This window comes from Rhodobium orientis (genome assembly GCF_003258835.1).
GTDB classification, from domain to species: domain Bacteria; phylum Pseudomonadota; class Alphaproteobacteria; order Rhizobiales; family Rhodobiaceae; genus Rhodobium; species Rhodobium orientis.
On the sequence record NZ_NPEV01000030.1, the window covers coordinates 1 to 57,671 of the forward strand.

At 65.1% G+C, this 57,671-nt stretch carries 51 protein-coding genes and 2 tRNA genes; 39 read left to right on the top strand and 14 right to left on the bottom strand.

Going from position 1 to position 57,671, the window contains the following annotated elements:
- Positions 1-53: 53 nt before the first annotated feature.
- Positions 54-1,160, bottom strand: coding sequence for a polyamine ABC transporter substrate-binding protein (locus CH339_RS13950; RefSeq protein ID WP_111434974.1), 1,107 nt, complete (start codon positions 1,158-1,160; stop codon positions 54-56).
- 212 nt (positions 1,161-1,372) lie between these two features.
- The gene (locus CH339_RS13955; RefSeq protein ID WP_111434975.1) at positions 1,373-2,755 is read right to left on the bottom strand and encodes a glutamine synthetase family protein; all 1,383 of its coding nucleotides are present in this window, start codon (positions 2,753-2,755) and stop codon (positions 1,373-1,375) included.
- Between the two features lie 225 nt (positions 2,756-2,980).
- Here CH339_RS13955 and CH339_RS13960 point away from each other — a divergent pair, with 225 nt between their 5' ends.
- The 6 genes from CH339_RS13960 (at position 2,981) to CH339_RS13985 (ending at position 10,468) form a co-directional block, all read left to right on the top strand.
- A complete protein-coding gene (locus CH339_RS13960; protein WP_111434976.1) occupies positions 2,981-3,685 on the top strand; it encodes a GntR family transcriptional regulator in 705 nt (234 codons plus the stop codon).
- A 98-nt stretch (positions 3,686-3,783) separates the two neighbouring features.
- A complete protein-coding gene (locus tag CH339_RS13965) occupies positions 3,784-5,280 on the top strand; it encodes an aldehyde dehydrogenase (protein WP_111434977.1) in 1,497 nt (498 codons plus the stop codon).
- The gene (locus CH339_RS13970) at positions 5,277-6,665 is read left to right on the top strand and encodes a glutamine synthetase family protein (RefSeq protein ID WP_111434978.1); all 1,389 of its coding nucleotides are present in this window, start codon (positions 5,277-5,279) and stop codon (positions 6,663-6,665) included. The genes CH339_RS13965 and CH339_RS13970 overlap by 4 nt, the downstream gene beginning before the upstream one ends.
- A 48-nt stretch (positions 6,666-6,713) precedes the next feature.
- A complete protein-coding gene (locus tag CH339_RS13975) occupies positions 6,714-8,105 on the top strand; it encodes an aspartate aminotransferase family protein (protein WP_111434979.1) in 1,392 nt (463 codons plus the stop codon).
- Entirely contained in the window at positions 8,102-9,391 is a 1,290-nt protein-coding gene (locus CH339_RS13980; protein WP_111434980.1) for an NAD(P)/FAD-dependent oxidoreductase, read from the top strand. Before CH339_RS13975 ends, CH339_RS13980 begins: the two co-directional genes overlap by 4 nt.
- Before the next feature lie 420 nt (positions 9,392-9,811).
- Positions 9,812-10,468, top strand: a complete 657-nt coding sequence (locus CH339_RS13985) for a GntR family transcriptional regulator (RefSeq protein ID WP_170138528.1) — start codon at positions 9,812-9,814, stop codon at positions 10,466-10,468.
- A gap of 149 nt (positions 10,469-10,617) precedes the next feature.
- On the opposite strand, the gene CH339_RS13990 is transcribed toward CH339_RS13985, so the two are convergent.
- The 4 genes from CH339_RS13990 to CH339_RS14005 form a co-directional block, all read right to left on the bottom strand.
- Positions 10,618-11,766, bottom strand: coding sequence for an MFS transporter (locus tag CH339_RS13990; RefSeq protein ID WP_244668947.1), 1,149 nt, complete (start codon positions 11,764-11,766; stop codon positions 10,618-10,620).
- A gap of 94 nt (positions 11,767-11,860) precedes the next feature.
- On the bottom strand, positions 11,861-12,466 hold the full coding sequence (locus CH339_RS13995; protein ID WP_111434983.1) for an NUDIX domain-containing protein: 606 nt from the start codon (positions 12,464-12,466) through the stop codon (positions 11,861-11,863).
- Positions 12,467-12,647: 181 nt separating this feature from the next.
- Entirely contained in the window at positions 12,648-13,814 is a 1,167-nt protein-coding gene (locus CH339_RS14000) for an acetyl-CoA acetyltransferase (RefSeq protein ID WP_111434984.1), read from the bottom strand.
- A 146-nt stretch (positions 13,815-13,960) separates the two neighbouring features.
- Positions 13,961-14,755, bottom strand: coding sequence for a FecR family protein (locus CH339_RS14005; protein WP_111434985.1), 795 nt, complete (start codon positions 14,753-14,755; stop codon positions 13,961-13,963).
- A 276-nt stretch (positions 14,756-15,031) separates the two neighbouring features.
- On the opposite strand from CH339_RS14005, the gene CH339_RS14010 reads away from it, so the two are divergent.
- Positions 15,032-16,159, top strand: coding sequence for a tetratricopeptide repeat protein (locus CH339_RS14010; RefSeq protein ID WP_111434986.1), 1,128 nt, complete (start codon positions 15,032-15,034; stop codon positions 16,157-16,159).
- A 1-nt stretch (position 16,160) separates the two neighbouring features.
- Positions 16,161-18,386, top strand: coding sequence for a CHASE2 domain-containing protein (locus CH339_RS14015; protein WP_111434987.1), 2,226 nt, complete (start codon positions 16,161-16,163; stop codon positions 18,384-18,386).
- 6 nt (positions 18,387-18,392) lie between these two features.
- On the opposite strand, the gene CH339_RS14020 is transcribed toward CH339_RS14015, so the two are convergent.
- The gene (locus CH339_RS14020; protein ID WP_111434988.1) at positions 18,393-19,418 is read right to left on the bottom strand and encodes a zinc-dependent alcohol dehydrogenase family protein; all 1,026 of its coding nucleotides are present in this window, start codon (positions 19,416-19,418) and stop codon (positions 18,393-18,395) included.
- Between the two features lie 180 nt (positions 19,419-19,598).
- Positions 19,599-20,231 (bottom strand): glutathione S-transferase family protein, encoded by a 633-nt coding sequence (locus CH339_RS14025; protein ID WP_111435025.1) that lies wholly within the window; start codon positions 20,229-20,231, stop codon positions 19,599-19,601.
- 193 nt (positions 20,232-20,424) lie between these two features.
- Here CH339_RS14025 and CH339_RS14030 point away from each other — a divergent pair, with 193 nt between their 5' ends.
- Positions 20,425-21,732 (top strand): SAM-dependent methyltransferase, encoded by a 1,308-nt coding sequence (locus CH339_RS14030; RefSeq protein ID WP_111434989.1) that lies wholly within the window; start codon positions 20,425-20,427, stop codon positions 21,730-21,732.
- Positions 21,733-21,735: 3 nt separating this feature from the next.
- Here the strand turns inward: CH339_RS14030 and CH339_RS14035 are convergent, their stop codons facing one another.
- Both CH339_RS14035 and CH339_RS14040 read right to left on the bottom strand, forming a co-directional pair.
- Positions 21,736-22,719, bottom strand: coding sequence for a glutathione S-transferase family protein (locus CH339_RS14035; RefSeq protein WP_111434990.1), 984 nt, complete (start codon positions 22,717-22,719; stop codon positions 21,736-21,738).
- A gap of 147 nt (positions 22,720-22,866) precedes the next feature.
- Complete coding sequence (locus CH339_RS14040; protein ID WP_111434991.1) at positions 22,867-24,798, bottom strand: hypothetical protein; 1,932 nt, start codon at positions 24,796-24,798, stop codon at positions 22,867-22,869.
- 485 nt (positions 24,799-25,283) lie between these two features.
- Here CH339_RS14040 and CH339_RS14045 point away from each other — a divergent pair, with 485 nt between their 5' ends.
- The 4 genes from CH339_RS14045 (at position 25,284) to CH339_RS14060 (ending at position 28,476) form a co-directional block, all read left to right on the top strand.
- Entirely contained in the window at positions 25,284-25,688 is a 405-nt protein-coding gene (locus CH339_RS14045; RefSeq protein WP_111434992.1) for a DUF6858 family protein, read from the top strand.
- An 11-nt stretch (positions 25,689-25,699) separates the two neighbouring features.
- Entirely contained in the window at positions 25,700-26,053 is a 354-nt protein-coding gene (locus CH339_RS14050) for a NifB/NifX family molybdenum-iron cluster-binding protein (protein ID WP_111434993.1), read from the top strand.
- Between the two features lie 91 nt (positions 26,054-26,144).
- Positions 26,145-27,713: a tetrathionate reductase family octaheme c-type cytochrome gene (locus CH339_RS14055; protein WP_201240870.1), complete on the top strand. Its 1,569-nt coding sequence runs from the start codon at positions 26,145-26,147 to the stop codon at positions 27,711-27,713.
- Between the two features lie 22 nt (positions 27,714-27,735).
- Entirely contained in the window at positions 27,736-28,476 is a 741-nt protein-coding gene (locus CH339_RS14060; RefSeq protein ID WP_111434995.1) for a cytochrome b/b6 domain-containing protein, read from the top strand.
- Between the two features lie 174 nt (positions 28,477-28,650).
- Here CH339_RS14060 and CH339_RS14065 read toward each other — a convergent pair whose 3' ends face one another.
- Positions 28,651-30,099, bottom strand: a complete 1,449-nt coding sequence (locus CH339_RS14065) for a DUF2971 domain-containing protein (protein WP_111434996.1) — start codon at positions 30,097-30,099, stop codon at positions 28,651-28,653.
- 379 nt (positions 30,100-30,478) lie between these two features.
- Here CH339_RS14065 and CH339_RS14070 point away from each other — a divergent pair, with 379 nt between their 5' ends.
- The 10 genes from CH339_RS14070 (at position 30,479) to pflA (ending at position 43,019) form a co-directional block, all read left to right on the top strand.
- Positions 30,479-32,071 (top strand): cytochrome ubiquinol oxidase subunit I, encoded by a 1,593-nt coding sequence (locus tag CH339_RS14070; RefSeq protein WP_201240871.1) that lies wholly within the window; start codon positions 30,479-30,481, stop codon positions 32,069-32,071.
- Positions 32,072-32,093: 22 nt separating this feature from the next.
- Complete coding sequence (cydB, locus tag CH339_RS14075) at positions 32,094-33,248, top strand: cytochrome d ubiquinol oxidase subunit II (RefSeq protein WP_111434998.1); 1,155 nt, start codon at positions 32,094-32,096, stop codon at positions 33,246-33,248.
- An 18-nt stretch (positions 33,249-33,266) separates the two neighbouring features.
- Positions 33,267-33,389 carry a cytochrome bd-I oxidase subunit CydX gene (gene cydX / locus CH339_RS14080; protein WP_111434999.1) on the top strand — a complete coding sequence of 41 codons (123 nt, stop codon included), beginning with the start codon at positions 33,267-33,269 and terminating at the stop codon, positions 33,387-33,389.
- Between the two features lie 84 nt (positions 33,390-33,473).
- A complete protein-coding gene (cydD, locus tag CH339_RS14085) occupies positions 33,474-35,198 on the top strand; it encodes a thiol reductant ABC exporter subunit CydD (RefSeq protein ID WP_170138529.1) in 1,725 nt (574 codons plus the stop codon).
- Entirely contained in the window at positions 35,195-36,892 is a 1,698-nt protein-coding gene (cydC, locus tag CH339_RS14090) for a thiol reductant ABC exporter subunit CydC (RefSeq protein WP_111435001.1), read from the top strand. The genes cydD and cydC overlap by 4 nt, the downstream gene beginning before the upstream one ends.
- A gap of 69 nt (positions 36,893-36,961) precedes the next feature.
- Positions 36,962-37,663: a Crp/Fnr family transcriptional regulator gene (locus tag CH339_RS14095; RefSeq protein ID WP_111435002.1), complete on the top strand. Its 702-nt coding sequence runs from the start codon at positions 36,962-36,964 to the stop codon at positions 37,661-37,663.
- Positions 37,664-37,913: 250 nt separating this feature from the next.
- Positions 37,914-38,372 (top strand): c-type cytochrome, encoded by a 459-nt coding sequence (locus tag CH339_RS14100; protein WP_111435026.1) that lies wholly within the window; start codon positions 37,914-37,916, stop codon positions 38,370-38,372.
- Between the two features lie 107 nt (positions 38,373-38,479).
- Positions 38,480-39,106 (top strand): cytochrome b/b6 domain-containing protein, encoded by a 627-nt coding sequence (locus CH339_RS14105; RefSeq protein WP_111435003.1) that lies wholly within the window; start codon positions 38,480-38,482, stop codon positions 39,104-39,106.
- 693 nt (positions 39,107-39,799) lie between these two features.
- Positions 39,800-42,061: a formate C-acetyltransferase gene (gene pflB, locus CH339_RS14110; protein ID WP_111435004.1), complete on the top strand. Its 2,262-nt coding sequence runs from the start codon at positions 39,800-39,802 to the stop codon at positions 42,059-42,061.
- 175 nt (positions 42,062-42,236) lie between these two features.
- Positions 42,237-43,019 (top strand): pyruvate formate-lyase-activating protein, encoded by a 783-nt coding sequence (gene pflA / locus CH339_RS14115; protein ID WP_111435005.1) that lies wholly within the window; start codon positions 42,237-42,239, stop codon positions 43,017-43,019.
- A gap of 63 nt (positions 43,020-43,082) precedes the next feature.
- On the opposite strand, the gene CH339_RS14120 is transcribed toward pflA, so the two are convergent.
- On the bottom strand, positions 43,083-44,186 hold the full coding sequence (locus CH339_RS14120; RefSeq protein ID WP_111435006.1) for a Fic family protein: 1,104 nt from the start codon (positions 44,184-44,186) through the stop codon (positions 43,083-43,085).
- Positions 44,187-44,541: 355 nt separating this feature from the next.
- A tRNA-Thr gene (locus CH339_RS14125) sits at positions 44,542-44,616 on the bottom strand.
- A 310-nt stretch (positions 44,617-44,926) separates the two neighbouring features.
- On the opposite strand from CH339_RS14125, the gene CH339_RS14130 reads away from it, so the two are divergent.
- The 7 genes from CH339_RS14130 to CH339_RS14165 all read left to right on the top strand — a co-directional run bounded on the left by CH339_RS14130 (position 44,927) and on the right by CH339_RS14165 (position 50,393).
- Positions 44,927-45,103 (top strand): hypothetical protein, encoded by a 177-nt coding sequence (locus tag CH339_RS14130; protein ID WP_170138527.1) that lies wholly within the window; start codon positions 44,927-44,929, stop codon positions 45,101-45,103.
- A gap of 110 nt (positions 45,104-45,213) precedes the next feature.
- On the top strand, positions 45,214-46,503 hold the full coding sequence (gene murA / locus CH339_RS14135; protein ID WP_111435008.1) for a UDP-N-acetylglucosamine 1-carboxyvinyltransferase: 1,290 nt from the start codon (positions 45,214-45,216) through the stop codon (positions 46,501-46,503).
- Positions 46,504-46,625: 122 nt separating this feature from the next.
- Positions 46,626-47,087 (top strand): DUF2948 family protein, encoded by a 462-nt coding sequence (locus CH339_RS14140; protein WP_111435027.1) that lies wholly within the window; start codon positions 46,626-46,628, stop codon positions 47,085-47,087.
- A 47-nt stretch (positions 47,088-47,134) separates the two neighbouring features.
- A complete protein-coding gene (gene hisD, locus CH339_RS14145) occupies positions 47,135-48,424 on the top strand; it encodes a histidinol dehydrogenase (protein ID WP_111435009.1) in 1,290 nt (429 codons plus the stop codon).
- 32 nt (positions 48,425-48,456) lie between these two features.
- Positions 48,457-48,960, top strand: a complete 504-nt coding sequence (locus CH339_RS14150) for a UPF0262 family protein (protein WP_111435010.1) — start codon at positions 48,457-48,459, stop codon at positions 48,958-48,960.
- A gap of 3 nt (positions 48,961-48,963) precedes the next feature.
- A complete protein-coding gene (locus tag CH339_RS14155) occupies positions 48,964-49,422 on the top strand; it encodes an arsenate-mycothiol transferase ArsC (protein ID WP_111435011.1) in 459 nt (152 codons plus the stop codon).
- A gap of 413 nt (positions 49,423-49,835) precedes the next feature.
- Positions 49,836-50,393: a hypothetical protein gene (locus tag CH339_RS14165; RefSeq protein WP_146610180.1), complete on the top strand. Its 558-nt coding sequence runs from the start codon at positions 49,836-49,838 to the stop codon at positions 50,391-50,393.
- A 99-nt stretch (positions 50,394-50,492) separates the two neighbouring features.
- On the opposite strand, the gene CH339_RS14170 is transcribed toward CH339_RS14165, so the two are convergent.
- Positions 50,493-51,101, bottom strand: a complete 609-nt coding sequence (locus CH339_RS14170; protein ID WP_201240869.1) for a TetR/AcrR family transcriptional regulator — start codon at positions 51,099-51,101, stop codon at positions 50,493-50,495.
- A 69-nt stretch (positions 51,102-51,170) separates the two neighbouring features.
- Here CH339_RS14170 and CH339_RS14175 point away from each other — a divergent pair, with 69 nt between their 5' ends.
- From CH339_RS14175 to CH339_RS14215, 9 genes are all read left to right on the top strand, one after another.
- Positions 51,171-51,704 carry a redoxin domain-containing protein gene (locus tag CH339_RS14175; RefSeq protein WP_111435014.1) on the top strand — a complete coding sequence of 178 codons (534 nt, stop codon included), beginning with the start codon at positions 51,171-51,173 and terminating at the stop codon, positions 51,702-51,704.
- A 16-nt stretch (positions 51,705-51,720) separates the two neighbouring features.
- Positions 51,721-52,119 carry a nuclear transport factor 2 family protein gene (locus CH339_RS14180; RefSeq protein WP_170138530.1) on the top strand — a complete coding sequence of 133 codons (399 nt, stop codon included), beginning with the start codon at positions 51,721-51,723 and terminating at the stop codon, positions 52,117-52,119.
- 242 nt (positions 52,120-52,361) lie between these two features.
- Positions 52,362-53,069, top strand: coding sequence for a class I SAM-dependent methyltransferase (locus CH339_RS14185; RefSeq protein WP_111435016.1), 708 nt, complete (start codon positions 52,362-52,364; stop codon positions 53,067-53,069).
- A gap of 142 nt (positions 53,070-53,211) precedes the next feature.
- Positions 53,212-53,430, top strand: a complete 219-nt coding sequence (gene infA, locus CH339_RS14190; protein WP_004435948.1) for a translation initiation factor IF-1 — start codon at positions 53,212-53,214, stop codon at positions 53,428-53,430.
- Between the two features lie 99 nt (positions 53,431-53,529).
- A complete protein-coding gene (locus CH339_RS14195) occupies positions 53,530-54,165 on the top strand; it encodes a Maf-like protein (protein ID WP_111435017.1) in 636 nt (211 codons plus the stop codon).
- Between the two features lie 117 nt (positions 54,166-54,282).
- On the top strand, positions 54,283-55,815 hold the full coding sequence (locus CH339_RS14200; protein WP_111435018.1) for an AMP-binding protein: 1,533 nt from the start codon (positions 54,283-54,285) through the stop codon (positions 55,813-55,815).
- 6 nt (positions 55,816-55,821) lie between these two features.
- A complete protein-coding gene (locus CH339_RS14205; RefSeq protein ID WP_111435029.1) occupies positions 55,822-56,625 on the top strand; it encodes an SDR family NAD(P)-dependent oxidoreductase in 804 nt (267 codons plus the stop codon).
- A 66-nt stretch (positions 56,626-56,691) separates the two neighbouring features.
- Positions 56,692-56,913 carry a DNA gyrase inhibitor YacG gene (yacG, locus tag CH339_RS14210; protein ID WP_111435019.1) on the top strand — a complete coding sequence of 74 codons (222 nt, stop codon included), beginning with the start codon at positions 56,692-56,694 and terminating at the stop codon, positions 56,911-56,913.
- A 167-nt stretch (positions 56,914-57,080) separates the two neighbouring features.
- Positions 57,081-57,156: transfer RNA gene (locus CH339_RS14215), tRNA-Phe, on the top strand.
- Positions 57,157-57,671 lie beyond the last annotated feature (515 nt).

Here is a 57,671-nt window from a genome sequence, read left to right on the forward strand (position 1 = left end):
GGCGCGCCGGCCGGGACCGGGCCCCGGGCGCGCCGCCGGATCGCGGACGGGCCTTACTGGCCGGTCTTGACCTTGGTCCAGGCGCGGGTGACGACGCGCAGCACCTTCGGCGGATAGGCCGTGGTGGTGTAGAGCTTCTCGGAGGTCTCGGCGTCCGGATAGATCGCCGGGTCCTTGATGACGTCCTCGTTGAGGAACTCCTGGGAGGCGAGGTTGCCGTTGGCGTAGTAGACGTAGTTCGACGCCTTCGCCATCACCTTCGGCTCCATGATGTAGTTGAGGAAGGCATGGGCCTCGTCGACATTGGTGGCGTCGGCCGGGATCGCCATCTGGTCGAACCACATCTGCGCGCCTTCCTTGGGGATGATGTATTCGACGGTGACGCCCTTGTCGGCCTCGGAGGCACGGTCGCGGGCCTGCAGCACGTCGCCCGACCAGCCGATGGCGACGCAGATGTCGCCGTTGGCGAGCGCGTTGATGTATTCCGACGAATGGAACTTCTGGACGGTGCCGCGGACCTTGTCGAGCATCTCGGCCGCCTTGGCGATCTCGTCGGTGTCGTGGCTGTCGCCGCGGAAGCCGAGATAGTTGAGGGCGGTCGGGAAGATCTCTTCCGGCGCATCGAGCCAATGGATGCCGCAATCCTGCAGCTTCTCGGCGAGCTCCGGCTTGAACACCAGGTCCCAGCTATTCAGCGGCATGTCGGCGCCGAGGCGCTCCTTGACCTTGTCGACATTGATGCCGATGCCGGTGGTGCCCCACATGTAGTTGATCGAATAGGCGTTGTCCGGATCGTAGCCGGCGGTCAGCTTCTGGATCTTCGGCCACATGTTCTTCAGGTTCGGCAGCTTCGACTTGTCGAGCTTCTGGAACACGCCGGCCTGGATCTGGCGCGACAGGAAGGTGCCGGAAGGAACGACGACGTCGTAGCCGGTGCCGCCCGCGAGCAGCTTGGTCTCCAGCGTCTCGTTGGAATCGAAGACGTCGTAGATGACCTTGATGCCGGTCTCCTCGGTGAACTCCTTGAGGATCTCTTCGTCGATATAGTCCGACCAGTTGTAGACGCGGACTTCCTTGTCCGCGGCCGCGGCCGGCACGGTGGCGGTCATCGCGGCGGCAACGCCGGCGATGAGCGTGGTGGTGAAAAGCAGCTTGCGCATGTCTCTTATCGTCCCTCGTCTGGATCGGTGAGGTCTGGAAGCACCGGTTTTCCGGCATCTTCCGGTTTGACGGCTCCGCTCGACGTTATGAGTCTTGTCGCCGTCGCTCAACGGTTTTCTTTTGTCGGCCCGGCCCTGGTGCGCACCCCTCCACCGACAACCGGAAGGACGCAACTGGCCGTGTGCCGACAGGCCGTTTTCAGTTTATCGTTCTAGAGATAAGTCGATCGCTCCAATGGTGTGATTTCGGTCAGGAACTCGTCGATTTCGGCGCGTTTCACCGCTGCGTAGAGGTCGCGGTAGTCGGCGCCGAAGGCGCGGGCGATGAAATCGGATGAGGCGAATTCGCTGAGCGCGGCCAGCATCGTCGACGGAAGCGACGGGGCGGCGCTCTCATAGGCGTTGGTCTCCACCGGCGGCGGTGGCGTCAGGCCCTGTTCCATGCCGTCGAGCATCGCCGAGAGCACCGCGGTCAGCACCAGATAGGGGTTGGCGTCGGCGCCGGAGATGCGGTGCTCGATGCGCGTCGCCTCAGGCGAGCTCGCCGGCACGCGCAGCGCCACAGAGCGGTTGTTGTAGCCCCAGCTCGCCGCGGTCGGGGCGTAGGAGCCCGGCTGCAGGCGGCGGAACCCGTTCCAGCTCGGCACGAAGACCAGCGTCGAGGCGGCCATGTTCTCCATCAGGCCGGCGATGGCGGCCAGATGCCGGGCTTCGCCGGTTTCCGGGTCGGCGAAGGCGTTTTTGCCGTCGCGGCCGATCAGCGAGACATGGACGTGCATGCCGTTGCCGGGCCAGTCGAAGAACGGCTTGGCCATGAAGCTCGCCTTCAGCCCGTGGCGCCTTGCGGCGGCGGCCACCAGCCGCTTCAGCATCATGGCGTCGTCGGCGGCGGCGAGCGCATCGCCGCGGTGCTTCAGGTTGACCTCGAACTGGCCGGGCGCGGCCTCCGAGACGATGGTGTCGATGGGCAGGCCCTGCTCGGTACCGAAGGCGCGGATATCGGAGAACAGGGTCTCGAAATCGGACAAGTCGGCAAGGCCGTACATGTTCTGGCGGTCGGGTCCGCCATTGCCCTGCAGCACCGGCGTCGGGTCTGTCGCGTGGGCGATGCTGTCCGGATCGACCAGATAGAATTCCAGCTCGAAGGCCGAGGTCGCGGAAAACCCGGCGGCGGCCATCCGGTCGACGACGGCGGCAAGGCGCTGGCGCGGATCGGCGAAGAACGGCGCGCCCTCGTCGGTGAACATCTGCAACATGGCCTGGGCGGTCGGCCGCTCGGCCCAGGAGACCTTGCGCAGCGAGCCCGGCACGGCGCGGCAGAAGCCGTCGGGATCGCCACTCTCGACGTGCAGCCCCGTCTCCGTCACCTCGCGGCCCCAGATGTCGAGGCCGAACAGGGAGAGCGGAAAGTTGATGCCGGTCTCGAACGCCTTGCGCAGGGAATCCGCCGGCGCCCACTTGCCGCGCAACACACCGTTGGTGTCGGTGATCAGGTAGTCGACGGCGTCGATGTCGGGATGGGCGGCGAGGAAGGACTCAACCTCGTCGAAAGTGGCCGCGCTGTCGTCCGTCCGGTCGTCCATCGATACCTGCATGAAGAGTGTTTTTCCGAAAACGCTGCCCGTTCGGGAGCCCGATGCCGCCACGGCGCCCGGCTTTCGGCGCCGCTGTCGACATCGTGATCTTGGGCGGCGATGTCTGCCGTTGCAAATTGGACGAATTGTGATCACATTTCTCGAAGCGATGTCAAGCGCGATTGCCCGAATGGGGTGAACGGGCGGCGCGCATCGACGGCGAGATATAAGGAGCGGCGCGGCGGAATGAGCCTCGACTACGACAGCACCCCGGATACATCCCCCGAGACCGGCGCCCGCAGCACGGTTCGCGACAAGGCGATCGCGGAGCTGCGCCAGGCGCTCCTGACCGGGCGGATCGTGCCCGGCCGGGCGCTGACCCTGCGCGGCCTTGCGGCAACGCTCGGCACCAGCCCGATGCCGGTGCGCGAGGCGATCCGGGCGCTTGCCGCCGAACACGCGCTGGAGATCCAGGCCAACGGCCGGGTCATCGTGCCGACCATGACGCCGTCGCGCTTCGACGACCTGATGCGGGCCCGCGTGCTCCTGGAGCCGGAGGTCGCAGCCCTTGCCCTGCCCCGCCTCGACCGCGCCACCGTCAAGGCGCTGACCGGCATCGACGACGCCCTCGACCGGTGCCTGGAGAACGGCGACGTGGAGAACTACATGCAGTTCAACCACGACTTCCATTTCACCGTCTACCGCGCCGCCGACGCGCCCGTGCTGCTGCCGCTGATCGAGAGCCTGTGGCTGCAGTTCGGCCCGTTCATGCGCACCGTCTACGGGCGGGTCGGCACCATCACCCTCGTCGACCAGCACAAGGAGGCGATCGCCGCGATTGCCCGGCGCGACGAGGCCGGACTGCGCGAGGCGATCCGCAACGACATCCTCGATGGCATGCGGCTTATCGGCTCCGTCGATCTCGGCCGCGAGGCCGGTGCGCCCGGCTAGCGACGGGACGGACCCGGATTGCATTTGACAAAAGCCCGGAATGTGATCACAAATCGGGCCAAATCTTTCAGACGACATTTGACCACCGGAGGGACACCATGCTCGACAAGCCGACCCGCGACGACTGGCACAAGGCGGCAACGGACCTTCAGCCCCGGACACAGGCCTTCATCGACGGCGCCTTCGTTGATGCCGCCTCCGGCAAGACATTCGAGAGCATCAACCCGTCGACCGGCCAGGTGCTCGCCAATGTCGCCGAATGCGACAGCGCCGACGTCGACAAGGCCGTCGCGGCCGCCCGCACCGCCTTCGAGGACCGGCGCTGGGCCGGCCTGGCGCCCGGCAAGCGCAAGCGCGTGCTGTTGAAGTTCGCCGACCTGATCCGCAAGAACAAGGACGAGCTGGCGCTTCTCGAAACCCTCGACATGGGCAAGCCGATCCGCGATTCCTCGGGCATCGACGTGCCGCTGGTCGCCAGCACCATCGCCTACTACGCCGAGGCGATCGACAAGATCTATGACGAGATCGGCCCGAGCGCCGACGACACGCTCTCCATGGTCGTGCGCGAGCCGCTCGGCGTCATCGCCGCCGTCGTTCCCTGGAACTTTCCGCTGCTGATGGCCTCCTGGAAGATCGGCCCGGCGCTCGCCACCGGCAACTCGGTGATCCTGAAGCCAGCAGAACAGTCGCCGCTGTCGGCGCTCCGGCTCGCCGAACTCGCCGCGGAGGCCGGCGTTCCGGACGGCGTCCTCAACGTCCTTCCCGGCTATGGCGAGACCGCCGGCCAGGCGCTCGGCCGGCATATGGACGTCGACCTCGTCACCTTCACTGGCTCGACGGACGTCGGCAAGCTGTTCCTGCAGTATTCCGGCCAGTCGAACATGAAGCGCATCGCGCTGGAATGCGGCGGCAAGAGCCCGCACATCATCATGGCCGACGCGGCCGACATCAAGACCGCGGCCTATACGGCGGCGGCCGGCATCTTCTTCAACCAGGGCGAGGTCTGCAACGCCGGCTCCCGGCTCCTCGTCGATGCCAGCATCAAGGACGAGGTGATGGAGCATCTGGCGACGGCCGCCGGACGCTGGCGGCCGGGCGACCCGCTCGATCCCGACACAAGGCTCGGCGCCATGGTCACCGAGGAGCAGATGGAGCGCGTGCTCGGCTACATCGCGGCCGGCCGCGAGGACGGCGCCGAACTGGTGCTCGGCGGCGAGCGCGAGATGGTCAACACCGGCGGCTTCTACGTCGAGCCGACCGTTTTCGACAAGGTGACGCCGCAGCACCGGATCGCCCAGGAGGAGATCTTCGGGCCGGTGCTGTCCACCCTCACCTTCAACGGCCTCGACGAGGCGATGGAGATCGCCAACAAGACCATCTACGGCCTTGCCGCGGCGATCTGGACCAGCGACCTGTCGACCGCCCACCGCGCCTCGCGGGCGCTCAGGGCCGGCACGGTCTGGGTCAACTGCTTCGACGAAAGCGACATCACGGTGCCGTTCGGCGGCTTCAAGCAGTCCGGCATCGGCCGCGACAAGTCGCTCCATGCGCTTGAGAAATACACCGAGCTGAAAAGCATCTGGATGAAGATATGAGCGCCTCCGACACACCGGTTGCGGCGGCAAGGGGCGTTGCCTCCCTTGAGGAGGCGCGCGACTGGCTGAAAGCACGACGCATCGAGGACATCGAGTGCATCGTGCCGGACCAGGCCGGCGTGCCGAAGGGCAAGATGATGCCGACCGAGAAGTTCTTCTCCGGCACGACGATGACGATGCCCGGCTCGATCTTCATGCAGACGATCTCCGGCGACTATCCGGACCTGCCGGAAAGCGCCGACTACGACCCGACCGACGGCGATCTGTTCTTCAAGCCGGACTATTCGACGCTCGCGGTCGTTCCCTGGGAGAGCGATCCGACCGCCCAGCTCCTGCACGATGCCTATGACGGCGACGGCAACTTCTTCGAGATCGCGCCACGCCAGGTGCTGCGCCGGGTCGTCGGCCTGTTCGAGGCCAAGGGCTGGACGCCGGTGGTGGCGCCGGAAATCGAGTTCTACCTGGTCAAGCCGAACACCGATGCGGACTATCCGCTGGAGCCGCCGATCGGCCGTTCGGGCCGGCCGGAAATCGGCCGCCAGTCCTATTCGATCTCGGCGATCAACGAGTTCGACGACCTGTTCGACGACATCTACGACTTCTCCGAGCTTCAGGGCCTTGAGATCGATACCCTGATCCACGAGGAAGGCGCGGCGCAGATGGAGATCAACCTGCGCCATGGCGATCCCCTAGAGCTTGCCGACCAGGTCTTCATGTTCAAGCGCACGATCCGCGAGGCGGCGCTGCGCCATGACATGTACGCGACCTTCATGGCCAAGCCGATCGCCGACGAGCCGGGCTCGGCCATGCACATCCACCAGTCGATCGTCGATGCGGAGACCGGCGCGAACATCTTTTCCGGCGAGGACGGCGATGCGACGCCGCAGTTCTTCTCCTATATCGCCGGGCTGCAGCGCTACCTGCCGCACGTCATGTGCATGCTGGCGCCCTACGTCAATTCCTACCGCCGGCTGACCCGCCACTCGGCAGCGCCCATCAACGTGCAGTGGGGCTACGACAACCGCACGGTGGGCCTGCGCGTGCCGAATTCCGGTCCGGTGGCGCGGCGCATCGAGAACCGGGTGCCGTCGTCCGACGCCAACCCCTATCTCGCCATCGCCGCCTCGCTCGCCTGCGGCTATCTCGGCCTCACCCACGACCTCAGGCCCGACAAGGCGATCGAGGGCTCGGCCCGCGACATGCCCTTCGGCCTGCCGCGCGACCTTTTGGGCGCCGTCGCTCTTTTAGAGAATTCCGGCGAACTCATCGACATATTCGGCAGCCGTTTCACCAGCGTCTACGGGGCGATGAAGGAAGAGGAATTCGAAACCTTCATGCGGGTGATCTCGCCCTGGGAACGGGAATACCTGCTGCTCAACGTCTAGAACCCGCCCTCCCTCGCGGGTCCTCAACATTCGGGAGATGCGATCCCCATGAACGTCCTTTCGAACGTCTATCCGACCGCTGCGCTGCGCGAGGCCGATGCCCGCCACCACTGGCATCCGTTCACCGACACCGCCGCGCTCAATGTGGAAGGGGCGCGGGTCATCGTCGCCGCCGACGGCGTCTGGCTGACGGATTCCGACGGCAACCGCATCCTCGACGGGATGGCGGGCCTGTGGTGCACCAATATCGGTCACGGCCGGGAAGAGATCGCCGAGGCGGTCTATGCCCAGATGAAGGAGCTCGGCTACTACAACACCTTCTTCAAGACCACTCATCCGCCGGTGATCAAGCTGTCCGAGCTGCTTTCGGAGGTCACGCCGCCGCACCTCAACCGGGTGTTCTTCTGCGGCTCCGGCTCGGAAGCGAACGACACCATCGTGCGCATGGTCCGCACCTACTGGCAGACCAAGGGAAAGCCGGAAAAGCAGACGATCATCTCCCGCCACAACGCCTATCACGGCTCGACGGTCGCCGGCGCCAGCCTCGGCGGCATGGGCGGAATGCACGCCCAGGGCGGGCTGCCGATCCCCGGCATCCACCACATCGCCCAGCCCTACTGGTACGGTGAGGGCGGCGACCTCAGCCCGGAGGAATTCGGGCTTTGGGCGGCGCGCGAGCTGGAACGGGCGATCGATGCGCTCGGCGAGGACAAGGTGGCGGCGTTCATCGCCGAGCCGATCCAGGGTGCCGGCGGCGTCATCGTGCCGCCGGACAGCTACTGGCCGGAGATCAAGCGGATCTGCTCGGAGCGCGAGATCCTGTTCATCGCCGACGAGGTGATCTGCGGCTTCGGCCGGCTCGGCGCCTGGTTCGGCTCCGACTATTACGGCCTCAAGCCCGACCTGATGCCGATCGCCAAGGGCCTTTCCTCCGGCTACCTGCCGATCGGCGGCGTCATGATGGCCGACCACGTGGCGGAGACGCTGGAACAGGGCGGCGAATTCGCCCACGGCTACACCTATTCCGGCCATCCGGTGTGCTGCGCGGCGGCGATCGCCAACATCAACATCCTCAAGCGCGAGGGCATCGTGGAGCGGGTGGCTTCGGACACCGGTCCCTATCTGCAGCGGAAATGGCTGGCGCTCGGCGAGCACCCGCTGGTCGGCGAGGCGCGCATGGTCGGCATGGTCGGGGCCCTGGAACTGGCGCCGGCGAAACCGGACCGCACCAAGCGGTTCGAGCCGGTCGGCGACGTCGGCACGCTGTGTCGCGACATCTCCTTCAAGAACGGGCTGGTGATGCGGGCGGTGCGCGACTCCATGATCGTCTCGCCGCCGCTGGTGATCACCCGCGAAGAGATCGACGACTTCATCGAGCGGGTGGAAAAGACCCTCGATGCCACCCTGTCCGAACTGACGAAAGCGGGCCTGATGGGATGAGCCGGCAAGGGGGCGAACCGCACACCGATTCCTATTATGCCGCGACCGCCATCGGCATGCGGAGCTGGCCGGCGCTGTACGGCGAATCCTCCGCCGACGTGTGCGTCATCGGCGGCGGCTTCACGGGCTTGTCCACGGCCGTGCATCTGACCGAGCTCGGCTTTTCGGTCGCGCTCCTGGAGGCGAACCGGATTGGCTGGGGCGCGACGGGCCGCAATGGCGGCCAGCTCCATTCCGGCCAGCGCCGGGACCAGGACTGGCTGGAAAAGGCCGTCGGCAAGGACGACGCCCGCCATCTGTGGGAGCTGTCGGAAGATGCCAAGCGGATCGTCAAGGACCTGATCGCCCGCTACGACATCGACTGCGACCTCGCTCCCGGCCTCATCCACGCCATGCACAAGAAGCGCTACGTCGCCGAAGAGCATGCCTATGCGGAAAAGCTCAGCCGCGACTACGGCTACGACGCCATCACGCTCCTCGACCGGGACGAGGTGGGCGCCGCGCTCGGCACCGACGTCTATTATGGCGGCTCGCGCGATGCGGAGGCCGGCCATCTCCATCCGCTGAACTTCGCGCTCGGGCTCGCCCGGGCCGCCGACGGCCTCGGCGTCAAGATCTACGAGCGGACCCACGCGCTCGCCATCCACGAGGGCGAGCCGATGCGGGTCGACACCGACGACGGTTGCATCCGCGCCGAGGCGGTGGTGGTTGCCGGCAACGGCTACCTCGCAGGGCTCGACAACGAGACCGAAACGCGGATCATGCCGATCAACAATTTCGTGCTGGCGACGGCGCCGCTCGGCGAAGACCGGGCTCGAGCCCTCATTCCCGGCAACGAGGCGGCCTCCGACAGCCGCTTCGTCATCAACTACTGGCGGCTCAGCCCCGACGGGCGAATGCTGTTCGGCGGCGGCGAGAACTACACCCCAAGCTTCCCGAAAGACCTTCCTGCTTTCGTGCGAAAGCACATGCTGAAGATCTACCCACAACTTCACGATGTTGTGATCGACTATGCCTGGGGCGGCACGCTGGCCGTCACGGTGCCCCGCATGCCCTATCTCAGGCGGCCGACGCCGGGGCTCTATTCGGCCGTCGGCTACTCAGGACATGGCGTCGGAATCGCGAATTTGGCCGGAAAACTGCTCGCCGAGGCGATTTCCGGCGACCAGAAAAAGCTGGATACATTCGCAAGACTTCCGATCCCGCGCTTCCCGGGCGGCAAGATGCTGCGCTGGCCGATGCTCTTTCTGGCGATGAGCTGGTTCGCATTGCGCGACAGAATCTGAACCAAAACGTTCGACCAACCGTATAGTTATTATGCGCCACCCGGCGGGCGGCGGCGATTTGTGTCGACAATATGACAGGAAACGCTGCGAAGTAAGCCACTTAACTGATTTTTATTTGACTACTATTTCGAAATATATCTTTGGTTATTACCTCAACAATTGTTAATTTATGAAATACTGCGTTGTTTTTTGCGAATTGAAACCATTATCCGCCAGCGTCAAGCAGCGATGAAATCGGCTCCAGGCCGGAGCGTGACGCTTCATTTTTCCTTTGTGTCATACTTCTATACTTTTGTATACAAATGAATTGCGGTTTATTGATAAATTCAACGGATGCTATATTTTGAAATCAACCGCTCCGCGTGTATGATTCGAAAAGTGGTGGATCGGTTGCCTGAAATGGATACAGAGGCCAAATTCATGGATGCAAGAAAACTAAAGCCTGCTGACATCGTCGAGGCGGTGCGCAGCGACATAATGGCGGGGATCCTCAAGCCCGGAGCGGCTTTGATCCAGGACACCTTAGCGCGGCGCTACGGTGTTAGCCGGATCCCCATTCGCGAGGCGCTTCGGCGCGTCGAAGCCGAAGGACTGATCGACGTGGTCTATGGTGGCGGCACCTTCGTCCACGTCCCGGATACTTCGGAAATCGCGGAAGTCTTCGAGATCCGTCTGCAACTGGAGCCGCACGTGCTGCGGCTGTCGATGCCACGGCTCGGGCCGCGCGACTTCGAGGCGGCGGAAGCGGCGATCGGTCTTTTGCGCGAGGAAGGCTGCGGCGGCCTTTCCATCGGCGAGATCGACCGGCGGTTCCACGACGCGATCTATGCGGGGGCCGACCGGCCGCTCCACATGGAAACGATCCGCACGCTGCAGGCGCGCCTCGCCGGCCTTCTGGCCACCGCGATGACGCCTGCCTCGGTCGCCGTCCTCGAAGAGGACATGAAGGCGATCCTGGATGTCATCCGCAAGGGCGACGAGAAGGAAGCCTCGGGTCGGCTGGTGCGCCAGCTCATCCGCACCCGCGAAAACCTGATCTCGGCCAGCGAGCCGGTCGATGAGGTGCGTTACGCCTGATTGGCGCAGCCACGCATGACGACAATGCAGAGGGCGGTGTCGACGGTGCATGAGAACGCCGACAATTAGCCGCCCAACGCACCATTTCCCCATGGAAGAGATTTCTCGGCCGGCGCCAGTGCGCCTGGCGTTCTCGGCCGGCAGCAACGTTACGCCGGGCGCGCGGAAAACCTCAGCAACAGCGCGGTAAGTGCCAGGATTGCCGTGACCGCGGCGAGCGGCACCAGGCCATCGGTGATGAACGGCGCGACCAGAGCCGTGCCGACAGCCGCAACGGCAAGCATCGCCATGATCACGAAGGCCGACCCGCGGGCATCGTCCTCGGCGGCGACGATCGCCTGGTGGAAGCCTGCCGGGCCGCGTACGCCCAGACCTGCGTTCACCACCAGGAAAATCGCCGTCACTACGGCCGCACTGCCGCCACCGGCAATGGCATAGGCGAACAGGGCGACGGCTCCGGCCGCGAACATCACCGCGCCGACCCGGACCACCCATTCCACCGTGAACCGTTTCACCAGCCGGCCCGAGATATTGGCCAGCACGATGAAGACGGTGATCCCGATCGCCTGCATGACGATGAAGTCGGTGACCGTCGCCCCGAGGCCGACGACGAAGACGGTCGGTGCGCCGAACACGAAGAGGAGCAGCGCGCCGACCGTTGCCGCATGCTCGACGGCGTTGCGCAGGAACGTCCAGTTGGACAGCAGGCCGCGGTAGCCGCCGGTGCCGTTCTGCCGCTTCGCGGCGGGAATGATCTCCCGTCCGAAAACGACCAGAAGCGCGAGGCAAAGGGAGAGCGTGGCCAGCAGATAAAAGCTTGCCCGCCAGCCGAATGCGTTGAGCAGCCAGAGGCCGGCGATCGGGCCTAGCGCCGGGGCCAGCACCTCGATGCTGCTGATGCGCCCGAGGGCGCCGACGGCATCGTCGTCGCCATAGAGCGCCCGCAGGATGCCCGGGGCGAACACGGCCGCGGCAGTGGCGGAGGCGCCCTGAACGGCGCGCAGGCCGATCAGCGCATCAAGCGAGCCCACCGTTCCGGCAAGGGCCGAGACGATGGCGTAGACGAGGAGCGAGGCCGCCAGCAGCTTTCGCTGGTCGAACCGGTTGCCCAGTTCGCCGAACATGAGCAGGCCGACCACCGTGCCGCCGGTGAAGGCGGCCAATACGAGCTGCGCGCGCTCCAGCGTGCCGCCGAGCGCGGCCGGCAGGCTTGGCACCGCGGGCAGCACCAGATCCGTGCCCGCAAGCCCGATCACGGTTCCGCTGGCGACGAGGACGAAGGCTGCTGAACGCCGCAAGCTTGAGGAAGACCCGCGCATCGGACCGGCCGTTTCAGGTGTTTGCAAGGGCCGGCATCGGGACCGGCGGGAGGGGGATCGGGCCTTCTGCGCCCTAGCCGAACAGCTCCGGGCGGTGCAGCATCAGCGCCTGGGCGAGGATGATCGTCTTGGCGTCGCGGATCCGACCGGACACGACCGCGCTGCGGAGCTGGTCGCAGGTCCATTCCAGCACCTCGATGTCCTCGCCCTCATGGGCGATGCCGCCGCCTTCGTGGAGCCGGCTGTCCTCGCCATATTCGGCCAGGAACAACGTCATCTTCTCGGTAATGATGCCGGGCGAGGAATAGGCGTGGCCGACCTTGCTCAGATAGGTGACCTCGTAGCCGAGCTCCTCGGCCGCCTCGCGCCGGGCCGTGGTCTCCAGGTCCGGGTCCTCGTCGTCGGAAAGCCCGGCGCACACTTCCACCAGATGGCCGTCGGCGTCGTCGAGATAGACCGGCACGCGGAACTGGCGCACCAGGAGGACGGTGCGGCGGCGCGGGTCGACCGGCAGCACGCCGACGCCGGAGCCGTGGTCATGGACCTCGCGCACGACGGTGAGTTCCGTGCCGTCGCGGGCCGGATGGGTCACGGTCATGCGCTCGAAGGTGACGAAGCCCTGATAGACGACCTCGCGATCCTCGATCCGGACGGCATCGCCGTCTTTCGGCTCTTCCATGGCTCACGACCCTTGCTGCGATTGCTTCACCGATGCCGGCAACGGAGCCCCGCTCCGGCCTTGTCGCGTGATGCCCGATCGACCTCCAAAGCACAAGGCGGCATTTTGCCTGCCGCTTCTGGTCGGGCTTTTTGGCCGGTTGCAGCCGTTTCCCGGTCTTTTCTTCGAGGCCGCTCCGCGGCTACTTGATCGCCTGCAGGATCGAGACGTAGTTGGCAACGGCGGCGCCGCCCATATTGAAGACGCCGCCGAGGGAAGCGTCCCTGACCTGCATGTCGCCGGCCGTGCCGGTAAGCTGCATCGCCGTCAGCACGTGCATGGAAACGCCGGTGGCGCCGATCGGATGGCCCTTCGATTTCAGGCCGCCCGACGGATTGACCGGCAGCTTACCGTCCATCGCCGTCCAGCCCTCCAGGATGGCGCGCTCGCCCTCGCCTTCCTTCGTCAGTCCCATCGCCTCGTATTCGATCAGTTCGGCAATGGTGAAGCAGTCATGGGTCTCCACGAAGGAAAGGTCGTCGAGGGTGACGCCGGCCTCGGCAAGGGCCTGCTGCCAGGCAACGCCGCAGCCCTCGTATTTGAGAATATCCCGCTTCGACATCGGCAGGAAATCCTGGACGTGGGAAGCGGCGCGGAACGCGACCGCCTTGTCGCGGCCGAGCGCGGTTGCCGTATCGGTCAGCACCAGCGCGGCGGCGCCGTCGGAGACGAGCGAGCAGTCCGTGCGCTTCAGGGGACCGGCGACGTACGGGTTCTTTTCCGATTCGGCGCGGCAGAAGTCGAAGCCGAGATCCTTGCGCATCTGGGCGAAAGGGTTGTTGACGCCGTTCTTGTGGTTCTTGGCGGCGATGGCGGCGAGCGCGTCGGACTTGTCGCCGTGGCGCTGGAAATAGCCTTGCGCAATCTTGCCGAAGACACCGGCAAAGCCGGCCGGCGTGTCGCCGTCTTCCGGCAGGTAGGACGCCTTCAGGAGGTTGCGGCCGATCTCCGGGCCCGGCGTCGTCGTCATCTGCTCGACGCCGACGACGAGCACGAAGCGCGCCTTGCCGGCGGCGATGACGGTCAGGCCCTGGTGGACGGCAGCCGAGCCGGTGGCGCAGGCGTTTTCCACCCTCAGCGCCGGCTTGAAGCGGAAGTCCGGGTCGGCCTGCAGCACCAGCGAGGCGGTGAAGTCCTGGGCGGAAAAGCCGCCATTGAAATGGCCGAGCAGGATCTGGTCGACGTCGCGCGCCTCAAGGCCGGCATCGGCGACGGCGCGGTTGGCGACGTCGACGATCAGGCTCTCGACGGTTTCCTCGCCGAGCTTGCCGAATTGCGAATGGGCCCAGCCGATGATCGCTGCGGTCATTTCTTGAAACTCCCTCCTTGGCGCCCCGTGGCCGGACGACGGGTCCGGCGGGCATCTTTGGCCCCATCTATAGCATGGGACGGCGCGGCAAAAAGGGGGATGTCGCAGCAGACGGCGGGTTGCGGGATGCCGTTATCGCGGCACGTTCAGCGCCGGCGGCGCCCTTCGACACCGACATCGGGATCGGTGACGTCGCCGTCATTGTCGAAGAAGCGGCGGTAGTAGCGCTCGCGCTCGCGCGTCTCGATCTCGTCGACGCGGTCGCGGGCATCGGTGATGCCGTAGGGCCGGCTGCGATCGGCGTCGAGGTGGTTGCCGAACAGCGGGAAGGAGACCTTGCCGAGGACGTTGCGCAGCGAATCGTCCCAGCGGCGCGGGCCCTCCATGCCGCCGTTCGCCCTGACGACGATGAAGCGGCCGGGCCGGACGATGCCGGTGCAGGTGCCGTCGACGCAGACGTCGACCGCGCCTTCGACGAGGATGACGATGACCTTCTGGGCCTGGACGACGAGGTCGAAGACGGTACCGCGCACGCCGATGGTCGCGAGCGGCGTCTTGACCTTGTAGCTCTGCGAATTCGAGGAGCCGGACACGAACCGGAAGGCACCCTTCACGGCCTCCACCGAGACTTCCTCGGCGGTGCCGCCCGGATTGTAGACGAAGCGGTCGAGCACGACTTCGGAAACCGGGCCGATGGACAGGCTCGTCTCGTCGAGGAACAGCAGTTGCGCGGTGCTTTTCTCCCGCGTGGCGATGCGCTCGTTGCCGAAGACGCCGTTGCCGGGGGAGAGGCTGCGCACCTGGCTGGCCAGCGTGCCCGTCACGTCGCGCTGGATGGCGGAGGCGACGCCGATGCGGTCGGCGGCATGGGCGGCCGCCGCGCTGGCAGCCATCACACCGGCCGCGACGAGCGGCAGAATTTTGCGTCTGACCGAAATCATTGCGTTCCGCCTTCCCTGCCCCGTTCCGCCTGCCCCGGCATTGTCGCGCCAGGAAGACCTCTGGCCAAGCCATCGTCCGGCCTCGGCAACGTTGTCGCCCAACAGCGAAGGCTTTGTCCAGCACCAGAATGCAACACTTCGCACTCAAATCCACAGGCAGTTTCCAAAACACATTGCGCGGGCGTTATCGTTTGGTAGTTTCGCCTGAGAATTTCTTGCCGAGAACCTTGGGCCGCCGAGATGACCGCATTGACGACCACGGGACGCCGGAACCGCATGACACGTCTCGCCGCCCTCCTCGCCGGCACGCTCCTTCTGACCGGGATCGCAGTGCCGGCCTTCGCCGAAGGGCCGATCGATTCCGGCTACGGCGCGGTGCTCGCCGATCCGACCGATCCGATGATCAACAACGCCTATGCGGCCCGGGCCGAGGCGCGCGGCGAATACCGCAAGGCGCTCGCCACCTATGAGCGGATCCTCGTCCACCATCCGGACAATGCCGAGGCGATCAGCGGCCTGATGCGCATGCGCCGACGGCTGCAGCCGTCCTCCACCCAGGTGTTCCTGGAGCTGGGCGGCGCCTACCAGTCGAACCCGCGCCAGTTCCCCTCGCCGGGCGAGACCGACGACGGCAACGCCTTTTCCGTCATCCGCATCCTCGACGAGCGCTCCTTCGGCTCGCAGCGCTGGCGCACCATGATCGAGGGCAGCGGCGAGATCTTCGGCGATCTCGACGTCCTCGACAATTTCGCCCTTTCGGCCGATACCGGCCCGCTGTTCGACCTGACGCCGACCATTGCCGTGCGCCCGGCCCTTGTCGGCGGCTATGCCTTCCTCGACGGCGGCAGCTTCTTCGGCGAGGTCGGCGCCTCGCTCGGCTTCGAGGGCTACCTGCAGGGCGCCCTGCAATCGATCGAAATACGCGCCACCTGGCGCGACTATGCGGACCGCTGGGTCTCCGACGATGGCGCCGTCATCGATGTGCGCGGCCATTTCGGCTATGGCGGCCTTATCGACGATGCAGATGCCATCATCGTCAAGCCGCGGCTGCGCTGGAGCGGCGTCGACACAAGGCCGGGCGTCGTCATCCCGAGCGGGTTCGAGCCGGGGCGCTATTTCGAGGCCGGAACGAAGCTGGAATACTACTACCCGTTCGCCGAATGGCTGCTGGCCGGCCCCAATGTCGGTCTCTTCCAGCGCTGGTTCGACAAGCCCGTCACCGTCGGCGGCGCCGACCGGCGAGACACCTATCTCGCCCCCGGCGGGTCGGTGATCCTGCGCGACCTCGTTGCCGAGAACGTCGATTTCCGCTTCGACTACCGCTACGAGATGCAGGACTCCAACGATCCGACCCGCGACTTCGACAATCACGCGGTGGCCGGACGGATCCTGGCCCGGTTCTGACATGGCGGCCGGTGCGCCGCGCCGGACACGGCGGCCGCGGCAGTCGTCGGGGCTGGCGATCCTTGCCGCCGGCGTCATCGTCGCCGCCGCGTTCCTTGGCCGTGTCGCCCTTCCCGAGACGCTCACCAACCTTTCCAACCTCGTCTTCGATGCCTATCAGCGGGCCCTGCCGCGAGTCTGGACGCCGGAGCTGCCGGTCCGGATCGTCGACATCGACGAGGCCTCGCTGGCACGGCTCGGCCAATGGCCCTGGCCGCGCGACCGGCTGGCGGCGATCGCCGAATTCGCCAGGGACGCGGGCGCGGCGGCCATCGTCTTCGATTTCCTCTTCGCCGAGCCCGACCGCACCTCGCCGGAAGAGGTGCTGACGACGCTTTCCGACACCCCGGCGCGGCGCGCGCTCGCCAGGGCGTTGGAGCTCTCCGTCCCGCACGACATCTCGTTCGCCTCCGCGCTCGGCGAGACGGGGTCCGTCATTGCCGCGGCCTTGACCCAGACACCGGGCGGCACGCTGCCGGTGAAGGCGGGCTATGCGGTTGCCGGCGACGACCCGACGCCGTTCATCCGCCATTATGCGGGCGCGACGGCGCCGCTCGACGTGCTTGCCGAAAACACCAAGGGGATCGGCGCCATCAACTGGCTGCCCGACCGGGACCAGGTGATCCGGCGCGTGCCGATGGTGCTGTCCGGCCCCGACGGCTTCGTGCCGACGCTTGCCGCCGAGGCGCTCAGGGTGGCGCAGGGCGCCTCGACCTATGTGCTGCGGGCCTCCAATGCGAGCGGCCAGACGGCGTTCGGCGCCACGACCGGGCTCAACGCCATCCGTATCGGCGACATCACCGTGCCGACCGATGCGAACGGCGCCGTCGTCGTGCGCTATTCGAAGCCGGCACCGGGACGCACTATCCCGGCCTGGAAGATCCTTGGGGGCGCTGTCCCGGAGGAGGAGTTGAAGGGCCGCATCGTCCTGGTCGGCACCAGCGCGGCGGGGCTGTTCGACCTTCGGGCAACGCCGGTCGCCGCCGTCGTTCCGGGCATCGAGGTGCACGCCCAGGTGATCGAGCACATCGTCTCCGGCGGATGGCTGGCGCGGCCCGACTGGGCGCCGGGGCTGGAGATCGTCGCTGCCGTCCTCGGTGCGCTGTTCTCCGCCGTCGTCGTCGCCAAGCTGCCGGTGCGCGGCGCGCTTCCCGTCGCGCTGTCGCTCTCCGCCCTCTTCTGCCTTGCAAGCTGGTTCGCCTTCACCCGGCAGGGGCTCTTCATCGACCCGGTGTTCCCGGCCGGCACGGCGCTCGGCGCGCTCTTTGCGGCGTCGGCAACCGTGATCTTTTCCAAGGAGCGGGCGCGGCGCGAGATCCGCAACGCCTTCAGCCGCTACCTCGCGCCGGACCTCGTCGACGAGGTGGCGGCCGATCCGGCGCGACTTAAGCTCGGCGGCGAGATGCGCCCCATGACGCTCCTCTTCTCCGACATTCGCGGCTTCACGACCCTGTCGGAGGGCATGGAGGCGGAGACGCTGACGCGCTTCCTCAACGCGTTCCTGACGCCGATGACCGACGTCATACTGTCGCGCCGCGGCACCATCGACAAATATATGGGCGATGCGGTGATGGCGTTCTGGAACGCGCCGGTCGACGATCCGGACCATGCGAGCAACGCGGCGGGCGCCGCGCTCGACATGCTGGCGGCGCTGAAAACGTTCAACGCCGAGCACGAAGGGACCGCGACGGTCGCCATCGGCATCGGCATCAACACGGGCGAATGCTGCGTCGGCAATCTCGGCTCCGAACAGCGCTTCGACTATTCGGTGATCGGCGACGACGTCAACGTCGCCTCGCGACTGGAAGGCCTCACCAAATTCTACGGCGTCCCCGTCCTTGCCGGCGAGGCGACGGTCGTGGCGGCCAAGGGCTACGAGTTTCTCGAACTCGACCGGGTGCGGGTCAAGGGCAAGCGGACGGCGCTGACGGTGTCGGCCCTCTTGGGCGATGCCGGCATTGCCGGGGAAATCGACCTTGTCCGGCTGCGGGAGACGCAGGCCGCGATGCTCGCCGCCTATCGGGGGCGGGCCTGGGACATCGCGCTCTCGCATCTCGCCGACCTCCCCGCCCTTTCCGCCGGCCGGCTCACCGACTATGCCGCGGCGATGGGGTATCGCATTGCGCGGCTCAGGACCGAAGCGCTGCCGGACGATTGGGACGGGGTGTTCGATCCGGAGAGCAAGTGAGGGCGCTCAGGCGTCAGGGTCGAGGGCAATCACGATCTTGCCGACATGGCCGCCGGCGCGCATCAGTTCGAAGGCATCGCGGTAGCGGTCCAGCGGGAAGGTCTCGTGGACCCAGGGCTTCAGGCGGTGGGTTGCGACCGCTGCCATCATCCGCGCCATGTCGCCGAGCGAGCCACAGGTGATGCCCTGGAGGCGGACCTGGCGCATCACGGCGAGCGGCAGGTTGAGCGGCGCGTGGCTACCGGACAGGTTGCCGATGAGAGCCACCGTGCCGCCGGGCTTGACCGAGCGCATCGCATTTTCCAGCGTCGCCGCCCCGCCGAGTTCGACGACGAGGTCGGCGCCGTCCGCATCGAAGTTTTCACGCACGGCGCGCGACCACTCCGGCACCTCGACATAATTAGCGGTCACGTCGGCGCCGAGGTCGGAAATCCGGTCCAGCTTTTCGTTCGACGAGGAGAGCACCATAGTGCGGGCGCCGGCGATCCGCGCGAACTGCATCGCAAAGAGCGCGACACCGCCGGTGCCTTCCACGACGACGGTGCCGCCGGGGCGAACGTTGCCGTGTTCGACGACCGCGCACCAGGCGGTGATGCCGGCGCAGGGAAGCGTTGCGGCCTCCGTCAGCGACAGGTGGTCGGGCACGGCAAAGAGCGCGCGTTCCGGGACGAGCACGTAGTCTGCGCAGAAGCCGTCGCCGCCGGGGCCGCCGCGGATGGTTTTGAGGCCCCCCGCACTCGGCGCCCCGTCGATCCAGCCTTCCGCGATGCCGTTGACGACCCGGTCGCCGGGAGAGAACCGGGTGACACCCGGGCCGACGGCTTCGACGATGCCGGCGCCGTCGGAGGTCGGTACCACCGGCATTGTCTGGCGCGGATTGTAGGAGCCTTCGACAAGGAGGAGGTCACGGTAGTTCAGGGAGACGGCGGCGATCCGGACCAACACCTCGCCGGGGCCAGGCTCCGGCCGCTCGCGCTCGGCGATGTTGAGGTTCTGAAACCCGAAGCCGCCGTCCAGCACCAGTGCGCGCATGCCATTCCCCCCGAGGAACGTTGTTTCGTTCCGATATGCAGTCATTGCGAGCGAGCGGAGCGAGCGCGGCAATCCAGGGGCCATTTACTCGGAGCAAGTTGCTCTGGATCGCCACGTCGGCCTTCGGCCTCCTCGCGATGACGACAGTGTTTTGTTCGCTTCAGCCCTGCTTCCCGACGCTCAATCCGGCATCGGGATGTCCGGCATCTGCTTGGGCACATGATAGCCGCGCTGCACCGCCGGGCGCCCGGCGATCGCGACGTACCAGCGCTTGACGTTCGGATAGTCGTTGAGATCGATGCGCTGCCAGTCGAAGCGGGTCGCCCAGGGCCAGATCGAAATGTCGGCGATGGAATATTCGCCGCAGACATAGTCGCGGCCTTCCAGGCGCTTGTCGAGGACACGGTAGAGCCGCTCCGTCTCCTTGCCGTAGCGCTCTTCGGCATAGGGCGCCTTGCCGGGATTGAACTCCAGGAAGTGGTGGGCCTGGCCGAGCATCGGGCCGAAGCCGCCCATCTGCCACATCAGCCATTCGATGACCTCGAAGCGGCCCTTGATGTCGCTCGGCATCAGGCGGCCGGTCTTTTCGGCGAGGTACATCAGGATGGCGCCCGATTCCATCAGGTGGATACCGGTGTCGTGGTCGACGATCGCCGGGATCTTGTTGTTGGGGCTGATGGCGAGAAACTCCGGCGCGAATTGCTCGTTCGCCATAATGTTGATCGGCTTGACCGTATAGGGCAGCCCCAGTTCCTCCAGAACGATGGAGGCCTTGCGCCCGTTCGGGGTCGTCCATGTATAGAGATCGATCATGATCGGCCTTTGCATTTCGGCTGGGTCGATTGTCGAATCGGAAAAAGAATCCGGTCGGCGGAATTTGGCGCAAACATCGTCTTTTTGGACGACTGGATCAACCATCCGTTTTTCTGCACCTTGCGGCCCCGGCCGGGACATGAAACACGGATGACCGCAGCCAGCCGCCGCCAACCGCCAGGGATTTCCTGCCATGACGCCCGCCGCCGACCGTCGCCTCGATGCCGCACGCCGTGCGCTTGAACACCTTCGCGAGGCAGCAAGGCTCAGCCTCGATTTCGAACTGTGGGACGGCTCGACCGTGCCGGCCGATGCCGAGCCGGGGAGCCTCAGGATCGCGGTCTCGGACCCGGCCGTCTTTTCCCGCCTGATCCGGGCGCCGCGCATCCCGACCCTGATCGAGCTCTATGCCGCCGGGCTCGTCGATATTAAGAACGGCTCGTTCTTCGACCTTGCCGAGAAGCGGCCGGAAACGCGGACCCGCGACATCGCCAAGAAGATCAACAAGGGGCTCCTGTTGAAGGCCGCCCTTCCCTTCGCGCTGTCCTCCGCCCGGCCCGGCACAGCGCCGGAGGCGCATGGCGTCGACGGCGGCACGGCGGCCACCCTGTCGCGCGGCAGCGACAAGGCCGACATCGCCCACCACTACGACGTCTCCAACGACTTCTACCGGCTCTTCCTCGACCCGGAGATGGTCTACACCTGCGCCTACTTCACCGACTGGCAGAACGACCTCGCCACCGCCCAGCGCGACAAGCTGGAGATGATCTGCCGAAAGCTGCGGCTGCAGCCCGGCGAGCGGCTCCTCGACATCGGCTGCGGCTGGGGCTCGCTCATCACCTATGCGGCCGAGCATTACGGCGTCGAAGCGGTCGGGGTGACGCTTTCCGAAGAGCAGGCCGAACTGGCCGAGCACCGGATCAAGGAGCGCGGATTATCCGACCGGGTCTCCGTGGAACTCCGCGACTACCGGGCGCTTTCCGGCGAGTTCGACAAGATCGCCTCGATCGGCATGTTCGAGCATGTGGGCATCGACAATGCGGACGGGTATTTCTCCTCGGTCCGCAAACTGTTGAAGCCGCGCGGGCTCTACCTGCACCACGCGATCACGCGGCGGGCCAAGGCGACCGACCGGCTGTTCCGGCAAAAGCGCAAGGAATACAACGCCATGGTCCGCTATATCTTCCCCGGCGCGGAGGTCGACCATATCGGCATGTCGCTGAAGGGGCTGGAGGCGGGCGGCTTCGAGGTCCACGACGTGGAGGGCTGGCGCGAGCATTACGGGCGCACCACCGAACTCTGGGCCAAGGGCCTGATGGAAAACCGCGAGGCGGCCGTTGCGATTGCCGGCGAGGCGCGCACCCGCATCTGGATCGCCTATCTCTCCGGCGTCTCGCTTGCCTTCCAGCGCGGCACGCTGCAGATCTTCCAGACCCTCGCCTCGCGCCGCGCCAAGGGTTCCGCGGGCCTGCCGCCGACGCGGAGTGATCTCTATCGCTAGAGGTCAGGCCGCCAGCCGCTCCCGTCCGTGCGGGACGTCGTAGTCGAGGTCCGGGCCGACGGGGACGATGCCGGTCGGGTTCAGGGTCTTGTGGCTGCCGTAGTAGTGGTTCTTGATGTGGTCGAGGTGCACCGTTTCGGCGACGCCCGGCACCTGGTAGAGGTCGCGCAGATAGCCGGAGAGGTTCGGGTAGTCGGCGATGCGGCGGATGTTGCACTTGAAGTGGCCGACATAGACCGGATCGAACCGCACCAGTGTGGTGAACAGGCGCCAGTCGGCTTCGGTGATCTTCTCGCCGGTCAGGTAGCGCCGGGTCGACAGGCGCTCTTCCAGGAAATCCAGCGTTTCGAACAGCGGCCCGACGGCCTCCTCATAGGCTTCCTGGCTGGTGGCGAAGCCGGCCTTGTAGACGCCGTTGTTGACGGTGTCGTAGATGCGCCCGTTGAGGGCGTCGATCTCCTCGCGCCTGGCGTCCGGATAGTAGTCGCCGAAGCGGGCGCCGACGGTGTCGAAGGCGCTGTTGAACATGCGGATGATCTCCGCGGATTCGTTGGAGACGATGGTGCCCGTCGTCTTGTCCCACAGCACCGGCACGGTGACGCGGCCGGAATAGTCCGGCTTTGCCGCCAGATAGATCTCAAAGAGCCGCTTGGCGCCATGGATGGGGTCGGGGACAACACCGGGTCCATCTTCGAAGGTCCAGCCTTCCTCGCCCATATGCCAGTTGACGACCGAGACCGTGATCATCTTTTCCAGGCCCTTCAGGGCGCGGAAGATCAGGGTGCGGTGGGCCCAAGGGCAGGCATAGGAGACATAGAGGTGGTAGCGGCCCGGCTCGGCCCGGAACCCCTTGTCGCCGCCCGGGCCGGGGGCGCCGTCGGCCGTCACCCAGTTGCGGAAGGGCGATTCGGAGCGCACGAAGCGGCCGCCGGTCGCATCCGTATCGTACCACTGATCCTTCCAGACGCCGTCAACCAGCAAACCCATGGCACAGTCCTTTCGTTGCTCTGTCACTGCCGCGACATGTAAGCCAACGACGGGGCGGGGCCACCGGTTCCGGGGTGAACAGTCTGGTTCCACTTTGAAAAACACGCCGGCACCCCGCCCTCGCGAAGCACCGGCGAAGCGGATGCGTCAGGCGAATTCGCTGACGTCGATGGTGAAGGTCTGGCGGCTGATGGAGCCGTCCGGGGCGCGCGCCGTCACCTCCAGGTCGACGGACGGTTCGGCCTCGGTGTCGAAGGCAGCGCCGTCGGCGAGCATGACATTGCCCTCCTCGTCGACGAAGAAGCGGTCGTCGTCGACCTCGTAGCGCATGCCGCCTTCGGCAGGCTCCGAAGGGGTTTCGAGCGGTTCGTCGGCGGGCATCTCGTCGGCAGCGGGTGCGGCGTCAAGGGTCGCCGGCTCTTCTGCGGAAACGTCCTCGGCCTCGGAGCGGGGCTCGGCATGGGGCGTTTCCAGCGGATCGAGTGCCGGTTCTTCCGGTTCGGACAGTGCAGGTGCCGGCGGCTCCTCGGCGGTCGTCGCGCTCGCCGGCCTCCCCCTGTTGCCGAAAAGGTCCGGCTCGGGATCGGCATAGTGGGGCACCAGCGTGACGTCGGCGACGCCGTTCGCAAGTTCCGGGGCGTCGTCGTCCAGTTCGCCGATGACGAAATGGCCGTCCGGACCGAGATAGAAGTAGTACTTGCCGAACTCGTGCTCGGCCTCTTCTTGCCCGTGCAGGGCTGGAGCCTGCTCCTCCTGCTCCTCCACGGCCTCTTCGGCGGGGCGCGCAGGCTCATCGGCAACGGACGTCGCCTCGTCAGCGAAGGGTCCAGGCTCGTCGGCACGCGGCGCCGTATCGGCGAACGCGGCATAGGGCATGTCGTCGACATGCGGTTCGCTCGCCGGACCGGGTTCCTCGATCACCCGCACCAGGTCGGCCGCATCGGCGCTAGCGGCGGAGGCTGCGGCCTCGGTGTCATCGTCCGTGATGTCGGGCGCCTCGGCGCCGGGGTGAGCGTCCTCCCGGGTGGGATCATCTTCGGAAGACGCCGCTTCAGGATGTGACTCCGACGACTCCTGCAAAGCCTCCTCTGCGAGGACGGGCTCTTCGGCGGCATCGTCCGGTTCGGCGAACGCGCCGTCGTCCGGCGCAGCAGGCTCGTCGAACCGGCTGTCGTCTTCCATTGTCGAGACCGGTTCGGGCTGCGGCTCATCGAATGCCGCCTCGTCCGCAATCGGCTCATCGACCGGATCCGCCTCGTCCGCCTCGACGTGGAGGGACACGTCTTCCGGTTCGGTCTCGCCTGTCTCGTCGTCTTCCCCCAGGGGATCGGCATCGGCGCCGTAGAAGGGCTCCGCCACCGGCACGGGCGCTTCCGAGACGTCGGTGGTGAGCGAGGCGTCGTCGGCAGCGTCGAGCTCGGCGGCAAGGGCAGCCTGTTCGGCTTCCGGATCGCTGTCCAGCACGGCGGTAGGGCCTGGGATCTCGGCTTCCTCGCCGGTCCCGTCGTCGTCGGCGGCGATCAGTTCGACGCGCGCCGTGTCCGGCTCCAGCGGCAGATGGTCGGCAGGGCCGTCCTCGGGCGCGTCGACAGCGGGGGCATCGTCGTCGGCCGGACCGGATTCGGAAAAGGCCGCGAGCGCATCGGATGCGGCGCGCTCGGCGACCGCGAACGGATCGCTCTCAGGCTCTGCAGACCGCTCCGGTTCATCGAACACCCCGGTGCCCGCGTCGCCGGCGTCCTCCTCTTCCGGCTCGGGGACGCTCGAAACGTCGATGGTGATCGGCTCGTCGAAGACCTCGCCGGTGATGTCGGTGATCCGCAAGATGAGCTGGTGTTCGGGAACAGCGCGGAATGCCGCCTCGGCGCCCTTGCGCACGAAAAGAACATCGCCGGTCATCTCGAAGATGTCCGCGCCCTCGCCGACGATCTCGTAGGAAAAACTCTCGCCGCCGTCGTCGGCGGCGAGCTCGGCGACCAGCAGTCGCCCCTCGGTCCGGTCATCGGGACCGGAGACGCCGCCGTCCAGCGGCACAGGATGCGACGGTTGTTCGACGGACTGGGTCTCGAACTCGGCCATGATACGCCCTCACACATACTCTGCGGGCGGCCCGGCCTGATGGGCGGCCCACGCCCAGCAGTGTGCCGCATCAGGGTAAACGAGAGTGAAACGCCAAAGTTTAATTGTTCTAATATGAGCCTTTTCGCATCTATGCGCCCGGCGGTTGCGGATTCTCAATGCTCTTTTGTCGCACCGCGCCTAGGAATCCAGAACCGGCTTCAGGACATGGCGTTCCGTTGGACGCGTCCTTTGCCGGCAGGGGACCGCAGAAGCGAAAAACGACAACGGACAGGCCGGCGTGCCGGATGTCCGCATCACGAAAATGCGCGGTTTCCTTGAGGGAGGATGACGTCTCGCAGGCGGCGCCTGCGCCCGTCACCCTGAAGAACGTGCTGCGCGATAACGCGATGACGGGCGCCCGGAAAAACCACCGGGACCGGCAACAGGGAAGGTCTGTCCGGAACCTCTTTTCATACAACCAAAGGTTTTCGAGCAAGCACGCGATGAGACAGAAAATCATCCAGGAAAAATATCCGATCTTCGTCCTCGAGCTGCAGAAGGACGAGACCGACATGACGTCGGCGGACGACATCGTCGCCCGGCTGAAGGCCAACATCGAGGCCGACCGGGTCGCCCGCTATATCGGGGTCTTCGACCACTACAACCACACCAAGGCGCTGCCGGACGGCTCCATCGCGCCGGAGATCGAGGACGCCAAGAACATCCTGTTCTGCTTCGGCGTGGCGCTGCCGAGCGCGGAGATGCTGGCGCTCCGGCCGCGCTCCATTGGCGTTGCCGAACTCGCCGACCGGTTCATCGTCTCCTTCCTGGAGGCACCGATGCCGGTTGCCAACATCGCCATGGAAAACTGGGTCCGGGCGCTGCGCGCCGACCCGGTGACGGCATGAGGAGCGGGACGATGCGCATTGCCGTCACCAGCCAGAACTTTCGCACCATCACGCCGCATGCCGGCAAGACGCGGCGCTTCATGATCTTCCTCGCCGACGGGGCCGAGCCCCCTGTCGTCGTCGACAAGCTCGACCTGCCGAAAGACCAGAGCATCCACGAGACCGCCTTCGACGCCCCGCACCCCATCGACGTCGTCGACGTCGTCGTCACCCAGAGCTGCGGCTCCGGGTTTCGGCGCAAGATGGACGCGCGCGGCATCCGGGTGGTCGAGACCAGCGAAACCGATCCTCACAAGGCAGCCGAAGCCGTGGCGGCCGGACGGGAGCTTGCCCCCGCCCCGCCCCACGACGACTGCAGCCACTGACAATGGAATGAGCCCGATGCGAAAGTCCGCAACCGCCCTTTGCCAGCTTGCCGCCCTCCTTTTCGCCTTAACGACGGGATCGATAGCGGCATTGGCTGCGGACGGTCAGGACCACGACGGCAAGTCGGGCGGCACCGCCGACCACGCCAAGTTCGAGGAACTGAACAAGACCTTCGCATCGGGCCCGGACGTCACCAGGGCCTGCCTCTCCTGCCACAACAAGGCGGGCGACCAGGTGATGCATTCGATCCACTGGAAGTGGGAATTCCAGAACGAAAAGACCGGCCAGACGCTCGGCAAGAGCCACGTCATCAACGCCTTTTGCGGCAATGTGGCGGCCAACGAGCCGCGCTGCACGAGCTGCCACGTCGGCTATGGCTGGACGGACATGGCGGCCGGGCCGCCGAAGGACGAAACCAAGGTCGACTGCCTCGTCTGCCACGACCGCACCGGCACCTACACCAAGATCGCGACCGCCGCCGGCATGCCGCCGCTCGATCCCGTCTCGCCGAAGGCTCAGACCATCACCGGCGCGCCGGCAAAGGCCCTCGACCTCGGCAAGATCGCGCGCAGCGTCGGCCTGCCGGGGCGGGAGAACTGCGGCCAGTGCCATTTCTACGGCGGCGGCGGCGACAACGTGAAACACGGCGACCTGTCGTCGGTGCTGTTCGAACCGACCAAGGCCGTGGACGTCCACATGGACAAGGACGGGCTCAACTTCGCCTGTTCCAAATGCCATGTCAGCACCGAGCACCAGTGGGCCGGCAGCCGCTATGACGTCAAGGCGATCGATACCGTCGGCACCGGCAAGCCGGGCGCAAGGCGCGACGTCGCCACCTGCGAATCCTGCCACGGCTCCAGCCCGCACCCGATCGGCACCGTTGCCGGCATCAAGCTCAACAACCACACCGGCCGGGTCGCCTGCCAGACCTGCCACATCCCGTCATTCGCCCGTGGCGGCGTCGCCACCAAGACCAAGTGGGACTGGTCGACCGCCGGCAAGCTGAAGGAGGGAGCGCCCTACCACGAGGAAGACTTCACCCAGAGCGACGGGTCGCACCTGCACACCTATCTCTCGACCAAGGGCGGTTTCGAGTGGGGCGAGAACGTCACGCCCTACTACGCCTGGTTCGACGGACAGGTGCGCTACACGCTTTCCGACGCCACCATCGACCCGACGAAGACCGTGGAGATCAACCGCATCAAGGGCAGCCCGGACGATCCCAACTCGCGGATCTGGCCGTTCAAGCGGATGGAGGGGCGGCAGGCCTATGACGCCAAGCTGAACCACCTCGTCTACAACCACGTCTTCGGGCCGGACACCGACAGTGCCTTCTGGACCAATTTCGACTGGGACAAGGCGATCAAGGCGGCGATGGAGCATGTCGGGGTCGATTATTCCGGCGAATACGGCTTCGTCGACACGCTCATGTACTGGCCGATCACGCACATGGTGGCGCCCAAGGACGACGCGCTGGCCTGCGCCGAATGCCACGCCAGGGACGGACGCCTCGCCAGCCTTGCCGGCTTCTACATGCCGGGCCGCGACCACTTCTCCTGGCTCGACATCATCGGCTACCTGGCGATCGCCGGGGCGCTCGGCGGCGTCATCCTGCACAGCCTCGCGCGCGTCATGATGCGCGGCAGAACCAAGCATTGATCATCATCGGGGGAGACGCGTCATGACCGACAAGAACCACTATCACGACATCAGGGCCCAGGAAAAACCGCCGGTCATCAAGAAGAAGACCAGGCAGGGCCTGTGCCCCGGCCAGAACCACTATGTGATGATCTACACCCGCTACGAGCGGTTCTGGCACTGGTCGCAGGCGGCGCTGATCTTTGCCCTGTTCTTCACCGGGCTCAACATCCACGGCACCTTCTCGCTGATCTCGTTCAAGCTCGCCGTGACGATCCACACCTTCGCGGCGATCGCGCTGATCGTGCTTTGGATCTTCACCACCTTCTGGAACTTCACCACCGGCCAGTGGCGGCAGTACCTGTTCAAGGAAGGCATCTTCAAGATCATCCGCTTCTACGCCTACGGCATCATCGTCGGCGAGCCGCACCCCTACAAGAAGGGCCTGCAGAGGAAGCAGAACGCCCTGCAGTCGCTCGCCTACATGACCTTCATGCTGATCGTCGGCCCCGCCCTGTGGTCGACCGGCATCATCTACCTGCTCTACGACCTCTGGCGCGACATGCCCTATGCGGGGGTCCTTCTGCCGATCATCGCCTTCCTGCACACGGCGGCCGCCTTCATGATCGCCATCTTCGTCATCGTCCACGTCTACATGACGACGACGGGCAAATCGGTCTTCCACTACGTCAAGACGATGATCACCGGCTATGACTGCGTGGAACTGACGGAGGCGGAAGAGGCGTATATTCGGGAGACGCAGTCGGTTTCGATGATTGAGTGAGGGGGCTTATTGGTGTGATTGCCATTCTCTTCCTCGACCCCACACATATCGCGTACCAAATGCTTGGCATCGTTAGCTGCCAGCGCCAAAGGGTAGAAGTTAACATGCCGGGAGTGGGCCGCCCTCAAATTGAGACGGGAGCCACTAAATCAAATTTATCAGTCAAATAGAACGCTATTGCTCCTCATGACGAAGCAGGCCGAGATGATGCGCTTCTATTCGACCTGACCGGGGATTGTATTTGGCCTGATAGAACTTGAACGGCCGCGAAACGGAGCGGTCTGCGAGCTTCGTGTCTATTATGCGCATGATTCGCACTTTGTTTGAGAGGCTGGTGTTGATCCCAAAAATGATGCCGTCCAGCGTGTCATAATCATAAGTGAACGTTCGACCTTCATCTGTCCCACGGATATTCAAAATATCGGATAAAATAATTCGCGATTCTTGCTCGTGCTCCCAATCTCGTAGCTTGCGCAAAAGTGGTGGCGCAAATTTTTCCCAGTATCCGTCGCGCCATTCTTCTTGTCGTTCATCGGAGAGATGGTCAGCAAGAGGCGATGTAGTTCCCGCATCATCTTGGAACCAGTTTCGCATCGTCTGATTGAATGGCAGTCGCCCGATATTAGTGAAAAACTCAATTCGGTGCTCTTCGCTAGAATAGCGCACCGGCTGAAGCGTCGGGTTCGTTGTATGGCATGATATACCGTCTGAGCCGTAGCCAGTCGGGCCGTTTAATCGCAATTTGCGCCTGCTGCCCGTTTCGTGCGTGGCGAAAACCAAACAACATCCCTGATGATTTTCCGCGTAGTAGCTCCACATAGCAGCATTGTCATGTTGAGCCGAAAAGCAGGCCACGTACCATGGCGGATAGATAAGCTTAATAAGGTTATTCAGATACTCAGTTGGAAAATCAAAGAACAGGCTTTCCCGCTTTGGCTCGAGCACCTCAGCTAGTTGGGATACGGACAACAAGACCATTTGCTCACCGATCAAATTTCCAATTTCATGGAAAAATTCAATGCGAACGTCAGAAGTCTGATCCTGTAATGTCGGCACAGCAGCTTTAAAGGCACGCAGACTATCGACCAAACCACGGGGAGGGTCGCTCATGGGCTCAGTTTGCTGCGCGAGACCGCGCTGACAAAAGATATTGTGCATAGCGCCCAGCCAGTCGAGGTGCACAGTCCTTAAGAGCCTTTGAAGTTCTGAGAAGCTAACGTTCCGATCTGCGTTTGCGAGCAAATCGAGCAGCGCGGCATGCAGTTCGCCACCTTCAACAGCTTCGATACACGCCTCACATAGGGCTCTTGCTTCTGGTGTGGGTAGGTTGTCGAGGCTCTGGAATACGGCGATCGATTGAGGGTTCAGACGTTCGGTTTGGTTTCGCAGAAGAGCTTGGAACACCCGGTTTTGCAAGCAAATCACATAGTGACGCAGCAGATTGCGCCATGTGATTCTATCGCCACGCCAGTAAATCAGACGCATTCCTTCCATGGGGTCGTTGAGATATTCCGGCGGAGCAAAATAGACCGTCTGACGCTCCAATTCTTCACGCGGCCCCAAAAGAGCGTCCATGGAGCGATATCGAAATATGACGTTTTCGAAATGCGACTCGTTCGTCATTAGTCGAGCGTACCATGCCGAGGTCCACCTTAAACGCCCAGACGGACCTCACCCCAAACCCACATATCATATGCGCGAAAAACGATTTTTTTCTTCAGAATCGGCTGCGACAACAAATCCCGGTTTCTACTAAATAGATATATTTTCCAATGCCTTAATGGAAAGTCGCATTCGTAACAAAGAAGTTTTTTATTTGCCGTTTTTATCCCGCTGGCGATAATCCCTCCATTCCGACGGCCAAGCGCCTTGCGCATGACTGCCGCCCGGCGTTCCCGGGGTGATCCTGTCACCCGGCGGCGTTAGGCTTGTGCGCAACGCATCCCGTGGGCGCTTCGGCCGTCCCGTCAAAGGTACCCTTCAGGAAGGTGACCGCACAATGATCGACGCAACCTTTGTCGAACTCTCCCGGTGGCAGTTCGCCGCCGTTGCCATGTACCACTTCATCTTCGTGCCGCTGACCCTCGGGTTGATCTGGATCCTTGTCATCATGGAGTCGGTCTATGTCATGACCGGCAAGCAGATCTACAAGGATATGACCAAGTTCTGGGGCAAGCTGTTCGCCATCAACTTCGCCCTCGGGGTCACCACCGGCCTCACCATGGAGTTCCAGTTCGGCACCAACTGGTCCTACTACTCGCACTATGTGGGCGACGTCTTCGGTGCGCCGCTCGCCATCGAGGGGCTGATGGCGTTCTTCCTTGAGTCCACCTTCATCGGCCTGATGATCCTCGGTTGGGACAAGCTGACCAAGGTGCAGCACCTGGCCGTCACGTTCCTGACCGCGCTCGGCTCGAACCTTTCCGCGCTCTGGATCCTGGTCGCAAACGGCTGGATGCAGAACCCGGTCGGCTCGGAGTTCTCCGCGGAGACCATGCGCATGGAGATGACCGACTTCTGGGCCGTGGTGTTCAACCCGGTCGCCCAGGTCAAGTTCATCCACACGGTCGCCGCCGGCTACACCTGCGCCTCCGTCTTCGTCATCGGCATTTCCTCCTGGTACCTGTTGAAGGGCCGCGACGTGGCGTTTGCCAAGCGGTCCTTTGCGGTTGCCGCCGGCTTCGGCCTTGCCGCCTCGCTGTCGGTGATCGTGCTCGGCGACGAGTCCGGCTACGAGCTCGGCGACGTGCAGAAGGTCAAGTTAGCTGCCATCGAGGCGGAGTGGGAGACCCAGCCGGCGCCGGCCGGCTTCACTCTCTTCGGCATCCCGGACGATGCCGAGATGAAGACCCACATGGACATCAAGATCCCCTGGGTCATGGGCCTCATTGCCACCCGCTCGCTCGACACCCCCGTCATCGGCCTGAAAGACCTCATCGCCCACAACGAGACGCGCGTACGCTCCGGCATGATCGCCTATGAGAACCTCTCCAAGCTGCGCAACAATGAGCGGACGGACGAGATCGTTGCCGCCTTCGAGGTCCACAAGGCCGATCTCGGCTACGGCCTCCTGCTCAAGCGCTATGTGGAGAACCCGGCCGACGCCACGGAAGCGCAGATCGCCCAGGCGGCGCGGGACAGCATTCCCTATGTCCCGTACCTGTTCTGGAGCTTCCGGATCATGGTCGTCATCGGCTTCTTCTTCCTCGCTCTCTTCGGCGCCGCCTTCTGGGTGCTCGCCCGCGGCCGGCTGGAACAGAACCGCTGGCTGCTCAGGGTCCTGTTCTACTCCATCCCGCTGCCCTGGATCGCCATGGAGCTCGGCTGGATCGTCGCGGAATACGGCCGCCAGCCCTGGGCCATCGGCGAGGTGTTGCCGACGTTCCTGGCCACCTCGGCGCTGACCACGGCGGACCTCATCTTCTCGATCTCCGGCTACCTGATCTTCTACAGCATCCTTTTGGCCATCGAGATGTTCCTGATGGTCAAGTTCGCCCGGCTCGGCCCCAGTGCGTTGCACACCGGCCGCTACCACCACGAGCGCAACGGCAACGGACGTTCGGGCAGCGCCCCGGCCGCCCAGCCCGCCGAATAACCAGCACGAGGAGACCTCCACGATGTTACTCGACTACGAAGTGCTGAAATTCCTCTGGTGGGGCCTGGTCGGAACGCTCCTGATCGGCTTTGCCATCACCGACGGCATGGATATGGGCGTCGGTACGCTCTTACCCTTCCTCGGCAAGAGCGACGGCGAGCGCCGCGTCATCATCAACTCCGTCGCCCCGCACTGGGACGGCAACCAGGTCTGGCTGATCACCGCGGGCGGCGCCATCTTCGCCGCCTGGCCGGCCGTCTATGCCGCCGCCTTTTCCGGCTTCTACCTCGCCATGCTGCTGGTTCTGATCGGCCTCTTCTTCCGGCCGGTCGGCTTCGACTATCGCAGCAAGCTGACGGACTCCACCTGGCGGACCGCCTGGGACTGGGGCCTGTTTGCCGGCGGCTTCATTCCGGCGCTGGTCTTCGGCGTCGCCTTCGGCAACCTGCTGCAGGGCGTGCCGTTCTATCTCGACCCGTTCCTGAAGCCGCATTATGAGGCGACCTTCATCTGGGCGCTGCTCGGGCTCCTCAACCCGTTCGCGCTGCTGGCCGGCCTCATCAGTGTCGCCATGCTGGCGATGCATGGCGGGGTGTGGCTCCAGCTTCGCACCGAGAACGTCATCGCGGTCCGGGCGCGGCGGGTCACCGGCATGCTCGCCGTCTTCGTCACCGCCGCCTTCGCCCTTGCCGGCGTCTGGCTCTATTTCGGCATCGACGGCTACCGCATCCTCTCCCAGCCACCCTTCGATGCGGTCGCCAACCCGCTCGCCAAGGAGGCGGTCAGGGCGCCGCTCGCCTGGTTCGACAACTATGCGACCTATCCGGTCGCGCTGATCGCGCCGGCCGCCGGCCTTCTCGGACCGCTCGTCACCTGGATGCTTTGCGCGGCCAGGCGCCCGGGCTTTGCGTTCGTCACCAGCGCGCTCTCCATGACCGGCATCATCGCGACGGCGGGCATCTCCATGTTCCCGTTCATCATGCCGTCGAGCACGCAGCCCTCCTCCAGCCTCACCGTCTGGGACGCTCCCTCGAGCCATCTGACGCTGACCGTGATGTTCTGGTCGGTGGTGATCTTCCTGCCGATCGTCCTCCTCTATACCGTCTGGGCCTACACCCGCATGTGGGGCAAGCTGACGGTGGAGGACATCGAAGCCCGCACCCACGAAGCCTATTGAGGACAAAGGAGAACGATCATGTGGTACTTCGCCTGGATCCTCGGCGTCACCGCGGCGCTCGCCATCGCGACCATCAATGTCATGTGGTACGAATTCCAGAACGGGTTCGAAGTCGACGAGGACGGGGAGCGGCAGGACTGATTTCCTCGACCGATGACAACACCAGGGCGCGCCGGCAACGGCGCGCCTTTTCATGAGGCGGGGGACAATAGCGAGGCGTTGCGGGTGGACCGCGTCAAGACGTTCATGAAGGGAGAAAAGCCGATCGCGACACGCGATCTGCGCCTTTCCGTTATCCTCTCCTTTGCCAACGGCCTGCTGATCATCGCCCAGGCCTTTCTGATCGCCAGTGCCGTCACGGCCGTAGCCATCGACGGCGCGGTGCTTGATGCCGTGCTACCGTCGCTCCTGTTGCTTCTGCCGTTGTTTCTTGCCCGGGCGGTTCTCATCTATTTCGCCGAACAGGCGAGCTTTCGCGCCGGCGCCGCCGTCAAGCGGGACCTGCGTGCCCGTGCCCTCGACCATCTGAGGCGTGCCGGCCCCGTCGCCCTTGCCGAGCAGCCGACCGGGCGGCTGGTCACGGCGCTGACCGACAGCCTTGCCGCCATCGAGCCCTATTATTCGCGCTACCTGCCGACGGCGAGCCTCGTCACGCTGTTGCCGCTCGCCGTGCTCGTTGCGGTCGTCCCCAGCGACTGGCTGTCGGCCGTCGTCCTCGTCGTCACGGCGCCGCTCATTCCGCTCTTCATGGTGCTGATCGGCGGCGGTGCGGAGCGCATGAACCAGCGCCAGTGGCAGAAGCTCGCCCGCATGTCGGGCCATCTCATCGACGTCATCCAGGGGCTGACGACCCTCAAAATCTTCAACGCCTCGCGGCGCGAGGCCGCCGAGGTCGCGCGCATGGCCGAGGACTACCGGCGCGACACCATGGCGGTCTTGCGGCTCGCGTTCCTGTCCTCTCTGGCACTGGAATTCTTTGCCACCGTCTCGATCGCTATCGTCGCCGTCTTCATCGGCTTCCGGCTGCTGTGGGGCGAGATGGCGTTCTTCAACGGTTTTTTCGTGCTGCTGCTGGCGCCGGAGTTCTACCTGCCGCTCCGCACCCTCGGGACCGCCTACCACGCCCGCATGGAAGCGATCGGCGCGGCGGAGCGGGTGACGGAGCTGTTCGACATTCCGGTGCCGGCGCGGCCGGCCGAGGGAACGACACTGGCTGACGGTGGGCGGATCGACATCTCCTTCGAAGACGTCGGCGTCGTCTTTGCCGACGGGCGGGTTGGGCTCGACGGGTTTTCGCTGACAGTCGCGGCGGGGGAGCGGATCGCCCTCGTCGGCCCGAGCGGTGCCGGCAAGTCGACGGTCCTCAACCTGCTGCTCGGCTTCGTCGCGCCGACGTCGGGCCGCATCCGTGTCAACGGCACACCGCTCGATGACATCGACCTTGCCGACTGGCGCCAGCATATCGCGCACCTCTCCCAGCACCCCCACCTCTTCCACGCCGATCTCGCCGAGAATATTGCGATGACCGACGGCGTCCTCGACGAGGCGCGGCTTGAGACAGCGACGGAGGCGGCGTTTGCGCGGGAGATCGTCGCGGCTCTGCCGGACGGGTTCTCCACGCGCCTCGGCGAGCGGGGCTTCGGGCTTTCGGGCGGCGAGATCCAGCGGATCGGCCTTGCCCGCGCCTTCTATCGCGACGCGCCACTCGTCCTCATGGACGAAGCGACCGCGCATCTGGATCGCGACAGCGAGCAGAAGGTCTCCGCCGCCATCGACCGGTTGGCGACGGGCCGCACGCTCATTGCCATCGCCCACCGGCTGGAAACGGCCCGCGACGCCGACCGGATCGTCCTGATGGAAGAAGGCCGGGTCGCGGCGACGGGAAGACCCGGCGACTTTGCCGGCGATCCGCGCCTTGCCGGGCTCATTGCAGAGGAGGTGGCCGAATGAGCGACCTTCTCCGTCTCCTAAAACTCTTCCGGCCCTATTGGCTCTGGATGGCCGGCTCCATTGCCCTGTCGCTTGCCTCGGTGCTGGCCAATGTGGGGCTGATGGCCGTCTCGGGCTGGTTCATCACGGCGATGGCGCTGGCCGGCCTTGCCGGCGTTTCCATGAACTATTTCACGCCGGCCGCCCTCATCCGCGCCTTTGCCATCGTCAGAACCGTCGGGCGCTATGGGGAGCGGGTGATCAGCCACGAGGCGACGTTCCGGCTGCTGGCGGAACTGCGCACCTGGTTCTACCGCCGGATCGAGCCGCTGGCGCCGGCGGGCCTCGCAAAAGCCCATTCCGGCGACGTCCATGCCCGCCTCAGTTCCGACATCGATCGGCTGGAGCTGGTCTTTTTGCGATTTTTCGCGCCGGTGACGGTGGCGGCGCTTGCTTCGCTCGTCGTCGTCGCCGTGCTCTTTGCCTGGCATCCCCAGATCGCGGCCAGCCAGGCCGTGCTGCTCGCCCTTGCCGGCATCGCCCTTCCCGTCCTCGTCGCGAAGGCCGGCGGCGCGCCGTCGGAGCGACTGACGCACCAGGGCGCGGAGATGACCACAAAACTCGTCGACATGCTCGACGGCCTCGGAACGCTTCAGGCGCACGGCTTCGACGCCGCCCACGCCGCGCGCATCGAAGCGTTGACCTGCGGCATGATCGCGGAGGAAACGAGGCTCTCGCGCCTTTCCGGGCTATCCACCGCCGGCGTCGGGCTCGCCACCAACATGGCGCTCTTTGCCGCCATCGCCCTTGCCGTTCCGGCCGTGCGCTCCGGCGCGCTCGCCCCGGCCGATCTTGCCATGGTCGCGCTGCTGGCGATGGCGAGTTTCGAGGCCATCGGCCCGCTGCCGCTGGCCGCCCAGTCGCTCGGCGGCACGCTCGCTTCGGCGCGGCGCATCTTCGCGCTTGCGGACGGCGCCCCGCCCGTTGCCGTTCCCGCCAGGCCGGCGCCGCTGCCGCTTAACGCCGCAGACGCCGCGCTGCTGTCGTTCCGCGGCGTCGGCCTCACCTATCCCGGCGCCGCGCGCCCGGCCCTTTGCGACATCGACCTCGACCTCATGCCCGGCACCCGCACCGGCCTCCTCGGCGCCTCCGGCTCCGGCAAGTCGAGCCTCGTCAACCTTGCCCTGCGCTTCTGGCCGCCGGAGACCGGCCGCATCTCCCTTTCCGGCACCGACGTCGCCGATCTCGACCCGGAGGACGTGCGCCGGCAGATCTCAGCCGTCTCCCAGCACGCCCATCTCTTCACCGCCTCGATTGCCGAAAACCTTCGCGTTGCCGCGCCGGATGCACCTCTCGGCAAGCTGGAAGAGGCGTGCCGGATCGCGCAGGTGCACGACTTCATCGCCGCCCAGCCGGACGGCTACGACACCCTCGTCGGCGCCAACGGCCTGAAGCTTTCCGGCGGCGAGGCGCGGCGCATTGCGGTCGCCCGCGCGCTCCTGAAGGAGGCGCCGATCCTCCTCCTCGACGAGCCCGGCGAAGGGCTCGACCGGGCAACCGAGACGGCGATGCTGGAAGCGCTGTTCGATGCGACCGGCGAGCGGGCCGTCCTCTACATCACGCACCGGCCGGTTGCGCTTGAGCGAATGCATGCGTTGCTGCTAATGGAAAGAAGTCGCATTGTCGACCGCCGCGCCGCCCCCCAGATGGGATAAAGAGGCTTTCTTTCTGCCTCTTTTTTCTCCGCTGTACCGCCCAAATACGGCCCTATCGAGCACGAGACGATGAAGCGCATTTCGCCCAACGAAGCCTGGACCGGGGTTGCAGACTGCCTCAACTGCAACATTCGCCAGTCGGTTCTGTTCTCCGACCTTTCCGAGGCCGACTTCGACCTGGTGCACCGGCCGATCGACCAGCTCACCTATGCCCGCGGCGCGGAAATCTACGGCATGGGCGAAAAGGCGACTTCGCTGTTCACCATTCGCACCGGCCTCGTCAAACTGACCCGGTTCCTGCCCGACGGCACCCACCGCATCGTCCGGCTCCTTCGCAAGACCGACATCATCGGCATCGAATCGATCGTCAGCGACAGCTACAGCCACAGCGCCACGGCGCTGCATCCGACCGAGCTCTGCCGGTTGCCGGTCGGGACCATACGCGAGCTCTCCAACTCCAATTCCCGGCTGTTCCACGAGCTGATGTCGCGCTGGCACCGGGCGCTCAGCGAGGCCGACCGCTGGATCACCGAATTCTCCACCGGCCCGTCGCGCGACCGGGTGGTGCGGCTGCTGTTGTGGCTGTCGGAGGTCGAGCCGGACGGGCGCTGCGAGCTGTTCAGCCGCGAGGACCTCGGCGCTGTGCTCGGCCTGACGACGGAAACGGCGAGCCGGATGATGGCCGAGCTGAAGCGCCAGGGCTACATTTCCGAGCCGCACACCAACCAGTTTCTCTGCGACATCCCCAATCTGCGCCGGCTGGTTGCGTGAGGACTCCTGCCCTCACTTGAACCCGTGTCCGATCCGTACATGAACAAATTGTAATGTGACGGTCGATGCCTCTCCGGCTACCCATAACGCCTTGATTTCGGCCGCTTCCGGCCCCTCGCACCGGGGGGCCGCCGGAGGGTCGCAAAAGGGGACGACAGGATGTCACATTCCTCTTTCGTGATCGGATTAAGGATCATTACGCATGGCCAACGTGGCCTCCCAAGGACACCGACCACAAGGATATTCAATGATGCGCAAGTTCTTACTCTCGACGCTTTTCGTGGTGCTGCCCGCGGCCGTGGCCTTTGCCCAGTCGGCCGAGGACACCGCCAAGGCCCGCATGGCCTATTTCGAGCTGCTCGGCTTTGAAATGCACGGCCTTGCCGCCATGGCAAAGGGCGAGGTCGACTACGACGCCGACGTTGCCATGGCCCATGCCAAGGACCTGAAGGCGCTGACCGGCTACACCATCAGCGACCTGTTCGCGCCGGGCACCTCCAACGCCGACCTGCCGGGCAAGACCCGCGCGCAGCCGGCGATTTGGGAGAACATGGACAGCTTCCAGGAAAAGGGTAAGGCGCTCTTTGTCGCCGTCGACGAGTTGAACGCCGCCGCCGGCAACGGCCTCGACGCCCTGCGTCCGGCCGTCGGCAAGCTCGGCGCCGCCTGCAAGGGCTGCCACGACGACTTCCGCGCCAAGGATTTCTGATCCGCACCACACCATCACACCACACCATAGGACACCCCGGGACCCGTCTTTCGGGCCCCGGGTCACCTTTCCTCCAGGACTTTCCTCCAGGACCGGGACCGACGACCATGACCATTGCTGCCGACCAGAAACGCGCGCCGCGCACCGCCTCCGCCGACGGAACCGAGGTGGTCCGCCTCTGGGATCCCGTCGTGCGCGTCCTGCACTGGGCGCTCTTCATCGCCTTTGCCACGGCCTGGATTCTCGGCGAGTTCGGCCCGGCCGACATGACGTACCATTTCTGGGCCGGCTACACGGTGGCAACGATCGTCGTCCTGCGCGTCATCTGGGGTTTCATCGGCCCGAAGCCGGCGCGGTTTTCAAGCTTCGTCCGGGGCCCCGGCAAGGTCATCGCCTATGCCGGCACGATGTTTTCGCGCAAGCCCTCCAACCTTGCCGGCCACAATCCGGTCGGCGCGATCTTCGTCGTCGCCATCCTCGCCCTCCTCGCCCTGCAGGTGATGACCGGGCTCGTCTCCGACCCGGAGGACTACATCAATGTCGGCCCGCTGGCGCAGTACGTCTCCTCGGCGACCTCGCGCTTCGCGCTGTCCTGGCACGAGCCGCTGGCGATCATCGCCCTTGTGCTGACGATCATCCACGTCACCTCGATCTATTTCTACAAATTCTACAAGGGCGAGGACCTGATCATCCCGATGATCACGGGCTGGAAGAAGGTGAAGAAGCGGGATTGAACCTGCTTCGGCCGAAGTCTCGCGCTGCGCGAGGCGCATAACTGGTTTACGGATATGGCAGACCATGCCAGCGTGCGCCTTGGTCGTATCGCTGCCGTCCTCAGGCCACCCCTTCAAACAATGGTTGCAGTATTTTTCATTCATTCAATTTAAAAGCGCGTTATGCGCAACAAAACAACAAGACGACGTCGGTTGCATTTTGAATCTTCCCAAAACGCGCAGACGTTCCGACGTCGCTCTCCCGTCAAACTGACAAAGTTTACTTAAACTGCGCGCCTTTTCCGCCTTCAGTTAAGAATATTCGATATTTTGAATATTCATTTTTTCGCGTTAGGGTCTGGCGAAACGCACTCATCGGGGGTATTTAAAGGATACCCACTAGACGAAAGTCGAAAGAGTCGCCGACCGTCAATCGGGATTTGCCGGGTTGTCTCCCAAGGATCCGGCTTTAATTGTTCCAAAGAGCGAATTTACGACGACCCCTCCCGGTCGCCGTTTCCGATTGGTCGTGACGAGGATGAGAAGAGCTATGGGCCTGCTCATCGATGTCGTTTGGACATTGTCCAGCCCTGGAACCGTACGGTTCCTCGACGCTCTCCCCTTCGCTTCAAAAGGCCCTTGCCGCCGCGCCGCCTTCCCGGGCGCCAGTGGGGAAACCGCCGTATTCGCCTCTTCCAGAACGAGGACCACGCCATGAACGTATATGCCAATGCCTCCAGCCTCCACGCCGACCCCTGGACCGGGTTCAGCGACGGGGCGTGGCGCACCGAGATCGACGTACGCGGCTTCATCCAGGAGAACTACACCCCCTATGAAGGGGACGACAGCTTCCTGGCCCCCGCGACCGAGCGCACCAAAGCGCTTTGGGAGAAGCTCGGCGAGCTCCTGAAGGCAGAGCGCGAAAAGGGCGTCCTCGACGTTTCCGCCGACCGCGCCTCCTCCATCACCGCGCACGACGCCGGCTATATCGACCGCGAGGAAGAGCTGATCGTCGGCCTGCAGACCGATGCGCCGCTGAAGCGCTCGATCATGCCGAATGGCGGCCTGCGCATGGTGGAAAACGGCCTTGAGGCCTACGGCTTCAAGCTGGCGCCGGAAGTCAAGGAAGTCTGGACCCGCTACCGCAAGAGCCACAACCAGGGCGTCTTCGACGTCTACAGCCCGGATATCCTCGCCGCCCGCAAGTCCGGCGTCATCACCGGGCTGCCGGACGCCTATGGCCGCGGCCGCATCATCGGCGACTATCGCCGCGTCGCGCTTTACGGCACCGATTTCCTGCGTGAGGAAAAGAAGGCCGAGTTCCACGCCCTCGACGACGCCGATTTCGACGAGGCGACGATGCGCCTTCGCGAAGAGATCTCCGAGCAGTACCGCGCGCTCGACGAATTACGCGAAATGGCCGCCAAATACGGCTTCGACATCTCGCACCCGGCCCAGAACGCCCGCGAGGCGATCCAGTGGACCTATTTCGGCTATCTCGCCGCCGTCAAGGAGCAGAACGGCGCGGCGATGTCGCTCGGCCGCATCTCCACCTTCCTCGACATCTATGTCGAGCGCGACATGGCCGCCGGATTCCTGACCGAGGAAGCCGCCCAGGAGATGATCGACGACCTGGTCATCAAGCTGCGCATCATCCGCTTCCTCAGGACCCCCGACTACGACCAGCTTTTCTCCGGCGATCCGACCTGGGTCACCGAGGTCATCGGCGGCATGGGCGAGGACGGCCGCACGCTGGTCGCCAAGACCGGGTTCCGCTTCCTCAACACGCTCTACAATCTCGGCCCGGCGCCGGAGCCGAACCTCACGGTCCTTTGGAGCACCCGGCTGCCGAAGGGCTTCAAGGCGTTCTGCGCCAGGGTCTCGGCCGACACCAGCGCCATCCAGTACGAGAACGACGACCTGATGCGCGAGAAATGGGGCGATGACTACGGCATCGCCTGCTGCGTCTCGGCCATGCGCATCGGCAAGCAGATGCAGTTCTTCGGCGCCCGCGCCAACCTCGCCAAGGCCCTCCTCTACGCCATCAATGGCGGCGTCGACGAGACCTCCGGCAAGAAGGTTGCGGACGGCCTGGAGCCGATCACGGCCGATGTGCTCGACTATGACGAGGTCGTCGCGAAATTCGACAAGGCGACCGACTGGCTCGCCAAGACCTACGTCAAGGCGCTCAACGCCATCCACTACATGCACGACAAATACGCCTATGAGCGCATCGAGATGGCGCTGCATGACCGCGACGTGCTGCGGACCATGGCCTGCGGCATTGCGGGCCTGTCCATCGTCGCCGACGCGTTCTCGGCCATCAAGCACGCCAAGGTGCATGTCATCCGCAACGAGGACGGTCTCGCCGTCGACTACAGGATCGAGGGCGATTATCCGGCCTTCGGCAACAATGACGACCGCGTCGACGACATCGCCGTCTGGCTCACCGAGACCTTCATGGACAAGGTCAAGGCGCAGCCGGTGTTCTACCGCGACGCCCTGCCGACCCAGTCGATCCTGACGATCACGTCGAACGTCGTCTACGGCAAGAAGACCGGCAACACGCCGGACGGACGCCGCGCCGGAGAGCCGTTCGCGCCGGGCGCCAACCCGATGAACGGCCGCGACAAGAAGGGTTTTGTGGCCGCCGGCGCCTCGATCGCCAAGCTGCCCTACGGCTCGGCCCTCGACGGCATCTCCTGGACGGCTTCGGCGACCCCGTCGAGCCTCGGCCACACCGAGGAAGACCGCATTGCAAACCTTTGCAATTGCCTCGACGGCTTTGCCGCGGCCAAGGGCTTCCACGTCAACGTCAACCTTCTGAAGAAGGAGACGCTGCTGCATGCGATGGAGCATCCGGAGGAATATCCGCAGCTCACCATCCGCGTCTCCGGCTATGCGGTGAACTTCATCAAGCTGACCCGCGAGCAGCAGATGGACGTCATCAACCGCACCTTCCACGCGACGATGTAGTCAGCCGACAACACCGCCGGTCGTGGCCCAGTGCTTGGCGACCGGCGGCCCCTTGAGACCCTCCTCGGCCCGGCCTCCCCCGGGCGGGCGGAGGATTGAATTGTCCTGTCGCGAAACGGCATCCCCGGGGAAGGCCCGGGCAGGGTTTCGCGAGCAACCAACCCAGGATCCCGTTTTGGACGCGCGCGTTCACCATCCGCATCCCGTTGCTGGCGTTCACCACGACGCCGACCACGGCTTTCTGCATTCGGTCGAGACCGGCGGCGCCATCGACGGGCCGGGCGTGCGCTTCGTGTTCTTCATGGCGGGCTGCCTGTTCCGCTGCCTCTACTGCCACAACCCGGATACCTGGAAGCTGCACAACGGCCGGCGCGTCGATGCCGACGACATGCTGGAGGAGCTGGCGCGCTATGCCGGGTTCCTGAAGCTCGCCGGCGGCGTTACCTTTTCCGGCGGCGAACCGCTGATGCAGGCCGCCTTCGTCGGCCAGGTGACGACGCGGATCAAGGAAGAACTCGGCCTCCATATCGCCCTCGACACGCAAGGCTTCCTGCACGAGAGCCTCGACGACGACTGGTTCAATCCGGTCGACCTCGTCATGCTCGACATCAAGCATATCGACCCGCTCCGCTACGAGAAGCTGACCGCCCAGCCGCTGCAGCCGACCCTCGATTTCGCCCACCGGCTCAAGGCGATGCAACAGCCCGCCTGGATCCGCTACGTCCTCGTCCCCGGCCTCACCGACGGGGCCGACGACGTTGCCCGCATGGCCGACTTCGTCGCCGGCCTCGGGCCGAATATCGAGCGCGTCGAAGTCCTCCCCTTCCACCAGATGGGCGCCTCGAAATGGGCCGAGCTCAACAAGCCGTATGCCCTCGCCGACACGCCAACGCCCGATGATGCGGCGACGGAGGCGGCGCGGGATGTGTTTCGGGCACGGGGGCTGGTGGCGAGTTGAGGGGCTCGTAGGGGACGCCTCGCGCCTCCACCGAGAGCCTCTCGCGGAGCATAAGATGACGTCTTATGGAACGAGCGAATAACTCGTGCTCCGGCCGCCGGCTGAGTCCTTGACCAGGATATTTCGTTTGATCAGGTCATCGATATCGCGCAGCGCGGTGTCCTGGGAGCATTTCTGGATTTTCGCCCATTTCGATGAGGTGAGCTTGCCCTCAAAGCCGTCCATCAGACGATTGAGCATGTCGCGCTGGCGGTCGTTAAAGGGGTCCTCGGCGTGAGCCTCCCAAAACCGGGCCTTGTCGAGAACGGAGGATAAAACCGCCTCTGCCCCTTCGAAGGCGCGGCCAAGGCAGGCCAGAAACCATTCCAGCCAGTCGGTGATGTCGAGATCACCCTTCTGGGTGCGCTCCAGGGTGTCATAATAGGCGTTTCTCTCGAGCCTGATCTGCGCCGACATGCTGTAGAAACGCTGCGATGTCCCTTCGGAACGCGCCAGCGCCATGTCGGCGATCGCGCGGGCGATGCGTCCGTTGCCGTCGTCAAAGGGATGGAGCGTGACGAACCAGAGATGGGCGATCCCGGCCTTCAGGACCGGATCGATCCCGGGCTTGGCATTGAACCAGTCGAGAAACGCCCGCATTTCGGCGTCGAGGCGTCCGGCCTCCGGCGCTTCGAAGTGGACCTTTTCCTTGCCGAAAGGTCCGGAGACGACCTGCATCGGGCCGGAGCTGTCGTCGCGCCAGGCGCCGACGGTAATTCGGGTCATGCCGCTGCGCCCCGTGGGAAAGAGCGCCGCATGCCAATCGAACAGCCGATCGGCGGTCAGAGGCTTGTCGTAGTTCTGGGTGGCATCGAGCATCAGCTCGACGATCCCCTCGACATGCCGGTCTGCCGGGATCAGGCCGCCGATATCGAGGCCAAGCCGCCGGGCGATGGAGGAGCGCACCTGGGCCCTGTCGAGGCGCTCGCCCTCGATCTCGCTGGATTTCATGACGTCCTCGGTCAGGGTTTGCAGCACAGCTTCAGACCGAAGCAAAAAGCCGAGCGCTTCCATCCGCCCGATCAGGCGCCCCTGGCGGTGGCGGATGTCGGCGAGCAGGTCGGAGAGCTTTTCAGCATTCCAACGAAAAGCCGGCCTGTCCTTTCCCTGGTGAATATAACGGTTCATTCAACGCATCTCCTGCGGAGAATATCGCATCCATTCACCGCAGGAAGCAAGACTATTCGACGCATTGTGTGCGTAGAATAGCGTTCCTATTCTCCGCATCGCATGATTTATTCAAAGCATTCAGGCAGTTACACATCTTGCACCCGCGGTCCGGCGACAGGATGGTGGCGGCATTCAATCGGCGCCGGATTGGTCATCAGGTATGTGCGGAGTAGCTCGGACGCTCCCTGACAAATGGTGCGCCCAAGTGGACCAACCTCGAACCCGCAGGGTTCGCCAGCCCGAACGGGCGCTCGCCGGTCAGGCCGCCCCATCGGAGGCGTGAGCGAATGCGAACTGCCGTGAGATCTAAAAATGGTGCCGCCGGAGTGATTTGAACACTCGACCTCTCCCTTACCAAGGGAGTGCTCTACCCCTGAGCTACGGCGGCATCAGCCCGGAAGGGCGTCAAGCCATCTGGGGCTTGTTGGCGCGGGGCGACTCTTGAGGGCTCGTCCGCCGGCGCTTAGCCGCGGTGGAACCACAGATTTCGTCCCGATGCAACAGCGTTTTCGGCGCCGCCCGTGCGGCATGGCGCCGGGGCGCCGCAAACGCCGCGCTCTTCTGCCATAGCCTCCCGTTCGATGCAAGGGGAACCGGCGCCTGGCGCGGCGCCCCTTGCGACGCCCGCGAACCGGACCCCAGGCCGCATGAACCTGCGGGCTTGGCGGATGCCGTCTCTTCGCCTAAAACCCTCGGCCATGACCGGGGACACGCCGAAGAAATCCGACGCGCGGGCCGAGCGCGACAAGCGCCTGGCGGAGGCGCTTCGCCAGAATCTCAGGCGCCGCAAGACCGGGCCGCCGGCGGACGATGCGCGCCAACCGGCCGACGACGACGCCCCCGCGGCGGCGAAAAAGCCGGGCGACGGCGGCTAGCCCCTTTATTCTCCGGCTTATTGACGCCACATCCGGCATCATAGTGTCGGTAAAGGCCCCGGCGCCCGACCCTTCGGCGGCCCCTTTTCTCCAAGAAACGGACAGCATTCATGGAAAGCCTCAAGATCATCGGCGGCAACGCCCTTAACGGCACCATCCCGATCTCCGGCGCCAAGAACGCCGCCCTGCCGCTGATGACGGCCGCCCTCCTGACCGGGGACACGCTGACGCTGGAGAACGTGCCGCGCCTTCGCGATGTGCGCCAGCTCGCCGAAATCCTCGTCAATCACGGCGTCGACTACACCATCGCCGGCAAGCGCGCCGGCCAGAACGGCGCTGCCGGCCAGACGCTCAACCTCAACGCCCACGACATCGTCGACACCACGGCGCCCTACGACCTCGTCTCCAAGATGCGGGCGAGCTTCTGGGTCATCGGGCCGCTGCTTGCGCGCATGCACGAGGCGCGGGTGTCGCTGCCGGGCGGCTGCGCCATCGGCACGCGGCCGGTCGACTTCTACATCCAGGGCCTTTCCAGCCTCGGCGCGGAGATCGAGATCGACCGCGGCTATGTCAACGCCAAGGCGCCGCGCGGCCTGATCGGCGACCGCATTGTCCTGCCGAAGGTTTCCGTCGGCGCCACCCATACGCTGATGATGGCGGCAACGCTCGCCCGCGGCGAGACGGTGATCGAGAATGCGGCCCGCGAGCCGGAGGTCGGCAACCTCGCCGAATGCCTTATCGCCATGGGCGCCAGGATCGAGGGCATCGGCACGGACACGCTCTATATCGACGGCGTCGACGCCCTGCACGGCGCCACCCACCGGGTGCTGCCGGACCGCATCGAGACCGGCACCTACGCCATGGCGGTCGCCATGACCGGCGGCGACGTGCTCCTGGAAGGGACCCGCGCGGACCTTTTGGAATCCGCCCTCGACATCCTGCGCCAGACCGGCACGGAGATCACCGAGACCAACGAGGGCATTCGCGTTTCCCGTAAGGCCGGCGACATCCTGCCGGTCGACGTCATGACCGCGCCCTTCCCGGAGTTTCCGACCGACCTGCAGGCCCAGTTCATGGCGCTGATGACGCGCGCCAAGGGCACCTCGCACATCACCGAGACGATCTTCGAGAACCGCTTCATGCATGTGCAGGAGCTGGCCCGGCTCGGCGCCGACATCCATCTCGACGGCCAGGTGGCAACGGTCGACGGCGTCGCCACCCTGCGCGGCGCGCCGGTGATGGCGACGGACCTGCGCGCCTCCGTCTCGCTGGTTATCGCGGGCCTGGCCGCCGAAGGCGAGACCGTCGTCAACCGCATCTACCACCTCGACCGCGGCTTTGAGCGCCTTGAGGACAAGCTCAATGCCTGCGGCGCGGAAATCATCCGCGTTGCGGCCTGATGGCACCTCGGCATCGGCCGGGTGACGCCCTATCTGTTGCGAAGACGATCCGCAGAGGCTAGGTCTGGGACATGGCCTTAGCGGCGCGCGATCCGCTTTTTTCGACAAACCAACGGCGCACCATGAAAGCACTGAAGCTGATAGCCCTCGACAGCGAAGACCTCGATATCGTGTCGGCGCATGTCCAGGACGCGGTCCTGAAGACCGGCGACATCAAGTGGATGCCGAAGCAGCAGCGCTTCCTCGTCGCCATGAACCGGTTCGCCTGGGAAAAGGCGGCCCGGACCGGCAAGAACGGGTTCGAGCGGCGGCGCGCGGTGCTGCATTTCGACCGGGTACGGCGGGCGCAGTCGCACAATCTGAAGCCGGCCGACAAGGACGAGGTGCTGGCGCTGCTGGCCGTCAGGTTCTCCGCCGCCGAGGAGCCGGAGGGAACGGTGGAGCTGGCCTTTGCCGGCGGCGGCACCATCCGGCTGGAGGTGGAGTGCCTGGAAGCGCAGCTTTCGGACCTCGGCGCTGCCTGGGAGACGAAATCGAAGCCGCAGCACGAGACGGACGAGACTGACGGCAGCACGGACAGTTAAGCGTAGCCGACCGGCCCTTTTGGGGCCGAAACCGGGAGAGTAAAGGCGTGGCGATCAGGCTCGACAGCCGCAAGGACAGTTTTGAGGCAGACTTTCAGGCGTTGCTTGCCACCAAGCGCGAGACGTCGGAGGACGTCGACGCGGTGGTGCGCGAGATCATCGCCGATGTGCGGGCCCGGGGCGATGCCGCGCTTTACGACTACACGAAGAAATTCGACCGGCTCGACCTGACCGAGACCGGCCTTGCCATTTCAGCCGAAGAGGTGGATGCCGCCGTCGCCAGCATCGATGCCGACACGCGCGCGGCCCTGACGCTCGCCCGCGACCGCATCGCCGCCCATCACGGCCGCCAGGTGCCGGGCGACGACCGCTACAAGGACTCCACGGGCGTTGAGCTCGGCTCGCGCTGGACGGCGGTGGAATCGGCCGGACTTTATGTGCCGGGCGGCACGGCGGCCTATCCGAGTTCGGTGCTGATGAACGCCGTGCCGGCGCTGGTCGCCGGGGTCAAGCGCATCGCCATGGTGGTGCCGACGCCGGACGGCGTCGTCAATCCGCTGGTGCTGACGGCCGCAAGGCTCGCCGGCGTTTCCGAAATCTACCGCATCGGCGGGGCGCAGGCCGTTGCCGCCCTTGCCTACGGCACCGAGACAATCAAGCCGGTCGCCAAGATCGTCGGGCCGGGCAATGCCTTCGTTGCCGCCGCCAAGCGCCAGGTCTTCGGCACCGTCGGCATCGACATGATCGCCGGACCGTCGGAAATCCTCGTCGTCGCCGACGACGGCAACGATCCGGCCTGGATCGCCGCCGACCTGCTGGCCCAGGCCGAGCACGACCGCTCGGCCCAGTCGATCCTGATCACCGACAGTTCCGATTTCGCCGATGCCGTGGAAGCGGCCGTCGCCGACCAGCTCAAGACCCTTCCGCGCGAGGAGATCGCCAGCGCAAGCTGGCGGGATTTCGGCGCGATCATCGTCGTCGACAGCCTCGAGGACGCGCCGGCGCTGGTCGACCGGGTGGCGCCGGAGCACCTGGAACTCGCCGTCGCCGATCCGGAAGGCCTCTTTGCCAAGATCACCAATGCCGGGGCCGTGTTCCTCGGCCGGCACACGCCGGAGACCATCGGCGACTATGTCGGCGGCTCCAACCACGTGCTGCCGACCGCCCGCTCCGCCCGCTTCTCCTCCGGCCTGTCGGTGCTCGACTTCGTCAAGCGCACCAGCATCCTGAAATGCGATCCGGCGAGCCTGAAGACGCTTTCCGGCGCAGCCGTGGCGCTCGCGGAGGCGGAGGGACTGCACGCGCATGGCCGGTCGGTCACGATCCGTCTCAATTGACACCGCGACGGCAGGCCCGGCAAAGGTAGGACATGGCTGAGGACAGACCCGACGCTGGATTCGGACCCGCCGACCGTTTGATCGAGATCGCGCTCGACGAGAACTCGATCGCGCGCTCCACGCCCGATATCGAGCATGAGCGGGCGATCGCGGTCTACGACCTCCTGGAAGACAACCGGTTCCGGGTCGTGACCTATGAGGCCGGCGGCCCCTATCGCCTCCTCATCGGCGTCGTCGACAAGAAGCTGTTCCTGGACGTGACCCATGAAGACGGCGACAGGATCGTCACCCACGTCCTGTCGCTGACCCCGTTCCGCAAGATCATCAAGGACTATTTCCTGATCTGCGAGAGCTATTTCCACGCGATCAAGACCGCCTCGCCGAGCCAGATCGAGGCCATCGACATGGGCCGGCGCGGCGTTCACAACGAGGGCTCGGAGGTGTTGCAGACGCGGCTCAACGGCAAGATCGATATCGACCTGGATACCGCGCGCCGCCTGTTCACGCTGGTCTGCGCCCTGCACTGGAAGGGCTGACGGGTGGCCGCGTCGCCGGGTGCCTTGCGGCCCGGGGCGGTGCTTTTCGCCTGCGGCCTCAACGCGATCCGCTCGCCGATGGCCGAGGCGATCCTGAAGCAGCTCTTTCCGCGTCAGATCTACGTCCAGTCCGTCGGCGCGCGGCGCGGCGAGACCGACCCGTTCGCCGTCGCCGTCATGGAAGAGCTCGGCCTCGACATCTCAAAACACCGGCCGCAGACCTTTGACGACCTGGAAGACACCCATTTCGACCTCGTCATCACGCTGGCCCCGGAAGCCCACCACAAGGCGCTGGAACTGACGCGCACCGAGGCCATCGACGTGGAATACTGGCCGACCATGGACCCGGGCCTCGCCACCGGCTCGCGCGAACAGATCCTCGATGCCTACCGCGCGGTCCGCGACGGCCTCATGGAGCGCATCAAGGACCGCTTCGACTGGAACCCTGTGCCGGGGGATTGAGGGAAGAGGCGCCCGCTTTTCTCCGCCTTGCGCACAGCTCAAAACCCCTGCGCCCACACGCCTTGAATTTGAACAAGCGTCAATGGTTCGACTATTGGCAGCTCGGCAATTGACGAATAAGTTGCATTTATCTCGCAAAACGCCTTTGTTGACATTTGTTAACACAAAGCATAGACAGTGACACGCAGGCATGGCCAAGCGGCCTCGACATCCGGACAAGCATATCGAGTCCGCCGTGCAATATGCCGAGGAGGCGGGATGGCGCGTGGAAAAGCGCAGCGGCCATTGCTGGGGACGGTTGTTTTGCGCAAGAGCCGATTCGTCCGGCTGCATGGCCTCGGTCTGGTGTACGCCCAAGAACCCTCAGAACCACGCGAAAGCGATCATGCGCCTGGTGGACAAGTGTACCTGCGATGAAACGGATGACCCCGAATAGCTTCACGTTCCTGGTGTCCGGCGTCGACCCGATGGCCGACGACTTCGAGGACCGGTTCTTCGAGGCCGGATGCGACGACGCAACGCTTGCCCTCATGAACGGCGTGGTCGCGATCGGCTTCGATCGTGTGGCCGAAAGCTATATGCATGCCGTCTTTTCCGCCTACCGGGACGTCCTGGCGGCAGGCGCGACAGTGGAACGGTTCGAGCCCGATTTTCTGGTCAGCAAGGCCGAAATCGCGAAACGGGCCAATCTGACGCGCGCCGCGATATCACAATATGTCAGCGGCGAGCGGGGTCGGGATTTCCCCAAACCGGTCGCGCGCATCACCTCCGCCTCTCCGTTGTGGGATTGGGTGGATGTCTCCGCGTGGCTTCATCGGACCGGCCAGGTCCCGCTTGAAGAGGTCATCAACGCACGCATCTCGCGGGTGGTGAACGGCTACCTTCAGGGCTCCCGCACGGCGCTCAAGACTGGCGACGGGCTGCTGCTGCGCAAAATGAAGCAGTCCATGCCCAAATTGGCCGCCGCCTGACCCGACCCGCCGTTCAAGGACCGCGTCGACAGGAATCCTATCCCGGAAACTGAGAAGCGTTACGTCCACGCCCCGAGCGGGCTTTTCGGCTTCAAGAGCTCAATGCGAGAGCACCATGCGCACCCGCGCCGCGATGTCCTTCTGCATGCGCTCCTTGTCCCAGCCGGCGCGGCCGCGGAACATGTAGCCCTGGCGGAGGTCGAACAGGAGCGCGGCGCGCTCGCGCGAGGGGAAGTCGGGCGGCAGGGTTCCCTTCCCGATCTCGCGGTCGAACCGCGCCGCCAGCCGCTTTTCCGTGTCGTCGATGGCGGCCTCGACCCGTTCGGCGACGCCATCGACCTGGCCGACCGTCGTCACCACGCAGGAGGCCAGGAAGCACCCCTTTGCCCCGCTCTCATGCTCCGTCGCCGAGCGGATGACCTCGCACAGGAAGTCGCGAACCGCCTTCTCGATGTCGTCTTCGGCCTCCAGGGCGACGAGCGGCGCGCAGGCGTCGGCGTCGCGATAGTGGTCGATGGTCTTCAAGTAGAGTTCGCGCTTGTCGCCGAAGGCCGCGTAAAGGCTCGGCCCGGCAATGCCCATCGCGCCGGTCAGGTCGCGCACGGACGCGCCGTCATAGCCCTTGGTCCAGAACACGGACATCGCCCGCACCAGCGCCTCGTCATAGTCGAAATTGCGCGGCCGCCCGATTTTTTTTGTATCGCTCAATATATATTCCTTGACGTTTCACGCGCCCCGTGAATTATGTATCGAACGATATATATTAGGAACCCCAGAATGACCAGCATAAAACGCGCCGCCGGATCGGCCTTTCCGGCGATCGATCTTCCCGTGCTGGGTGGCGGCAGGCGCAGCCTCGCCACCGCCCGCGACGGGTTCGACTGGATGCTCACGATCGTCTATCGCGGCAAGCACTGCCCGCTCTGCACGGCCTATCTGAAAGAGCTGAACGGGGCGCTCGCCGACCTGACCGCCCTCGGCGTGGATGTGCTTGCCGTCTCGGCCGACAGTCAAGCGCGCGCGAGCGCCCATATGGCGGACGTCGCGCCGGAGTTCGACGTCGCCTACGGCCTGACCGTCGCGCAGATGCAGGAGCTGGGGCTCTACATTTCCGGCCCGGGCAACGGAACGGACGTCGAGGGGCCCTTCGCCGAACCGGGCCTCTTCGTCATCAACGATGCCGGCACGCTGCAGATCGTCGACATTTCGAACGTGCCGTTCGCCCGCCCCGAGCTTGCGCGCATCGTCAAGGGCATCGGCTTCCTGAAGGGCCGCACGGGCGACGCCCCGATCAACGGCACCCATGCCTGAACGCAAAGGACACCAGATGACCGAGCGAACGGAAGCCGCCCTGCGCGCCCGAATCGACGAGCTGATGACGGCCGGCGTGAGCGCCGATCTGGAAAAGCTGGACCGCATCTATCACGACGATCTGCAGATCCTCTCCCTGACCATCGACGGCGACCTGATGACGCTCGACAAGGCGGGCTGCCTCGCCATGCTGGAACAGACCTTCAAGGACGAGACCCCTGAGGATCATCTATGGGCGAAGGTCCATGCGGTGACCGTTTCCGGCGATCGCGGGCATGTCCTCATCTCCCGAAAGATCCCGATCGGCGGGCCGAAGATGATGTTCGACCTGAGCATCGACCTGGTGTTTCAGGACGGCCGCTGGCAGGTCATCCGCGAGGTCAACTTCGGCCGGCCCGACGCCGAGGCCGCCTGAGCGTCAAGACAGGCGGGGGGGACGGGCATCCGGGCCGCGCTCGTCGGCCGCATGGGAAACCGCACGTCCGCTTGGGCGATTGAGGGTTTCGGCGTTTGTCGACACGGCGAGGCGGACAGCCAGCCGTGCTTTCGGGTTCTGCAAGATCTTGAGCGATCTTTCTTCTCTTACTTTTGCCCCATCGAGGCCTATCCTGCCCGGAGACTCACCCGCAGCACCCCGAAACCCATAAGGCCCGACCCATGACGTCCCTTTCCCATGCCAAGTTCGATCCGACCCGGGCACGGGAATATGCCGAACAGGCACGGATCGGGCTTGCCGGATATGACGCCTGCCACGAGCTCTCGGCCTGCGTCCTGTCGGCGGCCCTTGCCGGGGCTAAGGAGCGGCGGGTGCTCGTGGTCGGCGCGGGCGGCACCGCCGGGGAGATCACCACCACCGCCCGGCTCGAGCCGAGCTGGACTTTTGTCGCGGTCGATCCGTCGGAGCCGATGCTGACGCTCGCGCAGGCCGCCGTCGAGGAGGCCGGGATCGGCGAGCGCGTCAGCTTCGTCCGCGACGCCGTCTCGGCCCTGCCGCCCGAGCCGGCATTCGACGCCGCGCTGATGATCGGCGTGTTGCACCATATCCCCGAAGAAAGCGACAAGGCCCGGCTGCTGGAGGACATCGCCCGCCGCCTCCGGCCGGGCGGATCGCTCGTCCTTGCCGGCAACTACCGGGCCTATGACAGCGAGCCGCTTCTTCTGGCGGCCTGGGCGAACCGCTGGCGGCTCCATGGCGCGTCGGACGAGGACGTTCAGGCGAAGCTGGCACGCATCATGGCGGGCGCCGTGCCGCCGGAATCCGAGGAGGCCGTCGCCGCACTTCTGGCTGCGGCCGGCTTTTCTGTTCCGGAAAGGTTCTTCTCCAGCCTCTTCTGGGGCGCCTGGCATACGCAGCGCGAAACATAGACCACGCGGGAAAACCCTGCCCGCGACGTCCTGCTTCGGCCAGCAGTTGCGAGCTTCGGTGCGAAATCGGCTTTAGGAGTTTCCTTTGCGTTCCCGATCCGTTAGGTTCCGGGCGAATTTTCATGCGACAACCGAGAAACGAATGGCGAAGGAAGAAGTTCTGGAATTCCCCGGAGTGGTCACCGAACTGCTCCCGAACGCGACGTTCCGCGTCAAGCTGGAAAACGAGCACGAGATCATCGCCCACACGGCGGGACGCATGCGCAAGAACCGCATCCGCGTTCTGGCCGGTGACAAGGTGCTGGTCGAAATGACCCCTTACGATCTGACCAAGGGCCGGATCACTTACCGCTTCAAATAATGGGCCGCTTCAAATAGTGGGCCGCCTCAAGTAGGACGCCTCCCGACAGCGCCCGCCAACAGTCCGTCCGTAGCGCAACCAGACGTGCCGGAATCCGCGATGTCCGACAAGCAAATGCTCATCCTCGGTTCCGGTTCGCCGCGCCGTCTGGCCCTGTTGCAGCAGGCCGGCATCGAGCCCGACCGCCTGCATCCGGCCGATATCGACGAGACGCAGCAACGCGGCGAAGTTCCGCGCAACCTGGTCAACCGCCTGGCACGGACCAAGGCGGAGATGATCCGGCTGTGGATGGACCGCGACGAGGCGGTCGCGGATGCCTTTGCCGTCACCGCCGACACGGTCGTTGCCGTCGGCCGCCGGGTGCTGCCCAAGGCGGAGATGCTCGACGAGGCGGAGACCTGCCTGGAGCTCCTCTCGGGGCGCTCGCACCGGGTCTATACGAGTGTGTGCGTCGTCAATCCCAAGCACGACATCCGCCAGAAGCTGGTGGAGACGCGGGTCCGCTTCAAGCGCCTCGGCCGCGAGGAGGTTGCCGACTATCTCGCCTCCGGCGAATGGCGCGGCAAGGCGGGCGGCTATGCCATCCAGGGGCTCGCTGGCTCCTTCGTCGTCAAGCTGACCGGCTCCTACACCAACGTCGTCGGCCTGCCACTTTTCGAGACCGTGTCGCTGCTGTCCGGCGAGGGCTATCGCGTGCGCGCCGGCTGGATCGATCCCCTCACCTCCGACGTGTAACGCCGGCGCGGTCTGCGCATCGCCTTTTGCGCATATTAGATATCACCAAAATCCCGGTTCCCACGCTTCCGCTTGTTGTTCTACGCTGACGCACAAGAACACATTCGGGAGGCGTCCATGAACCTTGCCGCCTGGCTGGGGCGCGCCGCAAAAAGCAGCCGGGACCGACCGGCGATCCTCGCCGACAACCGCGCGTTGCGCGACTATGGCGGCTTTGCCGAACGCTCCAGCCGCCTGGCCGCGGCGCTCACCGGCCCGCTCGGGTGTGAGGCAGGCGACCGGGTCGCCATCGTCTCGAAAAACTCCGCCGACTATCTGGAGATGCTTTACGGCATCTGGTGGGCCGGGCTTGCCGCCGTGCCGGTCAACGCCAAGCTGCACGGCGCGGAGATCGGCTGGATCCTGGAGAATTCCGGCGCCCGCCTCGCCTTAGCGAGTAGCGACATCGCCGGCGACGTCGACGCCCACCGGCCGGCAACTCTCCGCGAGCTGATCGAGGTCGGCAGCGCCGACTACGCAAAGCTCTTTGCGGCAACGCCCCTCCCCTTGCAGGCGCGGGCGCCGGGCGACCTTGCCTGGCTGTTCTACACCTCCGGCACCACCGGCCGGCCGAAGGGCGCGATGCTGACCCACCGCAACCTTGCGGCCATGTCCTTCGCCTATCTTTCCGACGTCGACCCGACCATGCCGGGCGATACGCTGCTGCACGCAGCGCCGATGAGCCACGGCTCCGGGCTTTATGCGATGGCCCATGTCTGCCGCACTGCTGCCAATGCCGTGCCGGCCTCCGGGGGCTTCGACCCGGACGAGGTTCTGCGCCTCATCTCAGACCGGCCGGGAACTTCCATGTTCGCCGCGCCGACCATGATCAAGCGGCTCCTGGAGGCGCCACGCGAGATCGATCCCGCTACTATCCGCACCATCATCTGGGGCGGCGCGCCGATGCATGTGGCCGATGCGATCCGCGCGATCGACCGGTTCGGCCCGCGCTTTGCGCAAATCTACGGCCAGGGCGAATCGCCGATGACCATCTCGGTGCTGCCGAAGACCGACATCGCCGACCGCGACCACCCGCGCTGGCGCGAGCGCCTCGCGTCGGCCGGCATCGCCAATTCGGCCGTGGAAGTGATGATCGCGGATTTCCACGACACTCCGCTGCCAACCGGCGAGGCCGGCGAAATCCTGGTGCGCGGCGATGCCGTCATGCCCGGCTATTGGCAGAATCCCGAGGCGACCGCCGCGGCGCTGCGCGGCGGCTGGCTGCACACCGGCGACGTTGGCGCCTTCGACGCCGACGGGTACCTCACGCTGATGGACCGCTCCAAGGACATGATCATTTCCGGCGGCTCCAACATCTATCCGCGCGAGGTCGAAGAGGTGCTGCTCGCCCATCCGGGCGTCCGGGAGGTCTCCGTCATCGGTCGGCCGGACGACGACTGGGGCGAGGTCGTCGTCGCCTATGTCGCCGGCAAGGCAAATGCTGGCGAACTCGACGCGCTCTGCCTTTCCGGCATCGCCCGCTTCAAGCGGCCGAAGGACTATGTCTTCGTCGAGGCCCTTCCGAAGAACAATTACGGCAAGATCCTGAAGACCGAACTGCGCCGGCAGGACGCGGAGCGCGCCCGGGCCACCAACAGGGATGCGAGCTAGATGACCATCGGACGGCTGTACAACAAAGTGGCGCTGGTGGTCGGCGCCGGGTCGATCGGCCCCGGCTGGGGCAACGGCAAGGCGACCTCGGTGCTGTTCGCCCGCGAGGGCGCCCGGGTGTTCTGCACCGACGTCAACGGCGAGGCGGCCGAGGAGACGGTGCGGATCATCCGCGAGGAAGGCGGTGCGGCAACGCCGTTCCGGGCCGACGTCTCAAAGAGCGACGACATCGAGGCGATGGTCGCGGCCTGCATGAACGCGCACGGGCGCATCGACGTGCTCGACTACAATGTCGGCCTTGCCGAGGTCGGCGGCGTCGTCGATGTCTCCGAAGAGGACTGGGACCGGGTATTCGCGGTGAACCTGAAGGGCGCGTACCTGGCCATGAAGCACGTCATCCCGATCATGAGAGGCCAGGGCGGCGGGTCCATCGTCAACATCTCCTCGATCGCCTCGATCCGCTATACCGGCGTTCCCTACGCCACCTATTCGGCCACCAAGGCAGCCCTCAACCACCTGACGAAAACCACCGCCGTGCAGTACGCGCCGGACCGGATCCGGGTCAACGCCGTGCTGCCGGGGCTGTTGAAGACGCCGATGGTGGAGAAATCCGCCGGCCTCGCGCAGGAATATGCCGGCGGCGACGTCGACAAGATGTGGGAGGCGCGCAACGCCCAGTGCCCGATGGGCGAGATGGGCGATGCCTGGGACGTCGCCTATGCCGCGCTCTACCTCGCCTCGGACGAAGCGAAATACGTCACCGGCCTGGAACTCGTCGTCGACGGCGGCATCACGCTGAAATATTCCTGATCTTCTGCCGCGGCGCACGCGCCTGGCGTCTTGTCTTGCCGGCCGGGAATGGGATAAGCGGGAGCGATGAGCGATTCCGACAACACCCCGAAAAAGGCCGACAATGTCGAGCCGCTGCGGCCGACCCGACCCTGCCCGATCTGCAAGAAGCCGTCACAGCGCAAGTTCTATCCGTTCTGCTCCAAGCGCTGCGCCGACGTCGACCTCAATCGCTGGCTGACCGGCGCCTATGCGATCCCCGTGGTGGAAGAAGATCACGGCTTCGGCGGCGACGATCCGGTGGATTGAGCGCTCGGCCGGTACCTCCCGGCCCGCCAAACGGCACAAGACGGCGCCGTGCCGACGGCCCGTTGGAGGGTGCTGGACAGGGCGGATCGAACTCTCTATAACGCCGTGGTCGTTTCGCGGGGACGCGGCGGATTTTCGTCGCAACGCCGCATTTTCGAGGCGATCACGCCCAGGTAGCTCAGTTGGTAGAGCAGCGGATTGAAAATCCGCGTGTCGGTGGTTCGATTCCGCCCCTGGGCACCATATATACCAATATTTTCAATGACTTATGCCGCCGCCTCGCGCGAGGCGCCAAAACCTAGGTAGCAAATAGGTAGCAACGGACACAGGTTTTTCTAGGTCTGTTCGTGACCGAGAACGAAGCAGTCTCCTCGATCGAAATCACATGAAGGTCTTTGGGCGGCCGTTTCATCCGTCCGCAAGCCCTCGTTTTTCGGGGGGCTTGCGCCGAACTTGCTGAGAGCATATTTAGTGTCGATTGCAACGAGCGAGAGGAGCTGGCAAGAATAAGCCGAATTACATAGTCTGTAGCGAACGCAGACGTGAGCTGACGCCGCATTTGTTGGTGGAACGCTCGGTTTTGTAACGATAGCGCTATGCCCCGACAGGCTGGCGATCTCCAGCGACCTTCGGGTCCACCCACATAGCTACGTGGCAACGTCGGAAACGCCGAGACGTAGCGAATTTGGGTCTCACAAAACGACACCTCGTCGAAGCTTAATCTTCGGGGGCGTTGGTTTATGAGGCTCATCCGACAC

Excerpts from the sequence above, each read along its gene's own strand:
- CH339_RS14015 (WP_111434987.1), top strand. The coding sequence starts at position 16,161 with ATGGCGGCCGGTGCGCCGCGCCGGACACGGCGGCCGCGGCAGTCGTCG.
- murA (WP_111435008.1), top strand. The coding sequence starts at position 45,214 with ATGGAAAGCCTCAAGATCATCGGCGGCAACGCCCTTAACGGCACCATC.
- CH339_RS14140 (WP_111435027.1), top strand. The coding sequence starts at position 46,626 with ATGAAAGCACTGAAGCTGATAGCCCTCGACAGCGAAGACCTCGATATC.
- CH339_RS14105 (WP_111435003.1), top strand. The coding sequence starts at position 38,480 with ATGACCATTGCTGCCGACCAGAAACGCGCGCCGCGCACCGCCTCCGCC.
- CH339_RS13975 (WP_111434979.1), top strand. The coding sequence starts at position 6,714 with ATGAACGTCCTTTCGAACGTCTATCCGACCGCTGCGCTGCGCGAGGCC.
- CH339_RS14185 (WP_111435016.1), top strand. The coding sequence starts at position 52,362 with ATGACGTCCCTTTCCCATGCCAAGTTCGATCCGACCCGGGCACGGGAA.
- CH339_RS14175 (WP_111435014.1), top strand. The coding sequence starts at position 51,171 with ATGACCAGCATAAAACGCGCCGCCGGATCGGCCTTTCCGGCGATCGAT.
- CH339_RS14060 (WP_111434995.1), top strand. The coding sequence starts at position 27,736 with ATGACCGACAAGAACCACTATCACGACATCAGGGCCCAGGAAAAACCG.
- CH339_RS13970 (WP_111434978.1), top strand. The coding sequence starts at position 5,277 with ATGAGCGCCTCCGACACACCGGTTGCGGCGGCAAGGGGCGTTGCCTCC.
- CH339_RS14150 (WP_111435010.1), top strand. The coding sequence starts at position 48,457 with ATGGCTGAGGACAGACCCGACGCTGGATTCGGACCCGCCGACCGTTTG.
- CH339_RS13955 (WP_111434975.1), bottom strand. The coding sequence starts at position 2,755 with ATGCAGGTATCGATGGACGACCGGACGGACGACAGCGCGGCCACTTTC.
- CH339_RS14045 (WP_111434992.1), top strand. The coding sequence starts at position 25,284 with ATGAGACAGAAAATCATCCAGGAAAAATATCCGATCTTCGTCCTCGAG.
- CH339_RS14005 (WP_111434985.1), bottom strand. The coding sequence starts at position 14,755 with ATGATTTCGGTCAGACGCAAAATTCTGCCGCTCGTCGCGGCCGGTGTG.
- CH339_RS14180 (WP_170138530.1), top strand. The coding sequence starts at position 51,721 with ATGACCGAGCGAACGGAAGCCGCCCTGCGCGCCCGAATCGACGAGCTG.
- CH339_RS13965 (WP_111434977.1), top strand. The coding sequence starts at position 3,784 with ATGCTCGACAAGCCGACCCGCGACGACTGGCACAAGGCGGCAACGGAC.
- CH339_RS14130 (WP_170138527.1), top strand. The coding sequence starts at position 44,927 with ATGACCGGGGACACGCCGAAGAAATCCGACGCGCGGGCCGAGCGCGAC.
- CH339_RS13995 (WP_111434983.1), bottom strand. The coding sequence starts at position 12,466 with ATGGAAGAGCCGAAAGACGGCGATGCCGTCCGGATCGAGGATCGCGAG.
- cydB (WP_111434998.1), top strand. The coding sequence starts at position 32,094 with ATGTTACTCGACTACGAAGTGCTGAAATTCCTCTGGTGGGGCCTGGTC.
- CH339_RS13985 (WP_170138528.1), top strand. The coding sequence starts at position 9,812 with ATGGATGCAAGAAAACTAAAGCCTGCTGACATCGTCGAGGCGGTGCGC.
- CH339_RS14100 (WP_111435026.1), top strand. The coding sequence starts at position 37,914 with ATGCGCAAGTTCTTACTCTCGACGCTTTTCGTGGTGCTGCCCGCGGCC.
- CH339_RS14200 (WP_111435018.1), top strand. The coding sequence starts at position 54,283 with ATGAACCTTGCCGCCTGGCTGGGGCGCGCCGCAAAAAGCAGCCGGGAC.
- CH339_RS13980 (WP_111434980.1), top strand. The coding sequence starts at position 8,102 with ATGAGCCGGCAAGGGGGCGAACCGCACACCGATTCCTATTATGCCGCG.
- CH339_RS14120 (WP_111435006.1), bottom strand. The coding sequence starts at position 44,186 with ATGAACCGTTATATTCACCAGGGAAAGGACAGGCCGGCTTTTCGTTGG.
- CH339_RS14000 (WP_111434984.1), bottom strand. The coding sequence starts at position 13,814 with ATGACCGCAGCGATCATCGGCTGGGCCCATTCGCAATTCGGCAAGCTC.
- CH339_RS14035 (WP_111434990.1), bottom strand. The coding sequence starts at position 22,719 with ATGGGTTTGCTGGTTGACGGCGTCTGGAAGGATCAGTGGTACGATACG.
- CH339_RS14065 (WP_111434996.1), bottom strand. The coding sequence starts at position 30,099 with ATGACGAACGAGTCGCATTTCGAAAACGTCATATTTCGATATCGCTCC.
- CH339_RS14165 (WP_146610180.1), top strand. The coding sequence starts at position 49,836 with ATGAAACGGATGACCCCGAATAGCTTCACGTTCCTGGTGTCCGGCGTC.
- cydC (WP_111435001.1), top strand. The coding sequence starts at position 35,195 with ATGAGCGACCTTCTCCGTCTCCTAAAACTCTTCCGGCCCTATTGGCTC.
- cydX (WP_111434999.1), top strand. The coding sequence starts at position 33,267 with ATGTGGTACTTCGCCTGGATCCTCGGCGTCACCGCGGCGCTCGCCATC.
- CH339_RS14095 (WP_111435002.1), top strand. The coding sequence starts at position 36,962 with ATGAAGCGCATTTCGCCCAACGAAGCCTGGACCGGGGTTGCAGACTGC.
- CH339_RS14030 (WP_111434989.1), top strand. The coding sequence starts at position 20,425 with ATGACGCCCGCCGCCGACCGTCGCCTCGATGCCGCACGCCGTGCGCTT.
- CH339_RS14025 (WP_111435025.1), bottom strand. The coding sequence starts at position 20,231 with ATGATCGATCTCTATACATGGACGACCCCGAACGGGCGCAAGGCCTCC.
- CH339_RS14040 (WP_111434991.1), bottom strand. The coding sequence starts at position 24,798 with ATGGCCGAGTTCGAGACCCAGTCCGTCGAACAACCGTCGCATCCTGTG.
- infA (WP_004435948.1), top strand. The coding sequence starts at position 53,212 with ATGGCGAAGGAAGAAGTTCTGGAATTCCCCGGAGTGGTCACCGAACTG.
- CH339_RS14020 (WP_111434988.1), bottom strand. The coding sequence starts at position 19,418 with ATGCGCGCACTGGTGCTGGACGGCGGCTTCGGGTTTCAGAACCTCAAC.
- pflB (WP_111435004.1), top strand. The coding sequence starts at position 39,800 with ATGAACGTATATGCCAATGCCTCCAGCCTCCACGCCGACCCCTGGACC.
- CH339_RS13950 (WP_111434974.1), bottom strand. The coding sequence starts at position 1,160 with ATGCGCAAGCTGCTTTTCACCACCACGCTCATCGCCGGCGTTGCCGCC.
- yacG (WP_111435019.1), top strand. The coding sequence starts at position 56,692 with ATGAGCGATTCCGACAACACCCCGAAAAAGGCCGACAATGTCGAGCCG.
- CH339_RS14050 (WP_111434993.1), top strand. The coding sequence starts at position 25,700 with ATGCGCATTGCCGTCACCAGCCAGAACTTTCGCACCATCACGCCGCAT.
- CH339_RS13960 (WP_111434976.1), top strand. The coding sequence starts at position 2,981 with ATGAGCCTCGACTACGACAGCACCCCGGATACATCCCCCGAGACCGGC.
- CH339_RS14195 (WP_111435017.1), top strand. The coding sequence starts at position 53,530 with ATGTCCGACAAGCAAATGCTCATCCTCGGTTCCGGTTCGCCGCGCCGT.
- CH339_RS14010 (WP_111434986.1), top strand. The coding sequence starts at position 15,032 with ATGACACGTCTCGCCGCCCTCCTCGCCGGCACGCTCCTTCTGACCGGG.